The 57,326-nt window shown below is 55.7% G+C and carries 51 protein-coding genes, 1 tRNA gene and 1 pseudogene; 27 read left to right on the top strand and 26 right to left on the bottom strand.

Annotated features, from left to right (window positions below):
- The first annotated feature begins 34 nt into the window (after positions 1-34).
- From ACR0JR_RS20065 to ACR0JR_RS20045, 5 genes are all read left to right on the top strand, one after another.
- The gene (locus ACR0JR_RS20065; protein WP_480457723.1) at positions 35-1,390 is read left to right on the top strand and encodes an ABC transporter substrate-binding protein; all 1,356 of its coding nucleotides are present in this window, start codon (positions 35-37) and stop codon (positions 1,388-1,390) included.
- 65 nt (positions 1,391-1,455) lie between these two features.
- Entirely contained in the window at positions 1,456-2,463 is a 1,008-nt protein-coding gene (locus ACR0JR_RS20060; protein ID WP_170476810.1) for a carbohydrate ABC transporter permease, read from the top strand.
- Between the two features lie 12 nt (positions 2,464-2,475).
- Complete coding sequence (locus tag ACR0JR_RS20055; protein WP_480457722.1) at positions 2,476-3,624, top strand: carbohydrate ABC transporter permease; 1,149 nt, start codon at positions 2,476-2,478, stop codon at positions 3,622-3,624.
- A 9-nt stretch (positions 3,625-3,633) separates the two neighbouring features.
- A complete protein-coding gene (locus ACR0JR_RS20050; RefSeq protein ID WP_480457720.1) occupies positions 3,634-5,289 on the top strand; it encodes an alpha-glucosidase in 1,656 nt (551 codons plus the stop codon).
- A gap of 3 nt (positions 5,290-5,292) precedes the next feature.
- Positions 5,293-6,375: an ABC transporter ATP-binding protein gene (locus ACR0JR_RS20045; RefSeq protein ID WP_480457719.1), complete on the top strand. Its 1,083-nt coding sequence runs from the start codon at positions 5,293-5,295 to the stop codon at positions 6,373-6,375.
- A gap of 666 nt (positions 6,376-7,041) precedes the next feature.
- Here the strand turns inward: ACR0JR_RS20045 and ACR0JR_RS20040 are convergent.
- From ACR0JR_RS20040 to ACR0JR_RS20010, 7 genes are all read right to left on the bottom strand, one after another.
- Entirely contained in the window at positions 7,042-8,553 is a 1,512-nt protein-coding gene (locus ACR0JR_RS20040) for a mannitol dehydrogenase family protein (protein ID WP_480457718.1), read from the bottom strand.
- A complete protein-coding gene (locus tag ACR0JR_RS20035) occupies positions 8,553-9,326 on the bottom strand; it encodes an L-iditol 2-dehydrogenase (RefSeq protein WP_480457717.1) in 774 nt (257 codons plus the stop codon). The genes ACR0JR_RS20040 and ACR0JR_RS20035 overlap by 1 nt, the downstream gene beginning before the upstream one ends.
- Positions 9,323-10,327: an ABC transporter ATP-binding protein gene (locus tag ACR0JR_RS20030; RefSeq protein WP_480457716.1), complete on the bottom strand. Its 1,005-nt coding sequence runs from the start codon at positions 10,325-10,327 to the stop codon at positions 9,323-9,325. Before ACR0JR_RS20030 ends, ACR0JR_RS20035 begins: the two co-directional genes overlap by 4 nt.
- A 12-nt stretch (positions 10,328-10,339) precedes the next feature.
- A complete protein-coding gene (locus tag ACR0JR_RS20025; RefSeq protein ID WP_010443328.1) occupies positions 10,340-11,170 on the bottom strand; it encodes a carbohydrate ABC transporter permease in 831 nt (276 codons plus the stop codon).
- Between the two features lie 12 nt (positions 11,171-11,182).
- A complete protein-coding gene (locus tag ACR0JR_RS20020; RefSeq protein ID WP_480457714.1) occupies positions 11,183-12,049 on the bottom strand; it encodes a carbohydrate ABC transporter permease in 867 nt (288 codons plus the stop codon).
- A 107-nt stretch (positions 12,050-12,156) separates the two neighbouring features.
- A complete protein-coding gene (locus ACR0JR_RS20015; RefSeq protein WP_480457713.1) occupies positions 12,157-13,461 on the bottom strand; it encodes an ABC transporter substrate-binding protein in 1,305 nt (434 codons plus the stop codon).
- A 94-nt stretch (positions 13,462-13,555) separates the two neighbouring features.
- The gene (locus ACR0JR_RS20010; RefSeq protein ID WP_480457712.1) at positions 13,556-14,581 is read right to left on the bottom strand and encodes a LacI family DNA-binding transcriptional regulator; all 1,026 of its coding nucleotides are present in this window, start codon (positions 14,579-14,581) and stop codon (positions 13,556-13,558) included.
- 374 nt (positions 14,582-14,955) lie between these two features.
- Between ACR0JR_RS20010 and ACR0JR_RS20005 the strand changes: the two genes are divergently transcribed.
- Positions 14,956-15,564 carry an FGGY family carbohydrate kinase gene (locus tag ACR0JR_RS20005; protein ID WP_480457755.1) on the top strand — a complete coding sequence of 203 codons (609 nt, stop codon included), beginning with the start codon at positions 14,956-14,958 and terminating at the stop codon, positions 15,562-15,564.
- A gap of 9 nt (positions 15,565-15,573) precedes the next feature.
- On the opposite strand, the gene ACR0JR_RS20000 is transcribed toward ACR0JR_RS20005, so the two are convergent.
- Positions 15,574-15,648, bottom strand: a tRNA-Gln gene (locus ACR0JR_RS20000).
- A gap of 363 nt (positions 15,649-16,011) precedes the next feature.
- On the opposite strand from ACR0JR_RS20000, the gene ACR0JR_RS19995 reads away from it, so the two are divergent.
- Positions 16,012-16,521 carry a ferritin gene (locus ACR0JR_RS19995; RefSeq protein ID WP_480457710.1) on the top strand — a complete coding sequence of 170 codons (510 nt, stop codon included), beginning with the start codon at positions 16,012-16,014 and terminating at the stop codon, positions 16,519-16,521.
- Positions 16,522-16,549: 28 nt separating this feature from the next.
- Here the strand turns inward: ACR0JR_RS19995 and ACR0JR_RS19990 are convergent, their stop codons facing one another.
- Entirely contained in the window at positions 16,550-17,053 is a 504-nt protein-coding gene (locus ACR0JR_RS19990; RefSeq protein WP_480457754.1) for an SH3 domain-containing protein, read from the bottom strand.
- Positions 17,054-17,208: 155 nt separating this feature from the next.
- On the opposite strand from ACR0JR_RS19990, the gene ACR0JR_RS19985 reads away from it, so the two are divergent.
- From ACR0JR_RS19985 to ACR0JR_RS19970, 4 genes are all read left to right on the top strand, one after another.
- Entirely contained in the window at positions 17,209-18,195 is a 987-nt protein-coding gene (locus tag ACR0JR_RS19985) for a 2-hydroxyacid dehydrogenase (RefSeq protein ID WP_319546542.1), read from the top strand.
- Positions 18,196-18,222: 27 nt separating this feature from the next.
- A complete protein-coding gene (locus ACR0JR_RS19980; protein ID WP_480457709.1) occupies positions 18,223-19,620 on the top strand; it encodes an FAD-binding oxidoreductase in 1,398 nt (465 codons plus the stop codon).
- 111 nt (positions 19,621-19,731) lie between these two features.
- The gene (locus ACR0JR_RS19975; RefSeq protein WP_480457707.1) at positions 19,732-20,976 is read left to right on the top strand and encodes a hypothetical protein; all 1,245 of its coding nucleotides are present in this window, start codon (positions 19,732-19,734) and stop codon (positions 20,974-20,976) included.
- Positions 20,977-21,114: 138 nt separating this feature from the next.
- Entirely contained in the window at positions 21,115-23,622 is a 2,508-nt protein-coding gene (locus ACR0JR_RS19970; protein WP_480457705.1) for a GcvT family protein, read from the top strand.
- 66 nt (positions 23,623-23,688) lie between these two features.
- On the opposite strand, the gene ACR0JR_RS19965 is transcribed toward ACR0JR_RS19970, so the two are convergent.
- The 3 genes from ACR0JR_RS19965 to ACR0JR_RS19955 all read right to left on the bottom strand — a co-directional run bounded on the left by ACR0JR_RS19965 (position 23,689) and on the right by ACR0JR_RS19955 (position 25,813).
- On the bottom strand, positions 23,689-24,024 hold the full coding sequence (locus ACR0JR_RS19965) for a carboxymuconolactone decarboxylase family protein (RefSeq protein WP_170775129.1): 336 nt from the start codon (positions 24,022-24,024) through the stop codon (positions 23,689-23,691).
- A 71-nt stretch (positions 24,025-24,095) separates the two neighbouring features.
- Entirely contained in the window at positions 24,096-24,749 is a 654-nt protein-coding gene (locus ACR0JR_RS19960) for a DUF938 domain-containing protein (RefSeq protein WP_480457703.1), read from the bottom strand.
- Positions 24,746-25,813, bottom strand: a complete 1,068-nt coding sequence (locus ACR0JR_RS19955; protein WP_480457701.1) for an NAD(P)/FAD-dependent oxidoreductase — start codon at positions 25,811-25,813, stop codon at positions 24,746-24,748. Before ACR0JR_RS19955 ends, ACR0JR_RS19960 begins: the two co-directional genes overlap by 4 nt.
- A 179-nt stretch (positions 25,814-25,992) precedes the next feature.
- Between ACR0JR_RS19955 and ACR0JR_RS19950 the strand changes: the two genes are divergently transcribed.
- From ACR0JR_RS19950 to ACR0JR_RS19940, 3 genes are all read left to right on the top strand, one after another.
- Positions 25,993-26,418, top strand: a complete 426-nt coding sequence (locus ACR0JR_RS19950) for a hypothetical protein (RefSeq protein ID WP_319546548.1) — start codon at positions 25,993-25,995, stop codon at positions 26,416-26,418.
- Between the two features lie 3 nt (positions 26,419-26,421).
- Positions 26,422-27,654, top strand: a complete 1,233-nt coding sequence (locus ACR0JR_RS19945) for an HlyD family secretion protein (protein WP_170780658.1) — start codon at positions 26,422-26,424, stop codon at positions 27,652-27,654.
- Positions 27,655-27,816: 162 nt separating this feature from the next.
- Positions 27,817-28,623, top strand: a complete 807-nt coding sequence (locus ACR0JR_RS19940; RefSeq protein WP_480457699.1) for a class I SAM-dependent methyltransferase — start codon at positions 27,817-27,819, stop codon at positions 28,621-28,623.
- A 65-nt stretch (positions 28,624-28,688) separates the two neighbouring features.
- On the opposite strand, the gene ACR0JR_RS19935 is transcribed toward ACR0JR_RS19940, so the two are convergent.
- The 7 genes from ACR0JR_RS19935 to xdhA form a co-directional block, all read right to left on the bottom strand.
- Positions 28,689-29,762 (bottom strand): BMP family ABC transporter substrate-binding protein, encoded by a 1,074-nt coding sequence (locus ACR0JR_RS19935; protein WP_170703522.1) that lies wholly within the window; start codon positions 29,760-29,762, stop codon positions 28,689-28,691.
- Between the two features lie 31 nt (positions 29,763-29,793).
- A complete protein-coding gene (locus ACR0JR_RS19930) occupies positions 29,794-30,714 on the bottom strand; it encodes an ABC transporter permease (protein WP_170780656.1) in 921 nt (306 codons plus the stop codon).
- A complete protein-coding gene (locus ACR0JR_RS19925; RefSeq protein ID WP_010443302.1) occupies positions 30,714-31,796 on the bottom strand; it encodes an ABC transporter permease in 1,083 nt (360 codons plus the stop codon). The genes ACR0JR_RS19930 and ACR0JR_RS19925 overlap by 1 nt, the downstream gene beginning before the upstream one ends.
- 63 nt (positions 31,797-31,859) lie before the next feature.
- Positions 31,860-33,377 (bottom strand): ABC transporter ATP-binding protein, encoded by a 1,518-nt coding sequence (locus ACR0JR_RS19920; RefSeq protein WP_170476697.1) that lies wholly within the window; start codon positions 33,375-33,377, stop codon positions 31,860-31,862.
- Positions 33,374-34,339 carry a xanthine dehydrogenase accessory protein XdhC gene (xdhC, locus tag ACR0JR_RS19915; RefSeq protein ID WP_480457697.1) on the bottom strand — a complete coding sequence of 322 codons (966 nt, stop codon included), beginning with the start codon at positions 34,337-34,339 and terminating at the stop codon, positions 33,374-33,376. The genes ACR0JR_RS19920 and xdhC overlap by 4 nt, the downstream gene beginning before the upstream one ends.
- On the bottom strand, positions 34,339-36,741 hold the full coding sequence (xdhB, locus tag ACR0JR_RS19910) for a xanthine dehydrogenase molybdopterin binding subunit (protein WP_480457695.1): 2,403 nt from the start codon (positions 36,739-36,741) through the stop codon (positions 34,339-34,341). Before xdhB ends, xdhC begins: the two co-directional genes overlap by 1 nt.
- The gene (gene xdhA, locus ACR0JR_RS19905; protein ID WP_480457694.1) at positions 36,738-38,099 is read right to left on the bottom strand and encodes a xanthine dehydrogenase small subunit; all 1,362 of its coding nucleotides are present in this window, start codon (positions 38,097-38,099) and stop codon (positions 36,738-36,740) included. Before xdhA ends, xdhB begins: the two co-directional genes overlap by 4 nt.
- A gap of 344 nt (positions 38,100-38,443) precedes the next feature.
- Here xdhA and dnaE point away from each other — a divergent pair, with 344 nt between their 5' ends.
- The 3 genes from dnaE to ACR0JR_RS19890 all read left to right on the top strand — a co-directional run bounded on the left by dnaE (position 38,444) and on the right by ACR0JR_RS19890 (position 42,614).
- Positions 38,444-41,944: a DNA polymerase III subunit alpha gene (gene dnaE / locus ACR0JR_RS19900; protein ID WP_480457692.1), complete on the top strand. Its 3,501-nt coding sequence runs from the start codon at positions 38,444-38,446 to the stop codon at positions 41,942-41,944.
- Positions 41,945-42,030: 86 nt separating this feature from the next.
- A complete protein-coding gene (locus ACR0JR_RS19895; protein WP_010443296.1) occupies positions 42,031-42,240 on the top strand; it encodes a YMGG-like glycine zipper-containing protein in 210 nt (69 codons plus the stop codon).
- 2 nt (positions 42,241-42,242) lie between these two features.
- A complete protein-coding gene (locus ACR0JR_RS19890) occupies positions 42,243-42,614 on the top strand; it encodes a hypothetical protein (RefSeq protein WP_010443295.1) in 372 nt (123 codons plus the stop codon).
- 23 nt (positions 42,615-42,637) lie between these two features.
- Here the strand turns inward: ACR0JR_RS19890 and ACR0JR_RS19885 are convergent, their stop codons facing one another.
- Genes ACR0JR_RS19885 through ACR0JR_RS19875 form a run of 3 tightly spaced genes read right to left on the bottom strand, consistent with a single transcriptional unit; the run spans position 42,638 to position 43,528 of the window.
- Entirely contained in the window at positions 42,638-43,018 is a 381-nt protein-coding gene (locus tag ACR0JR_RS19885) for a hypothetical protein (RefSeq protein WP_480457753.1), read from the bottom strand.
- Entirely contained in the window at positions 42,976-43,323 is a 348-nt protein-coding gene (locus ACR0JR_RS19880) for a hypothetical protein (RefSeq protein ID WP_480457757.1), read from the bottom strand. The genes ACR0JR_RS19885 and ACR0JR_RS19880 overlap by 43 nt, the downstream gene beginning before the upstream one ends.
- Positions 43,324-43,333: 10 nt before the next feature.
- Entirely contained in the window at positions 43,334-43,528 is a 195-nt protein-coding gene (locus ACR0JR_RS19875; RefSeq protein ID WP_010443294.1) for a SlyX family protein, read from the bottom strand.
- Between the two features lie 125 nt (positions 43,529-43,653).
- Here ACR0JR_RS19875 and hisS point away from each other — a divergent pair, with 125 nt between their 5' ends.
- From hisS to hisG, 3 genes are read left to right on the top strand one after another with little or no spacing between them, the layout of a single operon-like run.
- Entirely contained in the window at positions 43,654-45,141 is a 1,488-nt protein-coding gene (gene hisS / locus ACR0JR_RS19870; protein ID WP_480457690.1) for a histidine--tRNA ligase, read from the top strand.
- Positions 45,142-45,144: 3 nt separating this feature from the next.
- Entirely contained in the window at positions 45,145-46,233 is a 1,089-nt protein-coding gene (locus tag ACR0JR_RS19865) for an ATP phosphoribosyltransferase regulatory subunit (RefSeq protein ID WP_480457689.1), read from the top strand.
- Complete coding sequence (hisG, locus tag ACR0JR_RS19860) at positions 46,230-46,919, top strand: ATP phosphoribosyltransferase (protein WP_480457687.1); 690 nt, start codon at positions 46,230-46,232, stop codon at positions 46,917-46,919. The genes ACR0JR_RS19865 and hisG overlap by 4 nt, the downstream gene beginning before the upstream one ends.
- Here hisG and ACR0JR_RS19855 read toward each other — a convergent pair.
- Positions 46,916-47,347, bottom strand: coding sequence for a DUF1489 domain-containing protein (locus ACR0JR_RS19855; protein ID WP_170476677.1), 432 nt, complete (start codon positions 47,345-47,347; stop codon positions 46,916-46,918). The genes hisG and ACR0JR_RS19855 overlap by 4 nt on opposite strands.
- Before the next feature lie 114 nt (positions 47,348-47,461).
- Here ACR0JR_RS19855 and ACR0JR_RS19850 point away from each other — a divergent pair, with 114 nt between their 5' ends.
- From ACR0JR_RS19850 to ACR0JR_RS19835, 4 genes and pseudogenes are all read left to right on the top strand, one after another.
- Positions 47,462-49,744 (top strand): adenosylcobalamin-dependent ribonucleoside-diphosphate reductase, encoded by a 2,283-nt coding sequence (locus ACR0JR_RS19850; protein ID WP_480457685.1) that lies wholly within the window; start codon positions 47,462-47,464, stop codon positions 49,742-49,744.
- Between the two features lie 323 nt (positions 49,745-50,067).
- Positions 50,068-50,346: a hypothetical protein gene (locus ACR0JR_RS19845; RefSeq protein WP_170332125.1), complete on the top strand. Its 279-nt coding sequence runs from the start codon at positions 50,068-50,070 to the stop codon at positions 50,344-50,346.
- Between the two features lie 372 nt (positions 50,347-50,718).
- On the top strand, positions 50,719-51,369 hold the full coding sequence (locus tag ACR0JR_RS19840) for an aminotransferase class IV (RefSeq protein WP_480457683.1): 651 nt from the start codon (positions 50,719-50,721) through the stop codon (positions 51,367-51,369).
- A pseudogene (locus ACR0JR_RS19835) lies at positions 51,315-51,661 on the top strand (aminotransferase class IV). The gene ACR0JR_RS19840 and the pseudogene ACR0JR_RS19835 overlap by 55 nt, the downstream one beginning before the upstream one ends.
- 153 nt (positions 51,662-51,814) lie before the next feature.
- On the opposite strand, the gene ACR0JR_RS19830 reads toward ACR0JR_RS19835, so the two are convergent.
- A complete protein-coding gene (locus tag ACR0JR_RS19830; protein WP_480457682.1) occupies positions 51,815-52,402 on the bottom strand; it encodes a TetR/AcrR family transcriptional regulator in 588 nt (195 codons plus the stop codon).
- Positions 52,403-52,488: 86 nt separating this feature from the next.
- On the opposite strand from ACR0JR_RS19830, the gene ACR0JR_RS19825 reads away from it, so the two are divergent.
- The gene (locus ACR0JR_RS19825; protein WP_480457681.1) at positions 52,489-52,962 is read left to right on the top strand and encodes a cupin domain-containing protein; all 474 of its coding nucleotides are present in this window, start codon (positions 52,489-52,491) and stop codon (positions 52,960-52,962) included.
- A gap of 222 nt (positions 52,963-53,184) precedes the next feature.
- Here the strand turns inward: ACR0JR_RS19825 and ACR0JR_RS19820 are convergent, their stop codons facing one another.
- Entirely contained in the window at positions 53,185-54,117 is a 933-nt protein-coding gene (locus ACR0JR_RS19820; RefSeq protein WP_480457680.1) for a LysR family transcriptional regulator, read from the bottom strand.
- A gap of 112 nt (positions 54,118-54,229) precedes the next feature.
- Here ACR0JR_RS19820 and ACR0JR_RS19815 point away from each other — a divergent pair, with 112 nt between their 5' ends.
- Both ACR0JR_RS19815 and ACR0JR_RS19810 read left to right on the top strand, forming a co-directional pair.
- Positions 54,230-54,673: a cupin domain-containing protein gene (locus ACR0JR_RS19815; RefSeq protein WP_480457679.1), complete on the top strand. Its 444-nt coding sequence runs from the start codon at positions 54,230-54,232 to the stop codon at positions 54,671-54,673.
- 4 nt (positions 54,674-54,677) lie between these two features.
- Positions 54,678-55,478: a glutathione S-transferase family protein gene (locus ACR0JR_RS19810; RefSeq protein ID WP_480457677.1), complete on the top strand. Its 801-nt coding sequence runs from the start codon at positions 54,678-54,680 to the stop codon at positions 55,476-55,478.
- A gap of 184 nt (positions 55,479-55,662) precedes the next feature.
- Here the strand turns inward: ACR0JR_RS19810 and ACR0JR_RS19805 are convergent, their stop codons facing one another.
- Positions 55,663-57,000: an adenylate/guanylate cyclase domain-containing protein gene (locus ACR0JR_RS19805; RefSeq protein WP_480457676.1), complete on the bottom strand. Its 1,338-nt coding sequence runs from the start codon at positions 56,998-57,000 to the stop codon at positions 55,663-55,665.
- Between the last annotated feature and the right edge of the window lie 326 nt (positions 57,001-57,326).

The following is a 57,326-nucleotide window of genomic DNA, read 5'->3' as shown; positions in this document are numbered from 1 at the left end:
CTCGTTTGCGCCGTAAAGTCTGGGAGGAAAATTCATGAAACGCTCGCTTTATGCAGGTGCGGCAGTGACCGCTCTGCTTGCAGGGACCGCGTATGCCGAAGACTTGGCCTTCACACCTGGTGAAGGGCCGTTCAACTGGGATAGCTATAATGCCTGGGCTGAAAGTGCGCCTGATCTGAGCGGTCAGACCGTTACTATCGCTGGTCCTTGGTTGACGCCGGAAGATGGTTATTTCAACAACATGACCGCCTATTTCGAGGCGGCGACCGGCGCGGATGTGATCTACACTGGCTCTGACAGTTTCGAGCAGCAGATTGTTATCGATGCCGAAGCGGGTTCCGCCCCGAACATCGCCGTATTCCCTCAACCCGGACTGGCGGCGATCATGGCCTCCAAAGGACAACTAACGCCTTTGGGTGAAGACATGGCCAGTTGGGTTGGCGACAACTATGCGGCCGGAAATTCATGGGTTGACCTAGGCACCTATGAAGATGCCGATGGCAATGACCAGATGTACGGCTTCTTCTACAACGTGAACGTCAAATCTCTGGTTTGGTACAATCCGGAGAACTTCGAGGATGCCGGGTACGAAGTGCCAACGACCATGGAGGAACTGAAAGCACTGACCGAACAGATCGTCGCTGACGGTGAGACACCTTGGTGCATTGGTCTAGGATCGGGTGCCGCCACGGGCTGGCCAGCGACTGACTGGGTGGAAGACATGATGCTGCGGACGCAGCCGCCTGAAGTTTATGACCAGTGGGTGACAAATGAGATGCCGTTTGATGATCCACGCGTGATCGCCGCAATCGAAGAATTCGGCTGGTTTGCACGCGATGACGCGAAGGTTTCTGGTGGGGCAGGAGCCGTGGCCTCGACTGACTTCCGCGACAGCCCCAAAGGCATGTTCTCATCGCCGCCGCAATGCTACATGCACCGTCAGGCCTCGTTCGTTCCGGCCTTTTTCCCCGAAGATGTTGAGTTCGGTCTCGATGCAGACTTCTTCTACATGCCGTCTTTCGCTGACAAAGACTTGGGTAACCCGGTTCTAGGCGGTGGTACGTTGATGGCCGTCAGTAATCCCTCGGATGCGACTAGCGTGTTCATGGAGTTCCTGAAACAGCCAATCGCGCATGAGGTGATGATGGCGCAAACCGGTTTCTTGACCCCGCATAAAGGCGTGAACACCCAAGCCTACAAGGACGATACTCTGCGTGGTCTGGGAGACATTCTATTGGGTGCGACGACCTTCCGATTTGATGGATCTGACCTGATGCCGGGCGCCGTGGGTGCGGGTACATTCTGGACCGGCATGGTCGACTACACCGGAGGTAAATCTGCCGAAGATGTCACCAGCGAAATCCAGTCGTCCTGGGACGCACTCAAGTAAACCACTGAACCTTTGGGCAACCTATCATTCAGGTTGCCCGGAACCCTAGCAAGGGAGAGGACGCCATGAATCCGGCAATTCAGGGCCTGCTAACAATCGTAATCGGTGTGTCGGGATGCGTGGGCTATTTCTATCTGTCCAACCAGTTCTTGGATAAGGTCCTGTTTCCTGCGCGTGGTCCTAATGCGGGGCGTAATATCAACCGCGCGAACATGATCCGGCCCTGGTTGTTCCTGCTTCCCGCGATCCTCGCGCTTGGGGTCTATCTTGCCTATCCGGTATTCGAAACACTGCGCCTTTCGCTGACCGATCGCGTAGCCGGTGGCGGATACGAATGGGCGGGTTTCGATAACTACTCCCAAATGCTCGCCGAGCCCAAATTCTGGGAGGCAATGCGCAACAACATGCTGTGGCTGATTGTTGTGCCTGCGATGTCCACTGCCTTTGGCCTGTTAGTCGCGCAGCTCACGGATCGCATTCGTTGGGGCAATGTCGCTAAGTCGCTGATCTTTATGCCGATGGCGATTTCCTTCGTGGGTGCCTCGGTGATCTGGAAATTGGTCTATGACGCGCGCCCACCCGATCAGGATCAGATCGGCGTTCTGAACGCGATCTATATCTTCTTTGGTGGAACCGAGACGCATACTTGGCTGACGCTTCCATTCTGGAACAATTTTTTCCTGATGATTGTGCTGGTCTGGATTCAAACCGGCTTTGCCATGGTCATCTTGTCTGCTGCCTTGCGCGGTATCCCGGAAGAGACCATTGAGGCCGCCATTTTGGACGGGGCCAACCCGTTTCAGATTTTCTTTAAGATCAAGGTGCCACAGATCAAAACGACGATCATGGTTGTCTGGACCACCATCACCATCGTGGTGCTCAAGGTCTTTGACATCGTCTTTGCCATGACCAACGGCCAGTGGGAGACGCAGGTTCTGGCCAATTACATGTACGACAAGATGTTCCGCGCCAATGACTGGGGCGTGGGGTCGGCATCCGCCATGGTGATCATGTTGCTGGTGACACCGATCCTGATCTGGAACGTGCGCAATGCGCGCAAAGAAATGCAGTAGGAGGTTGGGGATATGAGCGATATTGCAGGAACCCGCCCAGCCCTCAGATGGGTTGTCCACGCTTCGGTCGTGCTGCTTGTGGTGCTTTGGGTATTCCCTACACTGGGTTTGTTGATTTCGTCCTTCAGAACAGGAGATCAAATTGCCAGTAGCGGTTGGTGGCGGGCCCTCTTCCCGTCTGAGCAGAACCTGACTCTGCGCGCGGCTGCACCTGAAACGCAAGTTTTGCAGGATGGTCTCTATGTGATTGAAGGCAATATCTTCGATGGTGAGCGGGCCTCGGACATTTCGCGATGGGGTGTGAATTCCCGCGAGATTGATGCCTTTGCTCCGGGTGAAACAGCCGAGCTGCGTCGCGGCGGGACGATCACGGTTCAAGCCAATGGCGACTATCGCATGGAGAACACTGAAGAGTTTTCCGGTAAGCGCGGCCCCCGTGTCTTTGTGACCACGACTCTGCCACCTGAATTCACCTTCGAGAACTATGCCCATGTTCTGTTCAACGCAAATAGTTCAGACAGTATGGGCAAGGCCTTCTTTAATACTCTGACGGTAACGATCCCGGCGACGATCATCCCGATCCTTGTTGCGGCTTTTGCGGCCTATGCGCTGGCCTGGATGGATTTCCCTGGGCGGGCGCTGCTGATTGCTGCGGTTGTTGGCCTGTTGGTGGTGCCATTGCAATTGGCACTGATCCCTTTGCTGAAGCTGCATCTCAATATCGGTATTGGCAAAGGATATCTGGGAGTCTGGATGGCCCATACCGGGTTCGGGATGCCATTGGCGATCTACCTATTGCGCAACTACATGGCCGGGCTGCCGCGCGATTTGATCGAGAACGCGCGGGTCGATGGTGCGACCGAGTTTCAGATTTTTACAAAACTGATCCTGCCGCTCAGCTTTCCGGCACTGGCCTCTTTCGCGATCTTCCAATTCCTTTGGACGTGGAACGACCTGCTGGTCGCCAAAGTGTTCCTGATTGACGCCAGCGGCCAGACCACGGTCATGACGAACCGCATCGTCGAGCTGTTGGGTACACGGGGCGGTAACTGGGAAATCTTGGCCACGGCGGCATTTGTCTCAATCGCGGTGCCGCTGGCCGTCTTCTTTGCAATGCAGAAATATCTGGTTCGCGGCTTGCTGGCCGGTTCCGTAAAATAAGGGCGTGTGATGAACGTGCAGACCAACGCGACAGCATTCGAAACAACCAAGACGTCGTCCGACTGGTGGCGGGGCGGGGTGATCTATCAGATCTATCCGCGCAGCTTTCAGGACAGCAACGGCGACGGGATCGGAGATCTGAAGGGTATCACCCAGCGGCTAGGCTACATCGCCTCGCTGGGGGTTGATGCGATCTGGATATCGCCGTTCTTCAAATCTCCGATGAAGGATTTCGGTTATGACGTCAGCGACTACCGCGATGTCGATCCGATGTTCGGCACCATGGCGGATTTCAAAGAACTTTTGGATCAGGCTCATGCGCATGGGCTGAAGGTGATGATCGACCTCGTGCTTTCGCATACGTCGGATCAGCATCCATGGTTCAGTGAAAGCCGCGCCAGCCGCGAGAACCCGAAATCCGATTGGTATGTCTGGGCTGATCCCAAGCCGGACGGGACACCTCCGAATAACTGGCTTTCGATCTTTGGCGGCTCGGCCTGGCAGTGGGATGCGAGGCGTCTGCAGTATTATCTGCACAACTTCCTCACGTCACAGCCCGATCTGAATTTCCATTGCAAAGATGTTCAGGATGTCCTGCTGGATGTCGCTCGGTTCTGGTTGGATTTGGGAGTCGATGGGTTTCGTCTGGACACGATCAACTTCTATTTCCACGACGCTCAGTTGCGCGACAATCCCGGCCTGCCGATGGATCAACGCAACGCGTCAATTGCCCCGATGGTGAACCCGTATAACCATCAGGACCACCTCTATTCCAAAAGCCAGCCCGAGAATATCGCCTTCCTAGAACGGCTGCGCGCCCTGACTGACGAATATGAAGGCCGCGCCTGTCTGGGTGAGGTCGGTGACGCACAGCGCGGGTTGGAGATCATGGGGGAATACACCAGTGGTGATAAGCGGATGCACATGTGCTATGCTTTCGAATTCCTTGAAAAGCGGGCTTTGACGGCAACTTACGCAAAGCAGGTTTTTGACCAGCTTGAGGACAAGGCGGGTGATGCATGGCCCTGTTGGGCCTTCTCGAACCACGACGTGCAACGCCATACTTCGCGTTGGGGTTTGGACGATGCAGCTGTCCGGCAGCACGCTGTTCTCATGATGTGCCTGCGTGGCTCGGCCTGCCTGTATCAGGGAGAGGAACTGGGTCTGCCCGAGGCGGATGTTGCGTTCGAGGATTTGCAAGACCCCTATGGCATCGAATTCTGGCCTGAATTCAAAGGCCGTGACGGATGTCGCACACCAATGGTCTGGGCCGCGCAGGACGAACAATCCGGGTTCAGCGCGGGTCGCCCCTGGTTGCCGGTCAGTGCCACTCAAGCTGAGCGGGCGGTGGACCGGTTGGAACAAGACCCGGCGTCGATGCTGCACCACTACCGCCATGCGATTGCTTTGCGCCATTCGCACTCGGCACTGATGTCCGGCAAGCAGACAGGGATGTCACAAATCGGTTCGGTCTTGACCTTCATCCGCGAGGATGAAGCAGAGCAGGTCTTCTGCGCCTTCAATCTGGGTGGCGATCCGATGGACGTGACCCTGCCAGAAGGCGACTGGAAAGTAATCGGGGAGGAGTTGGGCGGCGTTCGCGGGGAAGGCACGTTGATGCTGAACGCCGCTCAATTCGGTCTATTGGCTCGGGAAAAGAGGTAAACCATGTCGGAACTCAAGCTTACAGATGTGGCCAAATCCTATGGCCCGGTCGATGTTCTGAAGCATATCGATCTCGAGATCGAGCAAGGCGAATTGATTGTCTTCGTCGGCCCATCAGGTTGCGGCAAGTCTACTCTGCTGCGGATGATCGCGGGTCTTGAAAAGATCACGGGCGGAACGCTTGAGATCGAAGGGCAGGTGGTCAATGACGTACCACCCGCACAGCGAGGCATCGCGATGGTGTTCCAGTCCTATGCGCTTTATCCGCATATGACGGTGCGCGAGAACATGGCCTTCGCGCTCAAGATCGCCAAGTTGCCCAGTGCCGAGGTTGATGCCGCAGTGGAGCGTGCGGCGCAGATCTTGCAGCTTGAGCCCTTGTTAGATCGCCTGCCCAAAGCGTTGTCCGGCGGTCAGCGCCAACGCGTAGCTATCGGTCGTGCCATTGTTCGCGATCCGAAGGTCTATCTGTTCGACGAGCCGCTTTCGAACTTGGATGCTGCCCTGCGCGTAGCGACGCGGATCGAGATCGCTCGTCTGAAAGAAGCGATGCCTGACAGCACGATGATCTACGTCACCCACGATCAGGTTGAGGCGATGACGCTCGCCAGCCGCATCGTCGTTCTGGCCAACAAAGGAATTGCGCAGGTTGGTACTCCGCTGGAATTGTATGAGACGCCTGACAATGAATTCGTCGCGCAGTTCATTGGCTCGCCTGCAATGAACCTGTTGCCGGGTACTATCACCTCGACCGGAGAGACGACGACCGTAACACTGGACGACGGCGGTGTTGCGGTCTCATCCATCCAGACAGAGGCAGCGGATGAAGGCAAACAGGTCAATATCGGCGTTCGGCCCGAAGATCTGGAGATGACTGAGGCCGGCGCGATCTACTCAGGTGTTGTGGATTTCACCGAAGCTCTGGGTGAGGTTACATTGCTTTACTTTGCAGCGCCCGGGGGACGAGAGGCAGTGATCGCTAAACTGCCGGGAGTTCAGCGCAATCTGCGAGGGCAAAGCGTATCCGTCACTGCCCCTCCGGAAAAGGTGCACTTGTTCCACAACGGACAATCGATGCGTCGCTAACTGCACGCGGTCGGATGGGGCTTGGCCCAGTCAGGTAAGATTCAATTCGCCTGGCGTGATCGCGACTTAAGATTTGAGTTTGTCTGGTGCTTGAAACCTCGGTTCTCAGCGGCGCATCAAGTTGCCAATTCAACTCCGCGTCCTCACATGCTGGACCGAACGAGCACGATTTTTCTCTCCGGTGCCATTTCGACCGGCCGCTCGACGCATTCAAAGATCAGAACTGAATTTAGATATTGACCAGACGTGTCAGCGCGCTTCTGCGCAATGGCGTGCGTCGCACTCTAATCTACAGTGACTGAGGACTGGTACACACTGCGTGTCAGGCACTGATTTTGCCCCTAGGTTTCACTGGTTTTCGTGAATTTGTGGCTGGAGTGGCAGGGTCTATTGTCAACATATTGAAATTTAACAATATAAAGGAATTGTGCTCAATTGGCAGTGCTCGTAAGTCGGTTTGAGTCGAGTTTTATGTCGCACATTTCTGCTTTTGGTCATTTTGGTATTTGGTGCCTTGTCGGTCATTCGATGTTTTGCGGGATCGGAGGAAAGCAGGCTGTGGCTGTAACAGTATTTTTCGAAGGCCGAGTGTCTGAAGCGGACATTGCCGTTCCATCCTAAAACAACAATGTGTGTCCGCGAACCATTGATCGAATTAACGCGAAGTTAGTGCGACAATGAATTGGTCGCGACATACTCTGCTAATACTGCTCGGCTACCACGCTGCCAGATCTTGGTTAGCCACGAGGCAAAGGCGTTGGAAAATTGTGTGCCGCGGTCAAAGTCACCGCTGTACAGACGTTGTTCGAGCCACAGTCCTGGATCGGTTCTGGCAGCCAGCGCGGTTTCACATAGATTTTCCCAAAGGGGGTCATTCGGGGCGATTTCGGAACCGTCTTCACGAACCCCCGCACACATCCGGCACCAGAATGCTTCAGCTAGCGCAAGCCCGATTACTGAAGAGCCCGATGCAAGTGCATCGCGTAGCGATGGCAGTAGAAATCCCGGATGCCGCGCCGATCCGTCGAACGCGACCCTGCGCGTTGTGTCGTGAATCGCTGTGTTTGCAAATCGCCTCTCAACCAATTCAAGGTACTCTTTCGCTGTCGTTTCGGGGACAGCTTCGACATGAGGCAGAATCTCTTCGATCTGAACCGTTCTGAAGAATGCCAGGATGTCCGGATCCTGCATGCAGGATGAAATCGTCGGGACATTCAAAATTTCCCCAACGTTTGCGAGAAGCTGGTGGCCTCCGTTCAAAATGCGGAGTTTCATTGACTCATAGCTGTGAACATTCTGGGTCAGCGTTACCCCGACCTGCTCGAGGGGTGGTCGCCCGGCACAGAATTCATCCTCGATCACCCATTGACGAAAGTTCTCGTGCGAGACAGGAGCGCGGTCATCCACACCAAGGATTTGGCATTGCGATACCAACTCGTCAGTCGTTGCTGGCACGATGCAATCTACCATCGAGTTGGGAAACGCGCTGTTTTGATCAATCCAGTTGGCCAGATCAGGATCAGACATGCGCGCCAAGCCAACTACGCAGTTTCGCAGGATTGTGCCGTTGCCCTGAAGGTTGTCGCAGCTTAGCGCGGTGAAGGGTTTGAGGCCATTTGCTCGGCGCTGTTTGAGTGCCGCGACTATGGAGCCAAAGGCCGTTCGGGGCAGGTTGGGGTTTGCGGCATCGTAGCGGATATCTTGGTGATCGGTGTTAAGCGCACCGGTATTGGAGATCAGATAGTACCCGCCTTCGGTAACTGTGAGAGAAACAATACGAATGGCAGGGTCGGCCATCTTCCGGATTAAGGCAACATTACCCGCCTCAATCGGTAAATAGTCAACCATCGGACCAATGACTTCGGCGGATGTCCTTGTGGGGTCTAGTTCAATCAACGTGGTCAGACAGTGCTGTGCCAGCAGGCGTTCTCTCATCTCCGCATCGTAGTTTCGCATGCCGGCCCCGATGATCGCCCAATCATGGGCTTGGCCTTGCTGCATTAACTGGTGAATGTACCACGCTTGATGCGCACGGTGAAAATTACCAAGCCCGATATGGACGATGCCCGGCGTCAGGTCCGACCGCTGATAGGCAGGGTGCCTGACGTTAGCGGGCAGGTCTGCAAGGCTGTCGAGTCGCAGTCGCACCGGAGTTTTTGCATTCGCTGCAGGATCCATCAGCTCATCCAGTTTCCGCCGTCTACATTGTAGGTTTGTGCGACGATGTAATTGGCATCGTCAGAAGCCAGAAATACAGCCATCCCGGTCAGGTCATCTGCCCGGCCCATGCGACCATAAGGGACGGTTGCGGCGACTTCGCGTTTCTTTTGGCCGGGGGGTTTGCCTTCGTGTTTTGCGAAGAACGCATCTACGCCGTCCCAGTGTTCGCCATCGACGACACCGGGGGCAATCGCGTTCACGTTGATACCGTGAGATATCAGGTTCAGCCCCGCCGATTGAGTCAGAGAAATGATTGCCGCCTTGCTGGCGCAGTAGATAGCGACCAAAGGTTCACCCCTTCGCCCGGCCTGCGACGCCATATTGATGATCCGGCCTCTGGTCCCATTTTCAATCATGTGGCGCGCGACAGCCTGCATGGTGAACAAGGTACCAGCAACGTTGATGTCAAAGACGCGGTCATAATCCATGCGCTTGATCTCAACGACTGGTGCGGCGGTGAAGATGGCTGCGTTGTTTATCAAGATATCAATGAGACCGAAATGGTCAGCTGTGTTTGCTACCGCCTCATCTATGCTCTGCTGGTTGGTCACATCCATCTCGATGGCCAAAGCAGCCTCACCGATCTCAGAAGCTGCGTCTCTCGCGCGCTGGATGTCGATGTCTGCGATGGCGACACACGCGCCTTCGTTCACATAGGCCTTGGCAAAGGCCAGTCCGATACCACGTGCGGCCCCGGTGATCAGGGCGGTTTTGCCTGCAAGGCGTGTCATTCGATCCGCAAGCCTTTCGCGTCGAACCGGTGGATTACGTCAGCCCGCGGTGTCATGTGAATGCGATCCCCGTGGCGGAAGCCCACTTCGCCATCTGCACGGACTGTGATTGTCTCAGCCAGGCCAGTCTCGTGGACGTGAAAGAAGGTGTCCGAGCCAAGGTGCTCAGAGACGCTGACCACTCCTGACCATTCACCTTCGGTTTCGGAAACGGTGATGTGTTCAGGGCGGATGCCAATGGTCTGGGCACCGTGTATCGCGGCCTCTTCACCTTCTATGAAGTTCATCTTGGGCGAACCGATGAATCCCGCAACAAACAGGTTGCGTGGCGTACGGTAAAGCTCCAGAGGGCTGCCGACCTGTTCGATCACACCGGCCTGAAGCACGACGATTTTGTCGGCCATGGTCATTGCCTCAACCTGATCGTGGGTCACGTAGATCATCGTTGTCGCCAGGCGTTCGTGAAGTTCGCTGATCTCCAACCGCATGCCAACGCGCAAGGCTGCGTCGAGGTTCGAAAGGGGCTCGTCGAACAGGAATGCTGAGGGCTCACGAACAATGGCACGCCCAATGGCGACACGCTGACGCTGCCCACCCGACAGCTGCCCCGGGCGACGATCCAGATAATCGCTCAGATTCAGGACGCTTGCCGCACCCTCGACACGTTTGTCGATTTCAGCCTGATCCAGCTTGGCCATGCGCAGGGGAAAGGCGATGTTTTTGCGCACCGTCATATGCGGGTACAGAGCATAAGACTGGAACACCATGGCCAGACCACGTTTGGCGGGCGGCACGTCTGTTGCATCCGCGCCATCAATGTCGATGGAGCCCGACGTGATATCCTCCAGCCCTGCAATGAGCCGCAGCAGAGTGGACTTGCCGCAACCCGAGGGGCCGACGAAGACGGTGAATTCTCCGTCTTCGATGGTCAAGTCCAGCGGTGGAATGACCTCTACATCGCCGAAGCTTTTGGTCACTGACTTGAGTTGAATACGTCCCATAAGTCGTCTTCCTTATTTCACAGCGCCGAAAGTCAGGCCGCGGACAAGTTGTTTCTGGCTGAACCAGCCTAGGATGAGGATTGGTGCAATCGCCATGGTCGATGCCGCGCTGAGCTTGGCGAAGAACAGGCCTTCGGGGCTGGAATAGCTGGCGATGAAGGCGGTCAGCGGGGCCGCGTCAACGGCCGTCAGGTTGAGCGTCCAAAACGCCTCATTCCATGCAAGGATAAAGTTCAGCAAAACCGTCGAGGCAATGCCGGGCACGGCCATCGGCGTCAGCACATAGAGGATTTCCTCTTTCAGCGTGGCACCATCCATCCGGGCGGCTTCCAAGATCTCACCGGGAATTTCGCGGAAATAGGTGTAAAGCATCCAGACGATGATCGGCAGGTTGATCAGCATCAGCACCACGACCAGCCCCCCGCGCGTGTCCAGTAGACCCAACCGGATGAACAGCAAATAGATCGGGTACAGCACGCCCACTGCAGGTAGCATCTTGGTGGACAGCATCCACAGCAGGATGTCCTTGGTCCGCTTGGACGGGACGAAAGCCATCGCCCAGGCTGCGGGGACTGCGATGATCACGCCAAGAATGGTTGATCCACCTGCGATGATCACCGAATTCCACAGGAACCGCATGTAGTCGGAACGTTCCTGTACGATGGCATAGTTCTCTAGCGTCCAATCGAAGTTCAGAAACAGCGGCGGGCTTGCGATGGCCTGCGCTTCGGTCTTGAAGCTGGTCAGGATCGTCCAGAGGATCGGGAAAAAGATCAGCAGACCAACGGCCCAGGCAAGGGCGGTGTTCAGCGATTTACGACGGGATGTGACGGCGCGGGCCATGGTCGTTCCTCCTCACGCGTCCAGGTTTTTGCCGACGATGCGCATCAGAAAGATGGCAACGATGTTGGCAAGGATGATGGCGTAGACACCTCCGGCTGATCCAAGGCCGACATTTTGGCTTTCCAACACACGCTGGAAGATCAGGTAGGTGAGGGTGCGGGTGCCGAATGCACCGCCGGTGGTCACGAAGATCTCGGCGAAGATCGACAGAAGAAAGATCGTCTGGATCAGGATCACGATGGTTATTGCGCGGCTGAGGTGCGGCAGAACGATGTGATAGAACCGCTTCAGCACTGGGGCACCATCCATTTCGGCTGCTTCGAGCTGTTCACTGTCTAGTGACTGAATTGCGGTCAGCAGGATCAGGGTCGCGAAGGGTAGCCACTGCCATGAGACAATCATGATGATCGAAGTCATCGAGGCCTCGGACAGCCATGAGATCGGCTCAGCCCCGAAAAAACGCCACAGATGGGCCAGCAAGCCATTGACGGGGTCCATGAACATGTTCTTCCAGACCAGCGCGGACACGGTGGGCATGACGAAGAACGGTGCGATTACGAGGATGCGGACAACACCCTGACCCCACATAGGCTGGTCCAGCAGCATCGCCAGAAGGATGCCCAGCACCACTGTGATCACCAGCACACCGCCTACGATCACCAGCGTCGCCTGCACAGCGGGCCAGAAGGAGCTGGACGAGACGAACCGGACATAGTTGTCGAACCCGACCCAGCCCAGATCCCCACCGCGCAGCGGTAGGTATTTCTTGAGGGAAAAATACAGCGTCATCGTCAGCGGCACGAGCATCCAGCCAAGTAGCAGGACCACTGCAGGTGCCATCATCAGGCGAGCAACGGATCGGGAATGTTGAGTAGCCATAACGCAAACCCTCTCTGTTCAGGCGTAACCCAGCCTGCGAGAAAAACGCGAGTTGTGGAAGGGCGGAGCGGGGGGCAGACCTCTGCCCGCCCGCGGGGAGGGATGCCTCAGTAACCTGCGGCTTCCATTTCTTCTGCGGTGAAGGCCTGCGCCTTGGCCAGCGCTTCATCCACTGATTGCTGTCCGGCATAGACTGCCGAGAACTCCTGGCTTACCTGCGTGGCGATACCTGCAAATTCCGGGATCGCGACGAACTGGATGCCAACATAGGGCGTCGGTTGCGCGCAGCAGTTATCCGGGTCGGCTGCAAGGATCGAATCCAGTGTTTTCTGGGCGAACGGAACCTTCTGGTATTCGGGGTTCTCATAAAGCGAAGTTCGCGCGCCCGGAGGCACATTGGCCCAGCCTTCGTTTTCGGCCACCAGTTCGATGTAATCCTTGGATGTGGCCCATTCGATGAACTGCTTGGCTGCATCTTCTTGCTGCGTACCTGCAGGGATGGCCAGAGCCCAAGCCCAGAGCCAATTGGCGCGTTTGTCGACACCTTCAGAGTTTGGTGCCAGCGCAAAACCAACCTGATCGGCCACGGTCGAGTCGTCCGGGTTCGTCACGAAGGACGCCGCTACGGTGGCGTCAATCCACATGCCGCACTTGCCCTGCTGGAACAGCGACAGGTTTTCGTTGAAGCCGTTGGTTGCATACCCAGCAGGGCCTGACTCGTTCATCATATCGACAAAGAAGGTCAGAGCCTCTTTCCACTGAGGCTGATCGAACTGCGGTTTCCATTCTTCGTCGAACCAACGGGCGCCAAAGGAATTGCCGGTCACTGTGATGAAGGCACCACCTTCGCCCCAACCAGCTTTACCGCGCAGGCAGATACCGTTGATGTCGTTGTCCCGGTCAGTCATCGCCGCAGCGGCTTCGCGGATAAACTGCCATGTAGGCGCGGCGGGCATCTCAAGCCCGGCCTTTTCCATCAGGTCGGTACGATACATTACCATCGAACTTTCGCCGTAGAACGGGGCGGCATAGAGCGTGCCTTCATTGCTGAGCCCGTTGCGCATGGCAGGCAAGATGTCGTCCACATCATATTCAGCAGACAGACCATCCAGCGGCACCAGCCAACCATTCGCCCCCCAGATCGGTGTCTCGTACATACCAATGGTCATGATATCGAACTGACCGCCTTTGGTGGTGATGTCGGTGGTGACGCGCTGACGCAGCACGTTTTCCTCCAGTGTCACCCACTCAACATCAATGCCGGTCGCTTCGGTAAATTTGTCGGTGTAGCCCTGCATCCGGATCATGTCGCCATTATTCACTGTGGCGATCGTGATGGATTGCGCGTGGGCTGCTGCCGTGGCGACGAATGTCAATGCAGTCGCCGCGCGAAGTGCGTGCTTCAGATACATCCCTGTCCTCCCTGAGCTTGGATGTCGTGCAGGGAGCGTAGAGTGAAAGTTGTCGCGCAGTCAATAAAAACTTTACGCGCGTTAAGATTGTAATCTACGCAGAGTCCCTTAAAACAAGTCGAGCGGGGAAAAGTGTCTCAGTTCGTGTTTCAAATTTCCCACCATTTTCAATAAGTTCGAACAAAGTCTCGACGCTTCGGCTGGCCACGTTGTCATAGTCGTGTGCGGCTGTTGTGAGAGAAGGGCAGGTAAACTTTGCGAACGGATGATCGTCATTTGAGGCCACGCGCAGCGTGCAGCCCTCCTTCCGACCGACCCGAATCCCCTGTTCATAGCAGGCCGCAAGAAAGCCAATAGCCAGCCGGTCATTGCTGCACAGAACGGAGTTCGTTCTCAATTCACGCTCTTCAAGAACTTTCAGCGCGCCTCTGTGCCCAATCTCTTCGAAAGCCCATCCTTTCCCGTCGACTTTGATGATATGCGGCTCGAACCCTAGGCGCTCCATCATGGCGACATAAGCCTTCCTTCGTTTGTTGGCGTTTGGGTTCGCGGGTGTGCGCATTTCAAAAAATGATGGAGGCTCGCCCGTCCGGGTCATGTATTCAACGGTCTGTGACACAAAGCTGAAATTGTCCGATCCGATAAACGCGGCACCCAGCCCATCAAGGTTACTGTCAAACAGAACAGTCGGTACGTTGGCGCAGAACTTCTCAATCACCGATCGGTCTGAAATCCGGCCCAGGGGTGCCAACAAAACCCCGGCGGGCTTCATGGATTGCAGCCCATCCAGAATTTCGTTTTCCAGCTTTTGTTCTCCGTGGGCGCTAAAGAGGGAAGGGCGATAGCCTGCCGCAATACAGCTTTGCTCCAGATAGCGCGCGATTTCGGCAAAGAACGGATCGGCCAGATAGGGCACGACGATGCCGATATTCTTGGTCAGCTTCCGGTTCTGGTTCACAGCATAGATATTCGGGCGATAGTCAAACCGTTCGAGCGCCTCTTCGATACGCGCCCTTGTCGTTGGGCGAACGCTGTCGGGATCGTGGAAGTATTTGGATACCGTGGGCCGCGAGATGCCGCTGAGGGCCGCGAACTCTTCCATATTCTTAATCTTGGTCATGCAAGTCTGCCTGCGGATCATAGCCGTCTTGATCTTATCCTATTTTTACATATTCTTTACGCGCGACAAAAAATCAAGAGTCAGACAAGTTCCGGACGTTTGTGCAGGTCGACGAGTAAAAAAGTATCTCGGGATTGATATCGGAACGTCGGCGGTCAAGATTGTCTGCGCGGATACTGATCGTATTCTTGCGATATCTTCTGCAGGGATCGAGACGTCCTCGCCGCAACCCGGTTGGTCAGAGCAGTACCCAGACAGGCAACGCGTGACGCGTTGAAGCAGCTTGCGGAGCAAATCCCACTGTCAGAGGCGAAGGCCATCGGTTTGTTCGGACAGATGCACGGGGCCGTTTTGCTGGACCGTACGCTGTCCCAATCCGCCCGGCAATGCTGTGGAATGATAGCAGGGCCGCAATCGAATGCGATGAACTGCGCGTAGCGCTGCCGCAGATTGGTCATATCGTAGGTGTTCTTCCGTTGCCCGGTTTTACTGCCCCCAAAAGCGCATGGCTGAAACAGTATGAACCCGGTCACTATGCCCAGCTTGCCCAAATCCTGCGGCCCAAGGACTATATCGGTCTACGCCTGCATGATGAACTGGCAACTGATACGTCCGATGCTGCGGGAACAATGTGGCTCGATCAAGCATCGCGCAACTGGCATATCGGGATCGCGGAAGCCACTGGTGTGGCGCTCGACTGGCTGCCGCAGGTGTTTGACGGCCACAGTGTTGTTAGGACTGTGACGTCACAAGCTGCAGAAGCGACCGGGTTGAAGCCTGGCGTGCCCGTTATAGCCGGAGGAGGGGATGCGGCGATTGGGGCGATATCTCTTGGTGCGACGGAACCGGGACGGGGCTTCATCTCCCTTGGGACGTCGGGCCAGTTGTTCGTGGCGGATCGTAAGTACAAGCCCAACCCCGAACGCTATGTGCACGCTTTTCCAACTGGACAAGTCGCGATTCAAACCGGACAGCACATATAGGGAAAATCATGGCTGGGGTGGTAGGATTCGAACCTACGATACACGGTACCAAAAACCGCTGCCTTACCACTTGGCTACACCCCAACAGTGAGCGGCTATCTACGACTGTTGCTTTCGGGGTTCAAGGGCTTTTTTGGACAAATATCATATCGATCTGCAAATTTTTCTGACAGCGGTTTGGTGATGTCTACCGCTCTTTGGAAACTGTTCGAAGTATTGAAAGATGGTGAATTCCAAGGATTGGTTCAGGTGAGTGTTTCTTGGATTTCTTGGCAAAGGCGCAGCTTTTGGTGGATGCATATGAACTTCAACCTGCGACTGCGTTTCAATCGCATGATTCTCCTATTAACCTGTTGAAATATTGTGTTAAAATAAAATCTGACGATTGAAACTTCCCGGTCACTCAACTAGGTAAATATTATCCGTTATCCCAAAAAGGAGCCGATTATGAAGCTGAACTCGCAAGTTGCAGAGGCATTGAACAAGCAAATAAATAATGAGCTTCATGCTTCGTATACCTATCTGGCGATGTCGGCCTATTTCGAGGCGCAGGACCTGCCAGGTTTCGCCAGTTGGTTCCGGGGGCATTCCGCAGAAGAAGATACTCATGCAATGCGTATTTTCGACTTTATCGCCAAACGGGGTGGCCGGATCAACCTGGAGGGGATCGCCAAGCCGCAAAAGGAATATGAATCGCCTGTTGATGTGCTCGAACAGGCTCTGGTGCAGGAACAGACAGTAACCGGGCAGATCAATGCGTTGTTCGAGCTGGCGCACGAGGTCAAGGAATTCAGTACGCAGAATATGCTGAACTGGTTTCTGGCAGAGCAGATCGAGGAAGAAGATTTGTTCACTTCGATATTGGATAAGGCCAAGGCGGCCAACGGAGATCGCTGGAATCTATTGCTGCTGGATCAGGAACTGGCCAAGCGCGGCAACGGGCAAGCCGAGGGTTAACCAACGCAGAACTCAGGATAAGGGGTGGTTATTCCCGAATTTCAGAGGGATCGACCCCCCAAAGATTGTTCTTGAGGGTCCAGCCACGATAGCCTCCGGCCGAAATGCGGCACCAATTCGGTGTACATTGCTCTAGTCGGGCGACAACCCCGGTTTCGAAATGCGCGTTCACCTGCGAATTTTGGTCGGGCAGGGCGTAAACCGGCAGCAAGTCGGATTCTATGAGAACAGTCCGCACGCCTGAAAGCAGAGCGTAGTGAACCCAACCCCCTGCGCCGTCGTGGTCCTGCACTTTGCGCCAGTTTCCGTATTCAGCCGTGATCTGCAGCGGCATGCCGCGTCGCTTGAACACCCAGTCGATTCGGTGGGTCAGAGATGGGCCGCGGCGCACATTACCCTCGGCCGCTTTCATTGAGACATATCGGGGTAGAGGCAGATTCGTGACTTGGCCACGTTTTTCCTGCGCAGACGCGGCCACAGCGCCAAACGCGAGAAGAAACACCGAGATCAACGCCACAAAATGGCGATTCACTGAAAAACTAGCACTCACTGCCTGTCTGCTCTTATGCCTGTCGATCGTGCGTAAAAAAAGGTTGAGACGATGCCCAAGGGGTTCTTGTACCCCGTGTAATCCTGCGCCACGATGCCATGGCGCGCGGCTGTTTGCAAAGCGGTAGGAGGGCTAAGGTGCCAAGAGAACGTCTGAGTGTTGTCGTTACGCGACGGTTACCCGAAGCGGTGGAAACCCGGTTGAGCGAGCTTTTCGATGTAAAGCTGCGGGACAACGATGATCCCATGACACGCGAAGAACTGACTGCCGCAGTGAAAGAAGCAGATGTGCTGGTCCCAACCATCACCGATACCATTGATGGCGGTATTTTGGGGCAGGCAGGCGAGAATTTGCGCTTGATTGCGAACTACGGTGCAGGTGTCGACAATATAGATGTGGCGACAGCGCGGCAGCGGGGCATTCTTGTTTCGAATACTCCAGGCGTACTGACCGACGATACCGCAGATATGACGATGGCACTGATCCTGGCGGTGACCCGGCGTATCCCTGAGGGGCTGGGCGTAATGCAAAAAGGCGATTGGGCCGGGTGGGCTCCGACTGCCTTGCTGGGTGGCAGAGTTGGTGGACGCCGGTTGGGTATTCTTGGCATGGGCCGGATCGGGCAGGCGGTTGCCCGCCGTGCCAGTGCCTTTGGAATGCAGGTGCACTATCACAATCGCCGCCGCCTGCGCCCAGAGATTGAGCAAGAGTTGGAAGCGACCTACTGGGAAAGCCTTGACCAGATGGTTGCACGAATGGATGTCATTTCGATCAATTGCCCGTCGACGCCGTCGACATTTCACCTGATGAATGCGCGGCGATTGAAATTGATGAAACCCTCGGCAGTGATCGTGAATACTTCACGTGGTGAAGTCGTAGACGAAAACGCGTTGACCCGGATGATCCGTGCGGGAGAAATTGCTGGCGCGGGCTTGGATGTTTATGAGCAGGGCACGGACGTTAATCCTCGCCTTCGGCAACTGCCAAATGTAGTTTTGTTACCTCATATGGGCTCTGCCACGCTCGAAGGTCGGATCGAGATGGGTGAGAAGGTCATCATTAACATCAAGACATTCGAGGACGGCCATCGGCCGCCTGATCAGGTTGTGCCTGCAATGCTATAGGCCGCGGCCTGAAGGAAAGGGAACGCAATGGTGCAGGCAGCCGCTTTGCCGCGAAATGAAGCCGGAATAGAAACCGCTGTCGGAGTTCTGAAACAAAGATTTGGGGACCGGCTGCAGACCGGTGCTGCGATCCGTGAGCAGCACGGGCACACTACGACCTGGATCGAGAACCAGAGCCCTGATGCGGTGGTCTTTCCGCACTCTACCGAAGAAGTTGCGAATATCGTTAAGGTCTGTGCCGCGCATAAAGTGCCAGTAATCCCTTTCGGTACAGGCACTTCGCTTGAGGGGCATGTGAATGCGCCTGCCGGTGGGATTTCCGTCGATCTGAGCCAGATGGACAAGATACTGGCAGTCAACGTCGGTGATCTGGATTGCGTGGTACAGCCGGGCGTCACCCGCGCCGATCTGAACACCCATCTGCGGGATCAGGGGCTGTTCTTCCCAATTGATCCGGGCGCGAATGCATCGCTGGGTGGCATGGCCGCGACGCGCGCGTCTGGCACCAACGCAGTGCGTTATGGGACAATGAAAGACAACGTGCTTAGCCTTGAGGCCGTGATGCCTGACGGGCAAGTGATCCGCACTGGACATCGGGCCCGCAAGTCCTCGGCCGGGTATGATCTAACGCGTCTGTTGATTGGTGCCGAGGGGACGTTAGGCATTATCACCGAGATAACCTTACGTCTGCATGGTATACCCGAGGCCATCAGTTCAGCGCGTTGTTCATTTCCAACAGTGGATGCGGCATGCCAAGCTGTGATGCTGACCATTCAATATGGAATTCCTGTTGCACGGATCGAACTGCTGGATCAGATGTCTGTCAAAGCGGCAAACGCCTATTCGGGGCTGGACCTCCCTGAAACACCTCTGCTTTTGCTAGAGTTTCACGGCTCGGACAGCGGAGCAGCTGAGCAGGCCGAGACCTTTGGGCAAATCGCGGAAGAATTTGGTGGCAGCGATATCACCACCACCTCGACAACCGAAGAGCGCAACAAGCTGTGGCAAGCCCGGCACGACATGTACTGGGCCAGCCTGCAATTGCGACCGGGCGCGCAGGGGATTTCAACGGATGTTTGCGTTCCGATCTCGCGTCTGGCCGATTGTGTGACAGCCGCACAGGAAAAAGCCGCCGAGTTGGGACTGCTGGCCCCGATTGTGGGTCATGTCGGAGACGGAAACTTCCATACTCTGTTGTTGATCGATATGGACAACCCGACTGAAGTCGCGAGCGCTGAGGATTTCGTTGGATGGCTGAACGATATGGCTATTTCGATGGAAGGCACCTGCACTGGGGAGCACGGAATAGGGCAAGGAAAACGCCCTTATCTGGTGAAAGAACTGGGTGCAGCGACGGCCTATATGGCGGCGATAAAATCGGCGCTAGATCCTGATAACATCATGAATCCGGGGAAGATTCTTTAGTATATAAGCTGTATGTCGACGGACAGATAATTCCAAGGATCGGTCATATCCACGCCCAAATTTCATAGGATTGAATCTCTTCAGAGCACTAATTGATTCTGAGGTTGATTTATGGGCGCCTTGCGGTTCATTGGATTTTTGCTGATCGCGGCGATTGTTATCGCGGGTCTTGACTATTACCAGCAGGATAAAAAGCACGACGATACATTGTCCTTTGCAGGTTATGTCGAAACGATCAATGATCGTTTCGGCTTGTATAAGGCCGAGCAGGCCGCCAAGCAGGCCGAACGTGAGCGCAAGAAAAGCTGGGATGCGGGCGCAAAATCCTTTTTGCCATCTCCCCCCGAGGGTTGGGGCCGCCATGATCTGACAGATGCCGATAGCAAGCCGGTTCAGGCGGTTCTGTCGGGGTATGAAATCTCGCCCATGATCAGCTCTATTTCCAGTCAGGCTGAATTACAGCGCCTCACAAATGAGGGGCGCGAGGGTCTGATACGTAAGCTGGCAGAGTCGGGTTATGTTTATGAAAAAGATGGTGAAATCGTCTGGTTCGACATCACATTGAAGCCTAAGAAAGCACGCAATAGTCTGGTTGGTCTAGCACTGGGGCGACAGGCCGACTTTATGAACGCGATGCAGTTTTCTAACGGATATGCCGTCATTGATGGAGTGGCGTTTGCGGAAGTGACCGAGGGTCTTTCTGGCGAGCTTCAAGAAAGCGACATCCGTAAGATCAAAGGTCGCATCGGATTTGATGAAGAAGTTGTGTTGCGTCTGCACACCAATGCAAGCGATGCCACGATCCGGCAGTTTTTGAATTCAGTCGATTTGGCCGGGCTGAATGCACTGTTGGAATTTCCCTCGGTTGCGACAGGGCAGGGTATTTATGTTCCACTGGAGGAACAGCCTGAAATGGCAGGAAAAATGCTGAACCTCTATGGCAAAATGGTGGCTATGCAGGACAAGGTGACACAGCAGAAACTCGAGAACATGGATATCGGAGCTGTGATGTTGAACACGCTCACAGCGACGGATTTCAACGCAGAAAGTCTGGCCGATATCACTGGCGGCAAAGTCTTTGAAAACCAGGACAATTTGCAGATGGCCTATGGAAAGGCGCTTGAGTTGATTTTGCATTCGGATCAACGTCAAGCCGACACCAGCCCGACTGACACGGGTGGCGGTTTTATCAATGGATTGCTACAGAAGATCCCCGGTTTTGGGGCATTTGGCGGCGGCGCCGTCGCTACTGCAGCAAACGCAGGACGCTCAGACGTCCGTGTTCGAAAGGGAAACGAAGGATCTTCCTGCGCAATGAGTGGAAGCTCTAAACGCTGCACCTTCGGTAAAAACTGATCGGATTGTCACGCCCGAATAACGAACCTGCATCAATTGCGGGTCGTTTTTCTATTATCACTGGTCGGATGAATGTCGCGCCGGGCGCCACAAATGCGCCATATGGTGTCAACAGATTCCAAGGGGAGACACCCGGCTATGAAAACCCAAGTCAAAGCACTGGTTGTCGGCGGCGGCGCCGTCGGAACCTCGATTGCCTATCACCTGGCCAAGGCAGGCTGGGATGATGTGATGCTGATCGAGCGGGACGAACTGACATCCGGTTCCACCTGGCACGCAGCGGGCCTGTTGCCGTTGTTCAACATGTCCTATGCGACGACCCACATCCACAAATACTCGGTCGATTTCTACAAGACGCTTGAGGAAGAAACCGGGCTAAATGCCGGTTTCGCTGTGGTGGGCAACCTGCGCATGGCACAGACGCAAGAGCGTATGGACGAATACATGCTCTATGCGTCCACAGCCGAGACCTGTGATGTTGCCTACGAATGGCTTACCCCTGACCAAATCAAAGAGCGCTGGCCGCTGATCGAAACCTCGGACCTGAAGGGTGCAATTTATCACACCGAGGACGGCTATATTAACCCTGCCGACGTGACGCAGGCGATGGCCAAGGGTGCTCGTCAACGCGGTGTCGACATTGTTCGCAAGATGCAGGCCGATGCGTTCCACTGGAACGGCACCCACTGGGAAGTCACCTGCACCAAGATGGTCGAGAAGGGCGGCAACCTCGTTCCTTCAGATGAGCAGGTTGTGATCACTGCCGAGCATGTGGTGACCGCATCAGGTAACCACGCGCAGCGCACTGCCAAGATGTTGGGCATCAAGATGCCTGCCATCCCGGTCGAGCACACCTTCATCGTCATGGACAAAGACCCCGAACTGGTCAAATGGCGTGAAGCGGGCAACCCCGAGCATCCGGTTGTGCGCGATGCCGACAACGAGTCATATGCCCGCGAAGAACGCGGCGGCTGGATTCTGGGTGTCTACGAACATGGCGCGCCAGCGCAGTTTGAACACGGCGTACCGGACAGCTTCCGCGCTGACCTGTTCCCGCTCGATCTGGACCGGATTGCAGATCAGTACATGGCCATGGCCGAGCGCGTGCCTTCTTGTGCCGAATCCGGTCTGAAAGACGATTTCAACGGCCCAATCTGCTATACCCCTGACGGCAACCCACTGGTTGGTCCGGCTCCGGGTCTGCGCAACATGTGGCTTGCCGAGGGTTTCTCGTTCGGCATCACCGCTGCTGGCGGCACCGGCTACTATCTGGCGCAGATGATGGTCGACGGCGAAGCCGAGATCGACATGGCCTCGCTGGACCCCAAACGCTACAGCAGCAACTGGATGACCACCGAATTCGCGGCGCGCAAGAACGAAGAGTGCTATGAGCACGTCTACATCCTGCACCACCCCGACGAAGAGCGTGAAGCCTGCCGTCCGCTGCGGACCGTTCCAGCCTACGACCGTCAAAAGGCCCGCGGTGCACAGTTTGGCTGGGTGAACGGCTGGGAACGTCCGAACTATTTCGGCCCACTGGACGCGTCGGACAACTTCGACAAGGACAGCCGCTCGTTCCGTCGTGGTGGCTGGTGGCAATATGCTGTCGAAGAAGCCAAGGCGATCCGCGAATGCGTCGGCCTGATCGACGCGTCGGCCTTCACCAAGCATATCGTCAAAGGCCCCGGTGCGACTCAGTTCCTGGACTGGTTCACCTGCAACAAGCTGCCCAAGGTCGGTCGTATCAACCTGACCTACGCGCTGACCTCGCATGGTACCACCCGCACGGAATACACCATCGTCCGCAATGGCGAGAACAACTATTACATCGTCTCTGCCGGTGCCTGGACCGAGTACGACGCCGACTATCTGCGCAAGGCGGCCGAGGACAAGATGGAGGAGTTCGGTTATATCGAGATCCAGGACGTGACCACCCAGTGGGGCGTATTCGCCATCGCCGGACCCAAGTCGCGTGACGTGCTGAAAGAGGTGATCAAGGACGCCGATCCGGAAACTGCACTGTCCAACAAGCGCTTCCCGTGGTTGTCGGCCCGTCAGATCGAACTCGGCATGTGCCCCGTGAACGCGATTCGCGTGGCCTATACCGGTGAACTGGGTTGGGAATTGCACCACCCGATTGAGATGCAGAACTACCTGTTCGACCTGCTGGAAAAAGCCGGTGAGAAGCACGGTATGAAGCTGGTCGGTGCACGTGCACAAAACTGGCTGCGCCAGGAGAAGTCCTATCGTGCGTTTGGTACAGAACTGGGCCGTGACGCGACCCCACTGGAAGCTGACCTGCCACGCTTTGTTGATCTGTCGAAAGACTTCTACGGCAAGGCCAAGCTGGAAGAGACCGGCGTACGCGTGAAATGCTGCACTCTGCTGATCGACGGGCCGGGCGATGCCGATCCATGGGGCCGCGAGGCGCTGTACACGCCGGAAGGCGAGCGCGTCGGTCGTCTGACCTCCGGTGGCTATTCGGTGGCCTTCGAGAAGTCCATCGGCATGGGATATGTGAAGCCTGAACTGGCGGTCGAAGGTACTAAGCTTCAAGTCAAAATTCAGGACAAACTGTGGGATGCGGTCGTCACATGCGACAGCCCCTACGATCCGAAGAATGAAACCATCCGTAAGGACGGCTAACAACTTAAAAAGGCGGCACAAACCTGTACCGCCTTCCCCAAAAAGCCCGCCTCTGGTGGGCTTTTATTATGCGTTCAACTCGTCAAAGCAGTCTAAGGCTTTCGCCGCATACATCATAGATGGCCCGCCGCCCATCTGCACCGCCATCGCCAACACATCCGAAACCTCATCGCGAGTGGCGCCTGCTTTGACCAACGCCTCGGTATGCAGGGTGATGCAAGGCTCGCACCGAACGGCGATCGACATGCCTAACGCGATGAATTCCTTGGTTTTGTAGTCCAGGATCCCACCTTCTTTGACCGATTTCCCCAAGGCACCAAAGGCTCGGGCGGTATCGGGAATGGCGCCGTTGAGATTGCGCAGGCTTTTGCGGGTCCCGTCCAGTGCTTCGTGCCAGCTCATTACAACATCCTTCTTAAAACATATGATAAATTGCATATGATACATAAGAAGGGGACCGGCTTTGATCCTGATCAGATTGCTGCTTTTTGGCCTATGAATGCCAAGTTGTTCGCGGGCATCTGAACGACCTCGACCAGTTCGAGGTCGTTTTCAGAGAATAGCGCCATTATCTGGGTGTCATCTTTGTAGCCAATCTCTGGATCCTGATGAACCAATGCGTCGTGAAATCTCTGGTCGCCTTCGCTGGTCAAGCGCCCATGACGTTTGAAAGGGCCATATAGCACCAAACGCCCGCCCAAGTTCAAAACGCGCGCGGATTCGGCCATCAAGGTTTCAACCTCGGGTAAGCTGATCAGATGTAAGAGGTTGACCAGCACAACCAAATCTTGCCTTGCTATGGTTTTGTGCCAACCTGCCACGGTTGCATCCAGATGAAGTGCAGGGGAAGTGTTTCCCAGCCCTTTCGAATAGGCATCAATACTGGCGCGCCGTTCCAAGGTGACTTCGCTGGGTTGCCAATGAAGTCCGGGCATCCGCCGGGCAAAGGCCGATACATGCTGACCTGTGCCACTGGCCAGTTCCAACGCGCGGCCCGATGATGGGGCAACACGCGCAATTAGATCACAAAGCACCGCCGCGTTTCGGCTTGCTGCTGGGGCGACAAGCATGCCGTCATCACTTTCTGTGGCGACGCTTGCATTGGGGGGCAGTTTGCGCGGTGTCATCTGCGCAACCTTTCGGGCTTCAGCACTTGCACAGTTGTGGCATCAAGTGATGGTTCAGTACCTGTTACAAGATCTGCCACAAGTTGCGAGGCAGCCGGGGCCGTCTGAAACCCGTATCCGCCCTGCGCGGCAGACCAGATAAAAGTTCGGTCTGTGGGATCTGGCCCCAGAACCAAAGTGCCGTCCGATACAAAGCTGCGCAGCCCGGCCCAGTTTGTTTCAACACGTGTCACCGGTTCTGTCACCATGGCCTCGTACCGTGCCAAACCTTCTGCCAGAACCATGTCGTCGGCATAGGCATCATGGGGTGAGGTCGGGTCGGTCTCGCAAGGTGAAACGAGTAACTTTCCGGCATCGGGTTTGGCATACCAGGTCTCAGCAACCCCCAGCATCATGGGCCAGTTTTTCACATCATGCCCTCCAGGCGATGGAAGGCGGGCCATGGATCGACGAAATGGAGTAATACCGATTGGCTGGATTTCTGCCATTTGCGCCACTTCGTCCACCCATGCGCCAGCGGCATTTACCAAGTTGCGGGCTTCAAAGGTGTCAGAGGCTTCAACGACCCAGTGACCGGACTTGCGAATGCTGTCGACCTTCTCTCGGGTCAGGACTGATCCACCGTTACGTCGGATGATCCGTGCAAAATCCTGCAACATCCGGTCCGTATTTATGTCAAAGGCAGTATTGCTAATGGCAACATGTCCTACGGTGTCGGCATTCAGGATCGGGATTTGCTTTGTGGCCTCGTCCAGAGAAATTTGCTGAACTCCAAGGTCTTGAGCTTCCTTCAGGAACAACTCTTGTTGATCCTTGGTACCCACCAGCATCAATCCACGCGGTGTAAGGTATTCATTGACTTCAAAGAAAGCAGCGCTCGCTTCGTTCAGAGCTTTGACGGACGGCGGACCATATCCCTTTTCAAACAGGGCGGCGGACCGACCTGAGGTGTGATAGCCCAACGCATCCTCTGCTTCTAACACCGTGACGGTGCCGTGCTTGGACAGGCGGGCACCCGCGCTTAACCCGGCGATACCGCCGCCGATAATCAGGAAATCAATCATACGTGTTCTTTCGCTTCCGGCCGCGGGATGATCAATGTGACGCATAATATACCCGTGACCTGTGCTGACCATGGCACGCGTGCCTTCAAACGAAAAGACGCAAGCACCATGCACAGGAAACTTGATCGCAAGCGATCAGCCTGCTCTTAGTGCAATCAAAGCAAGATTCGGAGGCGGACGTGAACTCGGCAGACATTCACCCGATGGCAACGGGGCATATACCCTCTTATGTAACGCAGGCGGACGGTAGCGACTACCTCTTTACCTTTATGGTCATTTTCACCGTCGGTTTGGTGGTCCTGATCGGGGTTGCGTATTTTACGCTGCATTCGATCCCGGAAAAAATGGCGCATGAGAATAACCATCCACAGTTTCAGCTGGTTGGAATACTCGCGCTGCTGGCTTTGTTTACCCACAACGGAATATTCTGGATTGCGGCAATTCTTGTCGCGGGTTTTCAGTTCCCCGATTTTGCTGCTCCGTTACGGTCGATTGCAGATGCCATCCGATCCCTGGCACCGGGGCAGGATAAAGCCGTGGTTTCTGATCCACCCGAACCGGATATTGAGCCCGAACCCTCAGAACCGGCAGCGCAGGGGCACTGAACCATGATTGAGACGATGCTGTGCGCACTGATCACCGTGCTTCCCGACTATCTGTTCCGCCGCTTTGTTCAAGGCAAACGGATCGGACATGAGATTACTCTGTTCACTATGTGGTATGAATTGCGTTGGGGGTTAACGACCTGCGCTATTCTGGCACTGACGGTGATCACCACTTTGTTTTATTTCCATCCGGCCAGCAAAACGGCAGCCTCATACTTCCGGACGGTCACGATCCTTCCACAGCTCGGCGGCCGCGTTTCCGAAGTTTATGTGCGCAACAATGAGCAGGTGACAGCAGGGCAGCCGATTTTCCGGATTGAGGATTTCACGCAAACAGCACAGGTTGAAGCTGCTCATGCGCAAATCGCTCAGGTTCAAGCTTCTTTGAAAGTGGCGGAAACCGATCTGGCCGAGGCCGAGGCAGGCATTGCGGGTGCACGCGCGGCATTGGATCAGGCGCTTGAAGATCTCGAGCGGAATACTACACTGCGCGACGAAGGGTCCAGTGCCGTGCGCCTGGCCGAGATCGACCGGCTTGAAAATTTGGTTGCCGAGCGTGAGGCGCAAGTCACGGCTGCCACTTCCAAGCGTGCTGCTGTGGTGCAGCAGATCGAGGAACTGATCCCTGCCCAGCTTGCCAGCGCGAATGCCCAGCTTGACGCAGCATTGACCGAGCTGGACAAGACCATAATCAGCGCGGGTGTCACCGGTCGCATCGAACAATTTGGGCTGCAGGTCGGCGATTACGTGAGCCCGTTATTGCGGCCGGCAGGCATCCTTGTGCCGTCTTCTTCGGGGCACGACCGGTTTCAGGCTGCGTTCAACCAGCTTTCAGCGCAAGTGATCAAACCAGGCATGATCGGTGAAATCGGGTGCATGACAAAACCCTTCACAGTGATCCCCGTCGTCGTCGTCGAGGTACAGGATGTGATCCCTTCAGGTCAGATCAGGCCAACCGATGAATTGCGTGACGTCCAGACCAATACCAAGCCAGGCTCGATCCTCGTCTATCTCGAGCCGCTTTATGAAAGCATGGCCGATGATGTGCCGCCGGGAAGCAACTGTCTGGCCAATGTCTACACGGATAACCACGCCAAGCTGGAAGACGAAAATCTTGGGTTCTGGGAAAAGTCGTTCCTGCATGTGGTCGACACCATCGGTGTTGTCCACGCTGCGGGCTTGCGGTTGCGGTTGATCCTGATGCCGGTGAACACTCTGGTTTTGACTGGACACTAAAACCGGCTCCTAATCCATTACTTGGTGTTTGACCCGGTCCCTGGCAGCCATGTGTTCAACGTGGTTATGTCGCTGAACTTGCGCAGTCTGTGCTACGATGCCTCAGCATATCCTCAGCTGGCCATGATAGGCTGGGGATTTTTTCGGTGCATGGAGGTTACGATGGTTGATACAAATTCTGCATTTGTAGGAGATATCCCGGGAAATTACGATCGAGAGATGGGGCCGGTGATATTCGATCATATGGCCCGCATTATGGCGCAGAAAACAGCGGCCGTTTCGCCCAGACAGGTGTTAGAACTCGCTGCAGGCACAGGGATCGTGACCCGGCATGTGTCTAGTGCGTTGGATGATGGGCATATTGTAGTCACAGACCTCAACGAACCGATGCTTGATATCGCACGCACTAAGTTCAGCGAGACGGATAACGTGAGTTTTCAAACTGCAGATGCGCAGGAGCTTCCATTCGATGACGCAAGTTTCGACGCGGTCATCTGCCAGTTCGGTCATATGTTCTTCCCTGATTGTGCCAAAGCCTACGCCGAAGCGCTCCGGGTGTTGAAACCGGGTGGCATTTATTTGTTTTCGACCTGGGGCACGAACGCCGAGAACCCATATTCCGAACTGGTCATCGAAACATTATCCGCTGCATTTGATGGTCATCCTCTCGGTTTCATGAAAGTCCCGTTCTCGCTACACGATGCTGCCGCGATTCTGGATGAGGTTGCGCAAGCAGGGTTTGTCGAGCCACGCCACGAATACGTCGAACATGCTTCAACTGTTGCGAGTTTTGATAATTTTGCGTTGGGCCTGATGCTTGGCAGCCCAGCCTATTTTGAGGTTCTCGAACGCGATGGAGACCATGATGAAATTGCCAGAGATCTCGCACACAATATGCGTGCACGTTTTGGTTCAGAGCCGTCGGCGATACCGCTGAAAGCCCATTTCTTCCAGATGGTGTCTCCTTGAACGGATGACCAAAAAAAGGCCCGCAGGATTCTGCGAGCCTTGATCTTATCTTACTGGGTTAGACTTTACTGCGGAATGTCGCCTTCCAGCCCCTCGATGTAAAAGTTCATCCCGGCCAGCGTGCCGTCATCAGCAACTTCGCCTTCAGCCAGCCAGGCGCTGCCGTCCTGTTTGTTGATCGGGCCGGTGAAGGGGTGATATTCACCTGCCGCCATCGCGGCTTTCAGGGCCAGCGCCTCTTCTTTGACATCAGCCGGTACCGCGTCGGAAATCTCACCGATTGCGACCATTCCTTCCCGGATGCCGTCCCAGGTATTTACACTCTCCCAGGTGCCATCCATGACCGCCTGTGTCCGCGCGATGTAGTAGGGTGCCCAATCATCGATGATCGATGACACACGCGGGAAGGGGGCGTATTCGCTCATGTCAGAGGCCTGACCGAAGGTTACCACATTGCCAGCTTCCTGCGCCGCAGCTTGCGGTGCGGTCGAGTCGGTGTGCTGCAGAATAACGTCCGCGCCCTGTTCGATCAGAACCTTGGCGGCGTCAGCCTCTTTGGCGGGATCAAACCATGTGTAGGCCCAGACGATTTTGAACTCGACATCCGGGTTCACCTTTTTGGCGTGCAAATAGGCCGAATTGATACCACGGATCACTTCGGGGATAGGGTACGACCCGATGTAGCCAATGATGTTGGACTTAGTCATGTTGCCCGCAATGTGCCCTTGCACCGCGCGTCCTTCGTAGAAACGGGCCGAGTAGACCGAAACGTTGTCTGCGGTTTTGTAGCCGGTCGCGTGCTCGAACTTCACATTCGGGAATTTCTTGGCGACATTGATTGTCGGGTCCATGTATCCAAATGAGGTGGTGAAGATAAGGTCAGCACCTTCCAACGCCATCTGAGTCATCACGCGTTCGGCGTCTGGGCCTTCGGGGACCGATTCAACAAACACAGTCTCAACCTTGTCGCCGAACTCTTCCTCGACTGCCAGGCGACCCTTGTTGTGTTCATAGGTCCAGCCACCGTCGCCCACCGGGCCGACATATACGAACCCGACTTTGGTCTTGTCTTGGGCCATGGCTCCAGTGGCCAGACCTAGCGCCATGGCGGCGCTTGCCAAAAGTGTAGTGAATTTCATGTGTTACTCCCCAAGTTGGTTTAGTTAGCCCCTAGAGCGAGGCATGGAATGTACGGCCCAGTGAGGCAGGTGCGCTGCTCTTGTCGGCCGAAAGGATCACAAGCACAAGGATCGTGATAATGTAGGGCGACATTGCCAGATACTCGACCGGGATGGCAACGCCCGCCGCCTGTAAATTCAGTTGCAACACAGTGATTCCGCCGAACAAATAGGCACCCAGCAGAACACGCCATGGTTTCCAACTGGCAAACACCACCAGTGCAAGAGCGATCCAACCAACACCGGCGGTCATACCCTCGGTCCACTGAGGGACTCGGATCAGGCTGATATAGGCACCGCCAAGTCCTGCGCAGGCCCCGCCAAACAGGATCGCCATGATGCGGATCTTGATGACTTTGTAGCCAAGCGCGTGGGCGGCGTCATGGTTTTCACCCACAGCACGCAGGATAAGACCAACACGGGTGAATTTGAGCGTGGCCCAGACGGCGGCGATTATCGCGATGCCGACATAGAGGATCGGATCGTGTTGGAACAGGATCGGACCGACGACCGGAATGTCGCTGAGCAGCGGGATATGTATATCGCCCATGCTGGGGGGTTTGATGCCCACATAGCTCTGCCCCATGAGCGCGCTGAAGCCCAATCCGAACAATGTCAGGGCAAGACCGCTGGCGACCTGATTGGCCAGCGCAAACTGCGTCAACAGCACGAATAGCAGCGATAGCACCGCGCCTCCGATCGCTGCCGCGATAAAGCCCAGCCAGGGTGAACCGGTCTCAACCGAGATCGCAAAACCACTGATCGCGCCTACGATCATCATACCCTCGACGCCGAGGTTCAGAACGCCCGCCTTTTCGACGACCAGTTCACCAATCGCGGCCAGAAGCAGTGGCGTTGCGGCCACCATCAGCGAAGCGACCAGAAGGACGGGGTTAATCTCACCAAGGTCCATTATGCCACCTCGCTACGTGCCGCACGGATGCGGTAATTTGTCAAAAGATCGAATGCCAACAAGAAGAACAGCAGCATTCCCTGAAACACCTGTATCGCCGCGGCAGGCAGGCCTAGTTGAGACTGCGCAATTTCACCACCGATATAGGTCAGTGCCATCAGCCCGCCTGCCAGCAGGATACCTACCGGGTGCAGACGGCCCAGAAAGGCCACGATGATCGCGGTGAAGCCATAGCCGACATTAAAGTCGATGCTAACCACGCCCGAGGGGCCCGAGACCTCGAACATACCTGCCAGACCGGCAAGTGCACCGGACAGGCCAAGACAGAACAGGATCAAACGTGCTGGGTTCACGCCTGCAAATTTGGCTGCACGAGGCGCCTCACCTGTCAGGCGAATGTGAAAGCCCAGCATGTGCCGGTTCAGCAGAACATATGAGAAGATCACTGCAATAAATGCCGCAACTACACCCCAGTGCATACCTGAACCTGCGATCAGTTCCGCATTGTGTGCACTTTCATAACTTTGCAGGTTGCGCGATCCGGGAAAGCCAAACCCTTCGGGGTTCTTGAGCAGACCCAGCGAAACCGAGGCCAAAAACTGCTCGGCCACATAGACCAGCATCAGAGAGACGAGGATTTCGTTGGTTCCGAACCGAACCTTAAGAAAGGCCGGAATCATCGCCCACAGCCAGCCGCCAAACGCGCCTGCGATCACCATAATGGGAAAGATGAAGAACGCATCCATCGGATAGAATGCCAGTCCAGCACCCGCCCCGAAGATGGCTCCCATGATATATTGACCCTCGGCACCGATATTCCAGATACCTGCGCGAAAACCCAAAGACAGGCCAATCGCAATCAGCACCAAAGGCGCACCTTTGACCAACAGTTGAGGGCGGTAGTAGAATGCGAACTCGCCAAACAGCGGTTCCCAGAAAATTGTTCCGATCGCCTCAACCGGATTTTTGCCCAGTATAGCGAACAGCAATCCGCCAAAAACCATCGTGGCCAACACCGCCACCAAGGGGGTCGCATATGACCAAGCCTTGGATGGCTGAGGTCGTTTCTCCAGCACAATCACCCGATTATCCCCCCGCTTTCTTCATCTTTTTGAAAATATTCTCGTAGAAGGCAGTTCAACACGTCAGACATGCGCCACCTCCATGCCATGTGCTCCGCCCATCATCAGGCCAATCTCATCAACCGTCAGGCCGGTGGTCTCACGCGGCGCACTCAGACGCCCTTCGTTTAACGCGGCAAAGCTGTCCGAGATTTCCATAAGCTCATCAAGGTCTTGGGAGATACAGATCACTGCCGTTCCCTTGGCCGCAAGATCCAGGATCGCCTGCCTGATCGATGCAGCAGCAGCAGCATCCACGCCCCAGGTTGGCTGGTTCACCACCAACACATCGGGGTTCTGCAACACCTCGCGACCGATAACGAACTTTTGCAGGTTCCCACCCGAGAGCGATCGTGCTGCATTCTCAGGCCCGGGTGTCCGAACGTCGAAAGCGCTGATGATTTTCTCGGCGAACTCTTTGGTTTCGTTCCACTTTAGAAAGCCATTGCTTTCCAACCCTTCGCGGATCGATCCGGTCAGCAGGGCATTTTCAGTCAGACTCATATCAGGGGCAGCTGCGTGGCCCAGCCGTTCTTCGGGGGCTGTCAGCACACCAAGTTTCCGCCGGGCCGTCGGACCGAGCTTGCCAATCGCTTGACCATTGAACTTGATCGCATCTGCAGCAGTTGGAATCTCTCCTGACAGAACACCCAGCAATTCGTCTTGACCGTTTCCGGCAACGCCACCTATGCCCAGAACTTCGCCCTTGCGGACGGTCATGTGAACATTGCGCAACGCCGTGCCAAATTCCGAAGGCGATGGCACTGAAAGGCCACTTACATCCAGTGCGACTTCGCCAAACTCTCGACCGGATCGTTCTGGCGTTTGCAATGTCGAGCCGACCATCATTTCGGCCATGTCACGGGCGGAGGTTTCGGCGGGCACACACTCGCCTACATTCTTGCCCAGACGTAGGATCGTGGCGTGGTCACACAGCGTTCTGATTTCTTCAAGCTTGTGTGAGATATACAGGATCGAGGTGCCTTCGGAGCGCAATTTGTTCAGCGTTTCAAAAAGGATATCGACTTCCTGAGGGGTCAGAACCGATGTTGGTTCATCCATGATCAACAGCTTGGGGTCTTGCAGCAGGCAACGGATGATCTCGACCCGCTGACGCTCTCCCGCAGACAGGTCGCCCACTGTGCGATACGGATCTAGCGGCAGGCCATAAGTTTCCGACACCTCGCGGATGCGGGACGCTAGATCACCCATGGCAGGAGGGTTTTCCATACCAAGCGCGATGTTTTCAGCGACGTTCAGGGCATCGAATAATGAAAAGTGCTGGAACACCATCGCTATCCCATCAGAGCGCGCTGCCCGAGGTTCAGGCGGTGCAAAAGACTGGCCACGCAGTAGCATCGAACCGCTGTCGGGCTTCACCAGGCCATAGATCATCTTGACCAGCGTTGATTTGCCCGCGCCGTTCTCGCCCAGCAAGGCGTGAACCTCGCCCTCTCCGATGTCGAAAGACACCTGATCATTGGCCACGACGCCGGGATAGGCTTTGGTCAGCCCTTGAAGACTTAGAAGTGGAGTGGTCACGCGCTCAGGTCCTTCTTCAGTTCATTCTGCCTGGCCGGGCGCAGAAGTTGCGCTGCGACCCCAACGGCGATCATCTGCGGGTGTTTGCCCAGATTGGGGTCGCCAATCGGGCAGGTAATCCGGCCTATACGTGCGGGCAGATGTCCAAGCGCCGCCAGTCGCGACCGGAATCGCGCCCATTTAGTAGCTGAACCAATCAGCCCGACAAAACGGAAATCTTGCAAAAGCAACCTGTTGCACAGTTCCAGATCCAGATTGTGTGAATAAGTAAGCACCAAATGCTCGGCCTCAGGCGGTGCATGTCGCACCAGTTCTGCAGGCTTGGCCGCCGGCACGGCAGTCACCCCCGACGGAATGCTGCTGGGAAAACGCTCGGGACCGGTATCAACCCACGTGATTGCAAGATCGGGCAGGGGGGAAAGAACATCCACCAACGCACGGCCAACATGCCCTGCACCCCAAATCCAGAGGTTGCGGGTGGGTTCGTGGATGGGTTCGATCATCCATCCCTCGATCAGCTGTGGCTCGGGTGCGACGCCTTGAGCGCGAGACCGCGCTAATACGCGTTTAACCGCCATAGGCTGAACCTGAGTATCCAGCGGGTCCTCTTTTTCGCATTCCTGGGTCACAGGTCGTGAGACGACCGTACCTTCAATATGCGTTAAAGAAGCGTTGTCATATATCTCCGAAAGTAGCGAAACCGCTCCGCCGCAGCATTGGCCCAAATCAGGACCAAGTGCATGCTGGCTCAGCCGTGACGGCTTGGTTTGGTGACGCGCAGCTTCAGCGGCTTGAAATTCCAGCGTGCCACCGCCGATGGTGCCGCTTTGCCCGTCTTTCCATACCAGCATCGAAGCGCCAACTTCGCGCGGTGATGATCCCTTGATCCCGGCAATGACGACCCGAACCACCTTGCCGTGGGTTTTGACCGCCTCCCTCAAAGCCTCCCTGTCAAATCCCATCAGGTATCTCCCTTTGCCCTTTGAATTCCACGCCAGACTTCTTCTGCGGTGGCAGGCGCATTCAGCGCGGGATAGCTGGTTCCACATGCGGCCACCGCGTTCGATAGGGCCAACCAAGCTGATATGCCAAGATTGAAGGGTGGCTCGCCAACCGCTTTTGAACGATAGATCGTGTCCTCACGATTCTCTCCATCCCAAAGCGCGACATTGAAAATATCGGGTCGGTCAGAACAGGCCGGTATCTTGTAGGTGGATGGTGCGTGCGTGCGTAGATTGCCCTTGCCGTCCCAGACCAGTTCTTCTGTCGTCAGCCAGCCAGCGCCCTGAACATAAGCACCCTCGACCTGCCCGATATCCAACGCCGGGTTCAGGGACGCGCCCGCATCATGCAGGATATCGGTGCGCAAGATACGGTTCTCACCGGTCAGTGTATCGACAGCCACCTCAGTGATGGCTGCGCCATAGGCAAAGTAGAAGAAGGGGCGCCCATGACCTTTGATCCGGTCCCATTCGACCTTCGGAGTTTTATAGAATCCGGTTGCGGACAGGCTGATGCGCCCCTGATAGGCCAACGCTGCGGCTTCGGCGAAGCTATAGCTTTCTTCGCCCACTGCAACTTGCCCGTCCGCAAATGTCACGGTCGTGGGGTCGGCCTGATGTCGTTCCGCCAAATAATCCGCCATCCGGTCACGGATGGTGTCGCAGGCTGCTTTGACCGCCATGCCGTTCAGGTCACTTCCTGACGAGGCCGCGGTGGCGGATGTATTCGGTACCTTGGCCGTATCGGTGGCGGTAATTTTCACCAGCTCAAGTGGTATGCCAAAACGCGACGCTGCAACCTGAGCGACCTTCTGGAACAACCCCTGGCCCATCTCAGTGCCACCGTGGTTCAGGTGGACCGAGCCGTCTTGATAAACATGCACCAGCGCACCGGCTTGGTTCAGGTGGGTCAGTGTAAAGGAAATGCCAAACTTCACTGGGGAAAAACCGATTCCCTTCTTGATCACGCTATTCTCGGCATTCCATGCGTCAACCGCCTGCTTGCGGGCTGCATAGTCGCTAGACTTCAGCAAAGCTGTTGTCATGCCATGCAGTTCGCAATCGCTGACTTCCATCCCATAAGGCGTGGTGTTGCCGCCTGCGGGTACCGGGCGAACCGGTGCATCGCCCATCTCAACCGCGCCTCGGCTGGTGAGGTCCTCATGCGGGTCAGGATGGCCCAGAGGTTTCTGAGCAACCGGGGGACCGGCCACCTCATGCGCCGGTTCATAGTAGTTCCGGCGGCGCAGCTCGATCGGGTCTAGCCCCATAGCATGCGCCGCGTGGTCCATTACGCGTTCAATCCCAACGATCCCTTGCGGACCGCCAAACCCACGATAGGCAGTGGCAGACTGGATGTTGGTCTTCAGCCGATGGCTTTCGATCCGAGCGTTTGGCAGCAAATAGGAATTGTCCGCATGCAGCATGGCGCGATCTGCTACCGGAAGAGACAGATCCTGCGCCCAACCGCACAAGGCATAGTGCACAAAGGAAATTCCCTGAATATGTCCGTTTTCATCGAACCCGGCTTTGTACGAAATCCGGAAGCCATGGCGCTTGCCCGTGATCGTCATATCGTCATCACGGTCATAGCGCATCTTGCAGGCCTTGCCAGTCGCACGTGCGGCGATGGCGCAGGCGACGGCCAAAGCGTTGCCCTGGCTCTCCTTGCCGCCAAAACCTCCGCCCATCCGCCGTGTTTCAACCCGGACTGCGTGCATGGGAACACCCAGTGCATCGGCCACCTTGTGCTGTATCTCGGTCGGGTGCTGAGTCGAACTGTGCACCAGCATGTCGGCGCCCTCATTCGGCACGGCCAGTGCGGCCTGACTTTCCAGATAGAAATGTTCCTGCCCACCGATTTCAAACGTATCTTCGACGATATGTGCCGCATCTGCGATGGCGGCCTCTGCATCCCCCTTGGCGTAGATACGCGGGCCGTCCTCGAATCGGCTGTCAGCGGCAAGGGCCTCCTCGACTGTCAGAATCGGTGCTTCCTCGGCATAGTCGATCTTGCCCAGCCGGGCCGCTTTTCTGGCAGCCAGATGGCTGGTGGCGACGACCAGAAATACCGGTTGACCGATATAGTGCACCGTTCCATCCGACAAAAGCGGCTCATCATGGATTGATGGGGATACGTCGTTCGCAAAGGGCAGGTCATCAGCGGTGATCACCGTCTCCACACCGTCAGCAGCCCTTACGGCAGACAGATCCATGGCTCTGATTTTACCTTTGGCGATCGGGCTTAGTCCGAACGCCAAATGCAACGATCCCTTTGGTGTCGGGATGTCGTCGACATAGCGCGCTGTACCGGCCACGTGCAGTGGTCCAGTGTCGTGCGGAAGGGATTTGGCGACACTCATGCCGACACCTCCAGTACATTGGACAGTTTGCCCTGATCCTCGTTGTAGTATCTGACAAGCATCGCCTTGGCTGTTTCCAGACGATACGTGGCCGAGGCCCGCATATCGGTCATCGGCGCGTAATCTGCCGCAAAAGCAGGCAATGCGGCGTTAATTGTTTCGCGCGTCCATGGCTGGCCGGTTAGCGCAGCCTCGACTGCCGTTGCACGTTTTGGAGTTCCAGCCATGCCGCCAAAAGCAACGCGAACCTGTTCGACTGTGCCGTTGGTTACGGTGATGTTGAAACACCCGCAAACGGCCGAGATATCCTGATCGAACCGTTTGCTGAGTTTGTAGCACTTCAACCGATCAGCCTGACGCGGGAAGCTGACGGCCTCGACAAACTCGCCCGGCGCGCGATCTTGTTTGCCGTAGTCAATGAAGAACTCTTCCAGAAGGATTGACCGGCGGGCGTCACCCTTGCGCAGGTGCAGTGTTGCTCCCAACGCAATAAGGGCAGGAGGGTTATCTCCGATGGGCGAGCCATTGGCGATGTTGCCACCAACTGTTGCCGCGTTTCGGACCTGAACGCTAGCATAGCGCCGAACCATTTCTGCATAAGACGGATGCAGTTCGGAAAGCGCATCGCCCATGCGGTTCATGTCGACCATTGCGCCAAAGCGGATTTCTTCATCGGTGATCGTGATCTCTTTCAGATCTTCACAACGATTAAGAAAGATTACGGGATCAAGGTCGCGCAGCTGCTTCGTGACCCAAAGTCCGACATCCGTTGCCCCGGCAACTAAAGTAGCATTTGGATTTTCAGAGTAAATCTTGGCGAGTTCATCCGACGAACCAGGCAACCTGGCAGGGGTCGACTGGATAGACACCGGCTTATCTTTGACCCACACGGGAACTGGATGTGCTTCGGCGGCCTCAGCCGCCCGGATGATTGGTGCATAGCCCGTGCAGCGACACAGGTTTCCGGCCAGTTGATTGTCGTGATCCGTCGCGCCATTGGTGTGACTTGCCACCATCGACATCACAAAGCCAGGCGTACAGAACCCGCATTGCGAGCCATGCAGATCCACCATTGTCTTCTGAACCGGGTGAGCGTCTCCATCTGGGCCGCTCGCGCCTTCGACAGTGCGCACCGCTTTACCGTGAAGTTGCGGCAGGAACATGATGCAGGAATTCACCGCCTTGGCACCGTCCTCATCGGTCACCATGACAGTGCAGGCTCCGCAATCACCTTCGTTGCAGCCCTCTTTGGTGCCGGTAAGGCCGCGATCCTCGCGCAACCAATCCAGCAAGGTCGCCGTCGGATCGATATCCTCCAGCTCCACTGTCTCTCCGTTCAGAAGAAACGTGATATTCATGAGTGAAACCCGTCGCGTTACCCAGTTGCGCCCTTTGGATGCTCTCCTTCGATGCGACGTAGAAAGAGTGGCGGGCGTGTAGCTTGCCATCTGATGTTAGAAACAGGCTGTGCGATCTGGCAAGAAAAACTGTCTCTGTGATACATCATATGGCGCGAATTGTGGTCAATTGCCGCATCTATCTATCGTTCAGTGCTCTGAAATTAAAGTATTTTCTTGGATCGGGCTTGCGGGAGCTCAGAAGCACCTTCAGAAATATCCGAATAATCCGCGCGATTATTTTGCCGAATCCATGGGGTGGGTTCCTGCTTTTGCATCCCTGTTTGCTGGGATAGCTTGCAGGAATGAGCAGCCATCCCCGATTCATTCACCTCCGCGTTCACACCGAATATTCTCTGCTGGAAGGTGCCGTGCGGCTGAAAAAGCTGCCGGGTCTTTGCGAGAAGATGGAAATGCCCGCCGTTGCGGTGACCGACACCAATTCCATGTTCTCGGCGCTGGAGTTCGCCGTGACCGCCAGCGGGGCGGGCATTCAGCCGATTATGGGCTGTCAAGTTGATCTGACCTACGTACAAGCACAGCCGGGTGAGAAGCCGAAGGCGCCTGCGCCCTTGGTTCTTCTGGCACAATCCGAGGTCGGTTATGAAAACCTGATGAAGCTCAGCTCGTGCCTTTACGTGGACAAGGGCGGGCAGTTGCCGCAGGTTACATTAGACGAATTGTCAAAGCACTCGGACGGCTTGATCTGCTTGACGGGTGGGCCGGATGGGCCGGTTGGGATGTTGTTGCAACAAGGCCAGCGCCCAGCGGCCGAGGCTCTGATGGATCGACTGGCCGCGATGTTCCCAGACAGGCTTTATGTCGAACTTCAGCGACACCCAGGTGAAGATGGTCAGCCCGAGGCAGAACGCCTGACCGAGCGCGGCCATGTCGAGATGGCTTATGCCAAGAACCTGCCGCTGGTCGCCACAAACGATGTCTATTTCTCGACCACGGACATGTACGAGGCGCATGACGCGCTGATCTGCATCGCCGAAGGTGCCTATGTTGACCAGCAGGAAGGCCGCCGCCGCCTGACCGCACAGCACTATTTCAAGTCGCAGCAAGAGATGGTGACCTTGTTTGCCGATCTGCCCGAGGCGATTGAAAACACGATTGAGATCGCCAAGCGCTGCGCGTTTATGGCCTATCGCCGCGATCCGATCCTGCCAAAATTTGCTGATGACGAAGTGGCAGAATTGCGCCGCATTGCGAATGAGGGCCTGCAGAAGCGTCTGGCGGTGATCCCGCATGCGGTGACACCGGAAGAATATCAAGAGCGTCTGGATTTCGAACTCGACATCATTGAAGGCATGGGGTTCCCCGGCTATTTCCTGATCGTTGCCGATTTTATCCAATGGGCAAAGGATGAAGACATCCCGGTTGGCCCGGGACGTGGCTCGGGTGCGGGCTCGCTGGTGGCCTATGCGCTGACGATTACCGACCTTGACCCACTACGTTATTCGCTGCTGTTCGAACGGTTCCTGAACCCCGAGCGGGTCTCGATGCCAGACTTTGATATCGATTTCTGCATGGACCGCCGCGAAGAGGTGATCCGCTATGTGCAGCAAAAATACGGGCGCGACAAAGTAGGTCAGATTATCACCTTCGGTGCACTCCTGTCGAAAGCTGCCGTGCGTGATATCGGGCGGGTCCTGCAAATGCCCTACGGGCAGGTGGATCGACTGTCCAAGATGATCCCGGTCGAAGGCGTTAAACCCGTTTCCATTGAAAAGGCATTGAAGGATGAACCGCGCCTACGGGAAGAGGCACGCAGCGAAGAAGTTGTCGACCGCCTTTTAACTTACGGCCAGCAGGTCGAAGGATTGCTGCGCAACGCCTCAACCCACGCGGCTGGTGTGGTGATTGGCGACCGTCCTTTGGATGCACTGGTGCCGATCTATCAGGATCCGCGCTCGGACATGCCCGCGACCCAGTTCAACATGAAATGGGTAGAACAGGCCGGTCTGGTGAAGTTCGACTTTCTCGGCCTGAAAACGCTGACCGTGATTCAGAACGCGATGGATCTGATCTTCAAATCCGGGCGTGATTTGCACATCGCTGCCGATGGCACGAAACTCTATGAACCCGCCGAAGGGGCCGAGAACCAGATCAACGCCATCCCGCTGGATGATGAGGCGACATACAAGCTCTATTCGGCGGCCAAGACCGTGGCGGTGTTCCAGGTGGAATCCTCGGGCATGATGGATGCGCTCAAACGCATGAAACCCACCTGTATTGAGGACATCGTGGCCCTTGTGGCGCTCTATCGTCCCGGCCCGATGGAGAACATCCCGACCTATTGCGAGGTCAAGAACGGGCTGCGGAAGATTGAATCCGTGCATCCTCTGATCGACCATATCCTTGAGGAAACCCAAGGCATCATCGTCTATCAGGAACAGGTGATGCAGATCGCGCAGGTCATGGCAGGGTACAGCCTAGGCGGTGCCGACCTGCTGCGCCGCGCTATGGGCAAGAAGATTAAAGAGGCGATGGATGCCGAACGCCCCAAATTCGAAAAGGGCGCAGGTGAGAATGGCGTGGATGCCAAGAAGGCCTCCGAGGTCTTCGACCTGCTGGAAAAGTTCGCCAACTACGGTTTCAACAAATCCCACGCTGCCGCCTATGCGGTCGTCAGCTACCAGACCGGTTGGCTGAAGGCCAACCATCCGGTCGAGTTCATGGCAGGCGTCATGAACTGCGATATCCATCTGACCGACAAGCTGGCTGTCTATTTTGAAGAGGTCCGAAAGGGGCTGGAACTGCCCTATGTGCCGCCCTGCGTGAACCGATCTCAGGCGACGTTTGACGTGGTGGAAGGGCATCTGGTCTATGCGCTGGGTGCGCTGAAAAACGTGGGTGTTGAGGCGATGAACCTCGTCGTCGATGGGCGCGCGGACAAGCCATTTGTGAACCTCTTCGATTTTGCTCGCCGTGTTGATCTGAAAAAAGTCGGCAAGCGTCCGCTAGAGATGCTGGCGCGTGCCGGTGCGTTCGATGAACTCGACAAGAACCGCCGTCGCGTGTTTGAAAGCCTGGACTCGCTGGTGCAATATTCAGCCGCCATCCACGATCAGAAAAACTCAAACCAGGTGTCGCTGTTTGGCGAGGCAGGAGATGACCTGCCCGAACCTCGGCTGTCACCCGCACCAGACTGGCTGCCCGCTGAGAGATTGAGCGAAGAATTCAAGGCCATCGGGTTCTATCTGTCCGGCCATCCGCTGGATGATTATATGCCTGCATTGAAGCGTAAACAGGTGCTGACACTAGATCAGGTGACCGAAAAGGCGCGCTCTGGTCCGTTTATTGCAAAGATGGCCGGTGTCGTCGCCGGACGGCAAGAGCGAAAGTCGGCGCGTGGCAATCGGTTCGCATTTGCTCAGCTCTCTGACCCCACCGGAGCATTCGAGGTCACGCTATTCTCAGAAACACTAGAGAAATCCCGAGAGTTTCTGGAAACCGGCGCGCAGGTGGTGCTGACCGCCGAAGCGACGATGGAGGCGGATCAGCTCAAGCTGTTGGGTCGGTCAGTTGGTCCGGTTGACGTGGTGGTCGCCGAGGCTGGGGCCACAGGCCTGCGTGTATTTGTGGAAGATTCAAAGGTTTTGCCAAGCATGGCGAAAGTGTTGGAAGACGCAGATAGCAACGCCAAAAGGGCTGCCAAAGGCCCAGTTTACGTCTGCCTGCTTGATCCCGGTTTGCCGGGCGAGGTCGAATTGGATCTGGGACGAAACTATGCGATCAATCCCCAGATCAAAGGTGCCCTCAAATCGCTTGAGGGAATCTCGGAGATCGAAGAAATCTGAGCTCGCACCGCGATGTTGCCTTAAGCGATGTGCCCAGCTAGGCTGACTGAATAACCTTAGGGGTCATTTCACAGGAGGGTTCCGAAATGACGAATTCAGGTATTGATTTCAGATCACTTAGCCTAGCGGTGGCATGTGCTTTGGCGTTGGCCACTGCCGTTCAAGCGGACGACAAGAAGAAAAATACTGTTACTGGCGCTCTGGTTGGTGCAGGCGTCGGTGCTTTAGTCGGAGACGGCAAGGGGGCCGCGGTCGGCGGTGTCGCCGGGGCGATTATCGGACATAATTGGAAGTGATCATGATGCTGAAAAATTCCATCAAATCCACCGCCTGTGCCGCGCTTTTTGTCCTTCCGACATTTGCTGTGGCTGACGATTCTGCAGAGCAATTGGTGCAGGATGCCTTGCCCGTGATGCACTATACATGCGCATCGATCGCTGAAGAGGCTGATGGCGACGAAGAATTTGTCGTGGCCGTAGTTGGAAAGATGACGGCCCTGTCGCTTTACAATCGTCAGATCAATATCGAGGATCATGCAGCCACTGACGAGGAAAAGGCGCAACTGCGCGAAGCCTTCATCGCAGCTCTGTCCGAGGGCTGTGCCGCCGACAAGAACGCCCTTCTGGGCGGGGTGGTCGACAATGCAGTGAAATCGACGCTGGGATTGTAAACGAGCGCTTAGTCTTGCTGGCGCTAAAGCCTGCCCACCGGGCATCGCACAAGGCCCCAGCCTTTGTCCATTTGGGCGTCTTTCAGGCCCGCGACGAGGTGGTCGGACAAAAAGAGAAGTTTCGGAACTTTTGGGTCCAGCCAGATTTCCGGTCCGCCCAACGCTTCAGGTATGATTACGAGTTTGTCTTCTTGGTTGCTTCTGGGAAGGTAGGTTCGACCGTAGCGATTGCTCAGTGGTGACCGAACATCCCCTTCCGGGCCCAACACATCGTAGTTGCCCATGGGCCGTTTGTTGCACACGTTCATAAAGTAGTGCCGCTCGGACGTGGTCAGATGGTTTTCGGTCGAATCCATCAACGTCAGCGGATGAAACGTTGTGTCCCCCAGATCGAACTGTTCCAGAACTGATTTGGCGGCTTCTGAAACCAGAGGATAGCCACCTCCGCTGATAAACGGCGCGGTGTAGTATTCGGTTTTGGAGTTGTAATACCACAACTGCCAATTTGCTCTTTGGTCAGCAGCTCACCGCGTTTCCAGCCCAGATCGGCTTCCCGAGACATTCGCTTGGACCACTCAACGTCCTCTGACGACTGCCTTTCGCGCCACTGGGGGGGGTATTCCTTTCGGATCACCGCTTCGATGACATTGATATTGTTAACCGTCGTGGCAATCCACACGATTTGCGCGTTGCTGTCTTCACTCGCCATCAGCTTGCCCTCAATAATGCGGCGGACGTTCGTCGCCGAACACAACGCCGCCTGAGCCTTCCTGCGCCCGTTCCGCCTCGCGCTGCAGCAACATCTCAACGCGGCGGGTCAGGCGGTCGATCTCGCTCTGTTGGTTAGTGACGACCGAGTTCAGCTCTTCAACCGTGCGGGTCAGATGGGCGATCTGTTCTTCCAGATGCTGCATGGGGCTCTCCTTATAGGCGCCTCATAGCGACCCTATGACCCCAATGCCAGTGAAACCCCGCCTTGCTCCGATGCGGGCCATGGGATAGACCGCGCGCGGAACACTAAATCCCAAGGACGCCCCACATGGCCAAGCCCAAGAAACAGCCCCGCCCCAAGGCCGTAACGCCGAAAGGGTTTCGTGACTATTTCGGCGAGGAAGTCACGCAGCGCACTGAAATGCTGCGGACGATTGCGGGTGTCTATCATCGTTACGGGTTCGATGCCTTGGAGAGCAGCGCGGTAGAGACCGTCGAAGCGCTGGGCAAGTTCCTTCCGGACGTAGATCGCCCAAACGAGGGCGTGTTTGCATGGCAGGAATTCGACGATGGCGGCAATGGGGACTGGATGGCCCTGCGCTATGACCTGACTGCGCCTTTGGCCCGCGTCTATGCGCAGCACCGCAACGATTTGCCGACGCCCTATCGTCGTTATGCGATGGGTCCGGTTTGGCGGAACGAGAAACCGGGGCCGGGGCGGTATCGTCAGTTTTATCAATGTGATGCGGATACGGTGGGCACGGCGTCGATGGCTGCCGATGCCGAGATTTGCGCGATGCTGTCGGACACGCTGGAAACCGTTGGCATCCCGCGCGGTGACTATCTTGTGCGCGTCAATAACCGCAAAGTTCTGAATGGTGTGCTTGAGGCGATGGGCCTCGGCGAAGACTTGGCCGCCCGCGATAATGTTCTGCGCACCATCGATAAGTTCGATAAGGTCGGGGAGGCCGGTGTGCGAGAGCTGCTGACCAAGGGCCGATTGGATGCCTCTGGGGCGTTCATTGATGGAGTTGGTCTCAGCGATGATCAGGCCGAACCTGTGATCGCGTTCCTGACCTCGAAAGCTACCGACACCGCTGGTACGCTGGCCAACCTGCGCGCCGCCGTGGGCGACAGCAAGATTGGCGCGGATGGCATTGCTGAGCTGGAACAGATCGGTGCCCTGCTGGATGCGGGTGGGTATGGATCGGACCGGATCGAGATTGATCCTTCGGTTGTCCGTGGCCTCGGCTACTACACTGGGCCGGTTTATGAAGCCGAACTGACCTTCGAGATATTCGACGAGAAAGGCCGCAAGCGGCAATTCGGGTCGGTCTCAGGCGGTGGTCGCTATGACGATCTGGTCAAGCGTTTTACCGGACAGGAAGTGCCCGCGACGGGTATTTCGATCGGTGTTGATCGTTTACTGGCCGCGCTCCGCGAAAAGGGTCGGATCGCAGCGCAAGCCACCGGTCCGGTGGTCGTCACCGTCATGGATCGGGATCGGATGGCCGACTATCAGGCCATGGTAACTGAGCTGCGCAATGCAGGTATCCGGGCCGAGGTATATCTGGGCAACCCCAAGAACTTTGGCAACCAACTGAAATACGCGGACAAGCGGAACTCTCCGATCGCTGTGATCGAAGGTGGTGACGAAAAAGACAAGGGGATTGTGCAAATTAAGGACCTGATTCTTGGCGCCAAGATTGCCGAAAGCGCCACGCTTGAGGAATGGAAAGAACGACCCAGCCAGTTTGAAGTGTTGCGCGGAGATCTGGTGGCCAAGGTGCGCGAAATTTTGGACAGTCAGGACTGACTCATGCCCAATCGTTCCCAGATACAGGCCCGCGCCGCAATGATGCGCATCCGGTTCGAGGCCGCGGGTGCGCATGTGGTGGACACGCCTCTGCTGCAGCCTGCGGGTACGCTGCTGGACCTCTACGGTGAAGATATCCGCGCGCGCGCCTATGTGACCTCGGATGCGCTGCGGGGTGAGCAGATGCTGCGCCCGGACTTCACCTTGCCAGTGGTGCAGATGCACATGTCCGAAGGGGCTGAACCTGCAAGATACACCTATTCCGGCGAAGTGTTCCGTCGTCAGGAACACGATCCGGACCGGGCCAATGAGTATATTCAGGTCGGCTACGAAGTTTTTGATCGCGAAGAACCCGCTGGGGCCGATGCCGAGGTTTTTTCGCTGTTTGCCCTGCAACTACGCGGGCTACCCTTGCGGGCAGCGACCGGTGATATCGGCATTCTGATCGCCGCTGTCGCGGGACTGAGGACAACTGACCGCCGCAAGGCCGCGCTGATGCGGCATCTCTGGCGGCCTCGCCGGTTCCGTGTTCTGCTGGACCGATACGCCGGGCGCAAAGCGGGCCTTGAGGGGCGCGATGCTCTGCTTGACGCAGCTGACCCATTGGCGATTGACGTGCCCATGATCGGTAAACGCCGCGCGCCCGAAATCCTCAACCGGATTGAAGCCCTACGCGAAGACCGCGCCGCGCCGCCGATCTCGGACAATGAACTGGCCGGTTTGGAGACACTGCTGAATGTGCGCGAAACCATGCCTTTTGCGCTTGAACAATTGCGCGACGTGGCGGTTGACCTGCCGCAGATCACGCCCGCGCTGGATCGTTTGGAAGCGCGTATCGCAGCCCTGCAGGCGCGGGGCGTGGACGTGAATACACTGGATTTTGAGGCGTCTTATGGCAGAACCTCGATGGAGTATTACGACGGTTTTGTATTCGGTTTTTACGCCGAAGGCCGCCCTGATCTGCCACCGGTCGCAACCGGTGGGCGCTATGATGCGCTGACCCGGCAATTGGGAGGTGGGGCCGAGATTCCGGCTATTGGCGGCGTGATCCGCCCGGACCTGATGCTCGAAATCGAGGAGGCCGCGCAATGAGCCTGAAACTGGGCGTGCCCTCGAAGGGCCGATTGATGGACAAGACCTTCGCGTGGTTTGAAAAGCGCGGCATCACCCTTTCGCGCAGCGGATCGGATCGGGAATATGCGGGCAAAGTTGAGGGGATTGATGGCGTCTCGCTGATCCTGCTATCCGCCGGAGAAATACCGCGCGAGCTTGCCGCTGGGCGCGTTCATCTGGGCGTGACCGGGATTGATCTAGTGCAAGAGAAACTGCCGCGGTGGGAACAGCAGGTCGAAGAGGTCGCCCCGCTTGGGTTCGGCAAGGCTGACTTGATCATCGCAACACCTGCCTGCTGGGTCGATGTGGATACGTTGGACGATCTGGACGCGGCAGCTGCGAGTTTCCGCAAGGTGCACGGGCACCGGCTGCGTATCGCCACCAAGTACCACCGTTTGGTTCGCGAATTTCTGACCGACGCGGGCGTGGCCGACTACACGCTGGTCGATAGTCAGGGCGCGACTGAGGGCACGGTGGTGAACGAAACCGCCGAGGCGATTGCTGATATTACGTCAACTGGCGAAACTCTGCGGGCCAACCACCTGAAAATCCTATCAGATGGGTTGATCTTGCAGTCGCAAGCGACTTTGTGGCGCAGCCGGGTGGCAATCTATAACACATCCGAGAAGACGATTCTGAACGACCTGCTGGATCGGTTGCGCTAAAGCACGCCGATATCCGCCAAGGCACGGTTCAGGTCGTCGGGTAGGGCATCGTCTTGCTCGCGTCCTCTGGGCAAGTCGGCCGGAGTATCCTCGGGTTTCAGATAGCGCCAGCCTTGGAACGGGCGTTTCAGAGCGTTCTGCGTGCGATGCACCTCGGGGTCGAGAACGATGGCACAGCGGCGGATTCCATCCTCACCGCGCACCTCGTCCAGCCGTAGAATCTTCTGACGGCATTGGACGACACCTTTGATCACCCAATAAATTGATCCGCCATTCAAAATCTCGGATTCACGCTTGGGCCACATGCGTGTGACATGGCGCGGGCATCCGTCCTCATAGAGAGGTTTTCGGCTGTCCTGCCATGCGATCAGCGTGTCGACGCTTTCTGATCCGACCGAAAGTTTGATGAGGTTTACGTACTTATCCACAGCTTTCCCACAGAGTCGTTCATCGACTATCTATCCATTGTAGCTCATGCGCGATTGTCATCAAGGTATTGTGGATGATAGTCTGAATACCTCTTTCAGCACAGGGAATCACCAATGAGCCGCTTTGCCGCCCCCATCGCCGAGCAGATCTGGGACATGAAATACCGCTTCAAACAGGCGGATGGCACACCCATCGATCAGACGGTCGAGGACAGTTGGCGGCGAATTGCACGTGATCTGGCGCGGGTGGAACAGGACCCGGCACGTTGGGAAGAAAAGTTCTACACCGCGCTTGAGGATTTCAAATACCTCCCTGCTGGTCGCATCACCGCTGGGGCGGGCACCGCACGTCAAGTGACTCTGTTCAACTGCTTTGTGATGGGCACGATCCCCGACAGCATGGGCGGTATCTTCGATATGCTGAAAGAGGCCGCTCTAACCATGCAGCAGGGTGGGGGGATCGGTTACGATTTCTCTACCATCCGCCCGCGCGGTGCAGATGTGAAAGGTGTTGCCGCCGACGCATCTGGCCCGCTGAGCTTTATGGATGTGTGGGACGCCATGTGTCGGACGATCATGTCCGCAGGCTCGCGCCGTGGGGCGATGATGGCGACCATGCGCTGTGACCACCCGGATATCGAACAGTTCATCACCGCCAAATCCGACCCGGCGCGGCTACGCATGTTCAACATGTCGGTTCTGGTGACCGATCCGTTCATGGAAGCGGTCAAAGCCGATGGCCCGTGGGATCTGGTGTTTGACGGTAAAGTCTATCACACCGTTCAGGCCCGTGATCTATGGAACAAGATCATGCAGGCGACCTATGACTATGCCGAGCCAGGTGTGATCTTCATCGACCGCATCAACACGGCCAACAACCTCAGTTACGTTGAGACGATTGCTGCGACCAATCCATGCGGCGAACAGCCGTTGCCACCTTATGGTGCTTGCCTGTTGGGCTCGATCAATCTGGCACGGTTGGTGGCCGAGCCCTTTGAGGATGCGGCGCATCTGGATGAGGACGCTTTGCAAGAGCTGGTCGCCACCGCCGTTCGTATGATGGATAACGTGGTCGACGCGTCGAAATTCCCACTGGTTGAACAAGAGGCGGAAGCGCAGGACAAACGCCGTATCGGGCTCGGCGTGACGGGTCTGGCGGATGCACTGCTGATGTTGGGCCTGCGCTATGGCTCGGACGAGGCGGCGCGTCAAACCGAGCGCTGGCTGCACGCGATTGCCCGCGCCGCGTATCTGGCGTCGGTGGACTTGGCAAAGGAGAAAGGCGCGTTTCCTTTGTTCGATGCTGAGAAATATTTGGCCAGTGGCACGATGCAACAGATGGATGACGATGTGCGCGATGCGGTCCGCGAACACGGCATCCGCAACGCTCTGCTGACGTCGATCGCGCCGACGGGGACGATCTCGCTTTATGCCGGGAACGTCTCATCAGGGATCGAGCCAGTCTTTGCTTATGCTTACACGCGCAAGGTGCTGCAGAAAGACGGTTCGCGCACTGAAGAAGAAGTAGTCGACTATGCCGTCCAGATGTGGCGCGATAAGTTCGGGGATACGGAGCTGCCCGACTATTTCGTTAACGCACAAACGCTGTCGCCGTCTGATCACGTCAAGATGCAGGCCGCGGCGCAGAAGTGGATCGACAGCTCGATTTCGAAGACCATCAACTGCCCCGAGGATATAAGCTTTGACGCCTTCAAGGATGTCTACATGCAGGCTTGGGATCAAGGCTGCAAAGGTTGTACGACCTATCGCCCCAACGATGTGACGGGGTCTGTTCTGACCGTGTCAGAGAGTACAGATACAGCACCAGGTGAAAGTGCCGCTGCGCCGCAGGAGGTTGATGGCGGCGAAGTCGTCTATATGTCAGAGCCGCTGGATCGTCCGCAATCTCTAGAAGGGTCGACGTACAAGCTGAAATGGCCCGACAGCGAACACGCGATCTATCTGACGATCAACGACATTGTCATCAGTGGTCGTCGTAGACCGTTCGAAGTATTCATCAATTCGAAGAACATGGAGCACTATGCCTGGACGCTGGCCCTGACGCGGATGATTTCCGCCGTTTTCCGGCGGGGCGGAGATGTTTCGTTTGTTGTAGAAGAACTGAAAGCCGTCTTTGATCCGCGCGGCGGGGCTTGGGTCAAGGGCAAGTACATCCCCTCAATTCTTGCTGCAATCGGTGGCGTGATCGAGCAGCATATGGTTGTAATCGGATTTCTCGAAGGTGAAGGAATGGGCCTAAAGTCGGACCCCCAGGCGCAAGTTGTCAATATCGACACTCCACGCGGCAAAGCATGCCCGTCCTGTGGTCAGTTCGACATGGTGATGATCGAAGGCTGCATGACCTGCAGAAGTTGCGGCCATTCGAAATGCGGTTAGATTCAGGGTACATAGCTGTGGTGTTTGGGTGGGCATAAATAGCCCATAGGGTTGATTTTTGCGCCCATTTGAACGGTCTTTAATGCCCACAGATTATTAAGGCTTTGAAATAAAATAAAAAGGACTCCTGTAGAGTTTTGAGACTGTTCTGCGTTGGGCGACCATCGATAACATTCGCGCTATTGACCAAAACCTGAAAATCTCAAGACTGTGGCCATGGAACCAAATCGTCTCATACGCGTCACACGCAAAAGCTGACCAGAATGTTGTACTTGCCCAGCAAAACCGCTCGGGCAGTTCCATGGCTATCGGATACCTAATTGATGAAAAACAAATCGCCTATCGAGGAGTCCCCTCAATACTCCGAATTGAACGCTCGATTTTCCCGTTTTCTCCTGGACTTCCGAAAGGAAAAACTCGCGCAGCAACTTGCTGGAGACGACAAAAACCGTGACGAGATTACTCGCGGAGACTTTCAATCATTCAAAGCGCGGATGACTGAGGGTTTAGAACTAACCGATTACGATCTAGATCGTATTCACCGCCGAGTATTGTCTGTACTTCTCCGCCCCGAAGCGGGCTCGGTGCTACAAGACGAATGAGGCCGGAAGGCGTGAAACTGGCGTGTAGACCGATCCGCTTTGACAATGATTCAGTCCTGAATCTCACTTGAGCATCTGCGGTCACTTCACTGTGCACTCTCCAGTGAAACAACAAACACGTTGTTCTAAGCTAGGACTCTTATGCAGGATCACGCAGGTTGACTTCCGTAAAGATCATCCTTCATTGCGTCACGTTTATGGCTGACTTCGAATAATTCGGGTTCTAGCGCGCAATGGAGCACCCGGTAAGCAAGCTGAATAACCGCTTAGTTGCGCACTCTCGACCTTGATGCGATCTGGACTGGCCCGATGACCGCAATCAGCCCAACCCGGACATTGCGATTTCTGTCCGCACTCCGGTAGCTTCTATTCATGACTGTTTTACCCAATCTCTCCGAGCATTACTCTGACCCAAAAACATATCCTCCCGGCGTGGCTTTCATGGACGGGCAGTATTTGCCGATTTCGGAAGCCAAGATTTCGGTGCTGGACTATGGGCTACTTCATTCCGACGCGACGTATGATGTCGTCCATGTTTGGAACGGAGCCTTCTTTCGACTCGAAAATCACCTTGATCGGTTCTTTGCAGGTTTGGAAAAGCTGCGTATGTCAATTGAGTATGACCGAGAACAGGTCATCGAGATACTGCACAACTGCGTCGCACTGTCAGGGTTAAAGAACTCCTACGTCGAGTTCGTTTGTACACGCGGCATGTCCCCAACATTCAGCCGGGATCCACGTGATGCCGTCAACCAATTCATTGTGTTCGCAATCCCGTTTGGATCGGTGGCTAATCCAGAGCAGATGAAGCATGGGCTACATGCAGCAATATCATCCTTGGTCCGCATTCCGCCTAATTCAGTCGATCCAACTGTGAAGAACTATCACTGGTTGGATCTGGTGAGAGGCCTCTATGAGGCTTACGCCGAGGCGCCGACACGGCGATCCTTGTCGATACAAATGGTAACGTGTCTGAAGGGCCCGGATTCAATATTTTTGCCGTCATCGACGGAAGAGTCCTAACACCAAAGGAGGTGTGCTTCTCGGGGTCACTCGTCAGACGGTCTTCGACATTTGCACGAACTTAGATATCGACTGCTCAGCCGTCGACATACCCCAAGACCAACTCCTCGGTGCAGATGAGGTTTTCATATCTTCCACTGCCGGTGGGATCATGCCAGTGACCAAAGTAAATGGCCAAAAAATCAGTTCCGGAACCCCCGGCCAAGTCACTAGTCAGATCACCAAGAGGTATTGGGACATGCACAACGAAAAGGACAAAAGGTTTGATATTAAATACCCAGATGACGAATAGCTGTCATTTGGTGAGTCATATTTATCGGTAGCATGTAGCTTTGGACCCAGTGACTCTGCTGGCTGCTTCTAACACAATTATCTGATCCAACCCGAAGCTGAGGTTATACGTAAGTTTTTTTCGAGTGCATTTGGATGAATTAACAGCCTGTATTCAGCTTGCAGTTTTTGGCAAATATCGATCCAACAGAGCATCGACCAACCCTTCTTGAAGCCGGTAGCCCGTTGCTTCGTCCACACGCAAAATGTCTTCAAGAATGATAAGTTGTTCCATGCCTGTCGTCATGGACAATCGCTTCGCCAGATCGTCAATTTCCTTGGGCTTCATCAATGGATGAACTGGTACAAGTGCTTCCGAAAAAGCCGCCACTCTTCTGGCGCCACGCATTTTGACCGTTCCATCCTCAAGTGATGCCTTGAGTGATTCAGCCAGAAACTGCCGGAAGTGCGCCTCATGAACTCGAGAAAAATCCAGATAATAGCGTGCCACGACATGTACACGCTTTCTGACGTCATCGAGTCCCTCGAGGAGTTCTAACGTTGGGGTGACATCAAGATCGAGCGTCGCATCCAAAGCCAAGACACTTGGGTCAGAAAAGTATCGATAGACGGTCGCGCGGCTGGTTTTGGCGCGCTCAGCGACTTTGGCGAGCGTCACCTCCTTGCCTTCCGACATCAGCTCACGTGCAGCAGAGAGAAGTGCTTCTCGCGTTCGATTGATTTGATTTGTACGAGGCGCCAATCTCGAGCCCTTTGTGATACACTTGTCTTATAAGTAGATATATGTATCATAAAGGCAGTATGTTTCAAGTAAAGGGAGTCGCAGTAATGACTGAACCTCGCCCGCGAATTTATCATCTTCTTGGGAACCTTCTGACCTTTCACGCCTTTCCCAGTGAGACCGGAGATCGTTGCACAATTGTTGAGATAAAGACGGCTCCGGGTGCCGGTGCACCGCCCAATCATCATGCTGGCGAAGACGAGAGCTTCTATGTGCTCGATGGTGAATTCGAGTTCCTTTTGAATGGGGAGACAGTCAACGTCAAAGGCGGTGACTTCGTCAAAGTCCCGGACGGCGCAGTGCACGCATTTACTTGTACCGGGGAACGGCCTGGCCGGTTACTTTGCATAAACGCCCCCGGCGCAATGCATGACACATTCTTTACTGAAGCTGGTGAGGCAATGCCTGAAGGCACAACTGACATTCCAGCGCCAGATGGACCGCCAGATATACCGGCGATCATGGCCGTAGCAGACCGAGTGGGAATGACGATCTTGGCGCCAGCGGAGGTTCCGAACTGACAAACGTGCTTAAAGTATGCCCGCCTGCAAACCGGCTCCTTTGCGTTCAAGGCTCTGCCGTACGCCCTACCTGGCAATGCTGGCTGTCTGAACGAAGCCAACAAAGCGTTCGTTCGCTACGCCTGCGCGAATGACCGCATAGACAGATTGAGGCCGCTTCGATCCTGCTTTTTTGAACAGCAAACTGGGATTGGCCAAGGGGAACCGTACAGAACGAATTGGCTAGGCGCCCATATCCAACGCCTTCATTAATTCGAAGACTTGGCTACGCATCCAGGCCGCCATCGGGGCGTTGTCTGAACGCTTGTGCCAGATGCCGATGATCAACGCTGGTTCAATATGCATCGGAGGTTCGAACACGTTAAGTCCGAATGTCTTGGCCACTTTCTTTGCAAGTTGCGCGGGTACAAGCGCGATGAGGTCGCTTTCGCTAACCGCACGGCAAACGCCACTAAAGACGGGCACTGTCATAGCTACTTGGCGCTGTTTTCCGACGCGATTAAGGGCAGCATCACCCATTGCAGCCAGATTCCCTTCTGGGGAAAACAAAACGTGGTGGAGTGCGCAGAACGTATCCATGTGCATCTGCGTCCCTTCCTTTAGCCCGGCAATCCTTGGATTTCCCTTGCGCGCGATAACGTGGAACGGCGAATGGAAGAGCGGCTCCCGATTGACCCAGTCCGGAAGTGCCAAATCCGGGATCAGCGCAATGTCAGCGTTGCGTCGTTCAAGACTGGCCACATAATCATTTGGAACCAGATCTACCAGCTGCGCTCGTAGATTGGGCGCTGACTTTTGAAGAAGATCACCCAAAGGTGGCATCAGGAGTTCCGCGAAGAAATCGCTGGCGGCGATCCGGAAAGTGCCTTCAGCGGTTCGCGGATCAAAAGTAGCTGGCGGCGCTAGAAAAGCTTCCAGACGTTCGAGTTCTTCGCGCAAACCGGATTCAATTCTGGACGCGTAATCGGTAGCGACCAAACGGTTTCCCTGCCGGACAAAAAGGGGGTCTTCCAAGGCATGACGAAGACGCGACAATGCACCGGAGACTGCGGATTGCGACATGGCGAGCTTGTCGGCCGCCTTTACGGTTGAGCCTTCACTGAAGAGGGCGTCCAACACGCGCAAAAGATTGAGGTCCAGTGTAGCGAAATTCATCTGGCCGATATCCTATATTAGATATTGCGGTTTGCCTGATAGGTTGGCCTTCGGATAAGTTTCTGTCAACGGAAGCGCTTTCGTTTCAATCCGATGCTAATGGAGAGAAACGATGAAGGACCTGGCCCAAATCGACGGAGCCATCGAATGGCTCGGCGTAAAATACAAAACCATCCTCGGCCCAGAACAGACAGGCGGCGCAATGTCCATCGTGGACAGCTGGTCCCCTGCGGGTAGCGGCCCTCCGCGCCATGTGCATCAAAACGAAGACGAAACCTTTGTAATCCTGACCGGCACATGCAGGTTCTGGTTGGAAGGCGAGGAGTTCACCGCAGGGGCCGGCGAAAGCGTATTCATCCCACGAGGCAAGGAACATACCTTCAAGGTAACAGACGACGAACCTTGCCGCCATCTCGTGATACTGACACCCAGCGGATTCGAAGGCTTCTTTTCCGACATGGCAGCCGGTCAGTGCCGCATTCCCGAGGACATGCCTGCTATTGAAGACAGCGCCAAGCGGCACAACATGACCTTCACTGGCCCGCCGTTGGATTGATACCATGACTGGCAAACACATCGTCTATCATATCCCCGTCTGTCCCTTCTCGCAGCGACTGGAAATCCTACTGGCGCTGCGCGGACTGACGGATGCCGTGGAATTTCGTGTAGTAGACATCACCAAGCCGCGCGACCCTGAATTGCTAGCCAAGACCCGAGGTACGACAGCCTTGCCCGTGCTGGAAACCAGCGACGGCCGTATATTGAAGGAAAGCCTCGTGATCCTGCGCTATCTTGATGAGGCTCTGCCGGGGGCACCTCTGCGCCGCAGTGATCCTACCGAACATGCCATTGAGTCGATGCTGATCGCCCGCGAAGGACCGTTCACAATCGCGGGCTATCTCTTTGTCATGAATCAGGATCAGACGCGCCGAGATGAGCATCTGAATAAACTCCTCGTGCTCTATCGAGACCTTGATGATTTCTTAGCTCATCATAATCCGACTGGCCCATTCCTGTTCGAGGACTTCGGTTTGGCAGAGGCTGTTTTTACCCCGATGTTCAAGCGGTTTTGGTTCCTTGACTACTACGAGGGGTTCAAACTACCCGTTGGCAAAGACTATGACCGGGTACGAGCGTGGCGTGATGCGTGCATAGCGCAACCAGAAACATCGCAGGTGACTGAAGAAGAGATCGTCAAACTCTACTACGACTACGCGCTCGGGGCCGGAAACGGCGCCCTACCTGACGGTCGCAGCGTTTCAAGTTTCACCTTCGAAACGCCTTGGCAATCGAGACCCATGCCCCCAAGGGAAAAGTATGCGGTTCCAGCCACCGACAAAGAGCTGGGACTTGTCGCCTGACCATGGAGTAAACAGCCCAAACCGGACCTTCATCGTCGGCCTTTGCAAACTCCGATATGCGGACAAACCTGCCCCTGTTCTGGCTCAGACGAATGGCAGGTTTGAGGTATTTATGGGTCTGATGATTGAACAGCGCTAAGCTTCGATCATGACCACAATCGTGTCGGCGTGGACACCATCAGCTTCAATGAAGTTCCTGATGGGCTTCATACAATGACCACTCTCCTGGCAAACCTTTGAGTGGTTGGTTTTCGATGAATGCAAGCTCGAGTTTGGAGCCAACGACCAGATCTTTCACTGTGCCTGAAACCCGTATCTGGCTCGGTAATGCAGTGTCCATAATTCGCGCTGCAATGTGAACTGCCAACCCCCCAATATCACCGCCACGTCGTTCACATTCTCCAGTGTGGATACCGGCCTTCACTTTTAACTTGGTCTTGGCCAAGTCAGAGTTTATTGCGTGAGCACATTGAATTGCACGGGTCGGTCCTGTGAAAGCGGTGATGAACCCATCCCCCGTAGTGTTGATTTCAGAACCATCGTAAATTTCCAGCTGTCGACGCACGATCTCATCATGTTGGTCTAACAAGGCACGCCATTGGTCATCACCCAAACTGGCGGCTAATTCTGTGGAACCTACGATATCTGTCATCAATATCGTCAGAAGCACCCGCTCGCTCGGAGTGACGGTTTTTTGCCCCGTCGCAAACTCTTCGATTTCGTTTATCACCCGGTCCTGATCTCCATACCAGACCAGGTGATCAACGCCGGGAACGAATTTCAAAACTGAATTGGGTATAAGGTCGGCCACAAATCGCGCCTCATCTTTTGGGTGCCAGACATCATTTTCGCGATTAACTATGAGCGTGGGAGCATCGATAAGTGGTAGGACTTCTCGAATGTCGAGCTCCGCGTTTAATCGGGTTATTAGCTCGGCAGTCTTTGGACTTGCTGAATTGCGCATGTAGCCGCCCCACCACTCACATGCCTCAGCATCTTTTGCCATACTTGGCGCGGCTTCATCGAGCCCAAATGCACTTCCCCAGTTTTCGCGGAGATAGCTGATCGTATTTTCGGTAGCCTGCAGTGTCGGCGCCCAAGGGTAGTCAGGTGCCCAACTACCTTTGGCTGATGTTCCACTCAGAATGACAGCTCGCGTGCGCTCTGGGTAAGTAGCTGCGAATAGTGCACTTATGTTGGCGCCTTCTGATACACCAAGTAATACTGCCTGATCTGAACCGATGGCATCGAGCACAGCGGTGATGTCCTCAATGCGTTGCTCCAGCGTCGGAAAGCCAACATTGCGCTCAGAAAGACCGGTCCCTCGCTTGTCGTAGAAAATTAATCGGCAAAACCGGCTGAGTTTGGACAGAAAATTCGCATAGTGCGAGCTTTGCCAAGCATATTCGATGTTGGTAAGCCAACCTTGGCTATACACGACATCTATAGGTCCATCGCCAATCACCTGGTACGCGATGGCAATGTCGTCTGCGAATGCGTACTGAGTTTGCGGTTGCTTCATTGTCCGATTAAATGGGCTCTCTGGGCTCATACCAACGTCCAAGCCCACCAGCTCAATTCATGCCAGACAAAACCAATCGGATCAACTTCCTGCTTACGCCGCCCTGCTTTGTCCGACTGATATCGGACCTTTGGTTCAGTTTGCAGCACCCGTAACTTTGGGCTCGGTGCGGTCGTTCGACGTTTCCGGTCAGGTTCACCAGCGCCCCCGACGTATCGAACGGCGGCTCGGCGGAGATAGTGTTGAAAAAGTCGACGTTGGAACTGCCGATGAGCGATGGCAAAAGCCGCTTGGGATGTTCCTCTCAGCCTGTTGGTTCTGGTTGC

The organism is Ruegeria sp. AA3 (assembly GCF_056542905.1).
This window is presented reverse-complemented; position numbering and strand designations above follow the sequence as displayed.

Coding starts and splice junctions, on each gene's coding strand:
- ACR0JR_RS20065 (WP_480457723.1), top strand. CDS start 35: ATGAAACGCTCGCTTTATGCAGGTGCGGCAGTGACCGCTCTGCTTGCA.
- ACR0JR_RS20060 (WP_170476810.1), top strand. CDS start 1,456: ATGAATCCGGCAATTCAGGGCCTGCTAACAATCGTAATCGGTGTGTCG.
- ACR0JR_RS20055 (WP_480457722.1), top strand. CDS start 2,476: ATGAGCGATATTGCAGGAACCCGCCCAGCCCTCAGATGGGTTGTCCAC.
- ACR0JR_RS20050 (WP_480457720.1), top strand. CDS start 3,634: ATGAACGTGCAGACCAACGCGACAGCATTCGAAACAACCAAGACGTCG.
- ACR0JR_RS20045 (WP_480457719.1), top strand. CDS start 5,293: ATGTCGGAACTCAAGCTTACAGATGTGGCCAAATCCTATGGCCCGGTC.
- ACR0JR_RS20040 (WP_480457718.1), bottom strand. CDS start 8,553: ATGGATCCTGCAGCGAATGCAAAAACTCCGGTGCGACTGCGACTCGAC.
- ACR0JR_RS20035 (WP_480457717.1), bottom strand. CDS start 9,326: ATGACACGCCTTGCAGGCAAAACCGCCCTGATCACCGGGGCCGCACGT.
- ACR0JR_RS20030 (WP_480457716.1), bottom strand. CDS start 10,327: ATGGGACGTATTCAACTCAAGTCAGTGACCAAAAGCTTCGGCGATGTA.
- ACR0JR_RS20025 (WP_010443328.1), bottom strand. CDS start 11,170: ATGGCCCGCGCCGTCACATCCCGTCGTAAATCGCTGAACACCGCCCTT.
- ACR0JR_RS20020 (WP_480457714.1), bottom strand. CDS start 12,049: ATGGCTACTCAACATTCCCGATCCGTTGCTCGCCTGATGATGGCACCT.
- ACR0JR_RS20015 (WP_480457713.1), bottom strand. CDS start 13,461: ATGTATCTGAAGCACGCACTTCGCGCGGCGACTGCATTGACATTCGTC.
- ACR0JR_RS20010 (WP_480457712.1), bottom strand. CDS start 14,581: ATGACCAAGATTAAGAATATGGAAGAGTTCGCGGCCCTCAGCGGCATC.
- ACR0JR_RS19995 (WP_480457710.1), top strand. CDS start 16,012: ATGAAGCTGAACTCGCAAGTTGCAGAGGCATTGAACAAGCAAATAAAT.
- ACR0JR_RS19980 (WP_480457709.1), top strand. CDS start 18,223: ATGGTGCAGGCAGCCGCTTTGCCGCGAAATGAAGCCGGAATAGAAACC.
- ACR0JR_RS19975 (WP_480457707.1), top strand. CDS start 19,732: ATGGGCGCCTTGCGGTTCATTGGATTTTTGCTGATCGCGGCGATTGTT.
- ACR0JR_RS19970 (WP_480457705.1), top strand. CDS start 21,115: ATGAAAACCCAAGTCAAAGCACTGGTTGTCGGCGGCGGCGCCGTCGGA.
- ACR0JR_RS19965 (WP_170775129.1), bottom strand. CDS start 24,024: ATGAGCTGGCACGAAGCACTGGACGGGACCCGCAAAAGCCTGCGCAAT.
- ACR0JR_RS19960 (WP_480457703.1), bottom strand. CDS start 24,749: ATGACACCGCGCAAACTGCCCCCCAATGCAAGCGTCGCCACAGAAAGT.
- ACR0JR_RS19955 (WP_480457701.1), bottom strand. CDS start 25,813: ATGATTGATTTCCTGATTATCGGCGGCGGTATCGCCGGGTTAAGCGCG.
- ACR0JR_RS19945 (WP_170780658.1), top strand. CDS start 26,422: ATGATTGAGACGATGCTGTGCGCACTGATCACCGTGCTTCCCGACTAT.
- ACR0JR_RS19940 (WP_480457699.1), top strand. CDS start 27,817: ATGGTTGATACAAATTCTGCATTTGTAGGAGATATCCCGGGAAATTAC.
- ACR0JR_RS19935 (WP_170703522.1), bottom strand. CDS start 29,762: ATGAAATTCACTACACTTTTGGCAAGCGCCGCCATGGCGCTAGGTCTG.
- ACR0JR_RS19930 (WP_170780656.1), bottom strand. CDS start 30,714: ATGGACCTTGGTGAGATTAACCCCGTCCTTCTGGTCGCTTCGCTGATG.
- xdhC (WP_480457697.1), bottom strand. CDS start 34,339: ATGGGATTTGACAGGGAGGCTTTGAGGGAGGCGGTCAAAACCCACGGC.
- xdhB (WP_480457695.1), bottom strand. CDS start 36,741: ATGAGTGTCGCCAAATCCCTTCCGCACGACACTGGACCACTGCACGTG.
- xdhA (WP_480457694.1), bottom strand. CDS start 38,099: ATGAATATCACGTTTCTTCTGAACGGAGAGACAGTGGAGCTGGAGGAT.
- dnaE (WP_480457692.1), top strand. CDS start 38,444: ATGAGCAGCCATCCCCGATTCATTCACCTCCGCGTTCACACCGAATAT.
- ACR0JR_RS19895 (WP_010443296.1), top strand. CDS start 42,031: ATGACGAATTCAGGTATTGATTTCAGATCACTTAGCCTAGCGGTGGCA.
- ACR0JR_RS19890 (WP_010443295.1), top strand. CDS start 42,243: ATGATGCTGAAAAATTCCATCAAATCCACCGCCTGTGCCGCGCTTTTT.
- ACR0JR_RS19880 (WP_480457757.1), bottom strand. CDS start 43,323: ATGGCGAGTGAAGACAGCAACGCGCAAATCGTGTGGATTGCCACGACG.
- ACR0JR_RS19875 (WP_010443294.1), bottom strand. CDS start 43,528: ATGCAGCATCTGGAAGAACAGATCGCCCATCTGACCCGCACGGTTGAA.
- hisS (WP_480457690.1), top strand. CDS start 43,654: ATGGCCAAGCCCAAGAAACAGCCCCGCCCCAAGGCCGTAACGCCGAAA.
- ACR0JR_RS19865 (WP_480457689.1), top strand. CDS start 45,145: ATGCCCAATCGTTCCCAGATACAGGCCCGCGCCGCAATGATGCGCATC.
- hisG (WP_480457687.1), top strand. CDS start 46,230: ATGAGCCTGAAACTGGGCGTGCCCTCGAAGGGCCGATTGATGGACAAG.
- ACR0JR_RS19850 (WP_480457685.1), top strand. CDS start 47,462: ATGAGCCGCTTTGCCGCCCCCATCGCCGAGCAGATCTGGGACATGAAA.
- ACR0JR_RS19845 (WP_170332125.1), top strand. CDS start 50,068: ATGAAAAACAAATCGCCTATCGAGGAGTCCCCTCAATACTCCGAATTG.
- ACR0JR_RS19840 (WP_480457683.1), top strand. CDS start 50,719: ATGACTGTTTTACCCAATCTCTCCGAGCATTACTCTGACCCAAAAACA.
- ACR0JR_RS19825 (WP_480457681.1), top strand. CDS start 52,489: ATGACTGAACCTCGCCCGCGAATTTATCATCTTCTTGGGAACCTTCTG.
- ACR0JR_RS19820 (WP_480457680.1), bottom strand. CDS start 54,117: ATGAATTTCGCTACACTGGACCTCAATCTTTTGCGCGTGTTGGACGCC.
- ACR0JR_RS19815 (WP_480457679.1), top strand. CDS start 54,230: ATGAAGGACCTGGCCCAAATCGACGGAGCCATCGAATGGCTCGGCGTA.
- ACR0JR_RS19810 (WP_480457677.1), top strand. CDS start 54,678: ATGACTGGCAAACACATCGTCTATCATATCCCCGTCTGTCCCTTCTCG.
- ACR0JR_RS19805 (WP_480457676.1), bottom strand. CDS start 57,000: ATGAAGCAACCGCAAACTCAGTACGCATTCGCAGACGACATTGCCATC.